Genomic DNA, 54,764 nt, shown 5'->3' on the forward strand with positions numbered 1-54,764 from the left:
CCCGCAGCGCTTTGCGAAATCCACCATCAAACGTCGAACTTTTTGCGGACAGATTGCTGCCAAACAAACCATCGATCATGCGGGTTGCGCGTACGCTCAAACCCATGTGGCGCGTCAGTCTTGGGGTCTTGTCACTGCGTTGGCGCAAATAGCCTGCCGATTTGTTTTTGCGCGAGAGTTCGGCAGTCGCCCTGGCGCTTTCGTTGCTGAACTTGGTCGCCTGTGACGGGTTGCCGCCAATACTGGTTTGGGCGTTTTCCAAGCTCTTTACTCGGGCTTCAATGGAGTTTTTCTGATCGGTATATAAATCAACTTTTGCCTGGACGGTAGGTTGTTGATGATAGGAAGTGATTGGCATAGGACCTCGAATGATTGCGGGTTCAGGGGGAAGAGTTACCGACCTGTCAGGATCTGATTTTCCCAAGCATGCGCACGTGACATGACCGAGGGCGTAGCCTGCTCATTAGAGGCGCTGGAGAGCCGCTGCTCTGCTCCTTCATTCACGTTGCGAAATTTCGGCAAATCCGAACGCGGTGCAGGAATCGGGAGGTCAGGCGACAAGGCACTGGGGAATACTGTACGAGGGGTCGTGGCAGGTTTTTGCACATTCGCTGCCGGCGCGCTTTTACGTGGCTTGGCAATAGGGGGCGTCGTCGCGGCAGGCTCCAGTGTATTGAGCAGGTTCGAGGCGCTGACCATTTGTTTTTCCAATCGGTTCGCAAGCGTGCTCAGCGCGATCTTTTCACCCGGTTTGACGAGTTTCATATCGGCGGGGTTGATAGCCGCTTTTGAAAAACCGGCATCCCGTAGATGCAGTTTGTCCCGCAGGCTCATGTTGGGGCTGAACTTCCAGCCCTTTTCCGGGGAGAAGCGCAGGTAACCCTCCTGGTGTGGGGAGTTGTTCAAGTGTTTGGATAGATTGTTGAGGCTTTGCGCGTGCTGGCGTGCCTGCGTAGCGAAGGACGTTTCATGCGCGGGTGGCGCAGAGGTAGAAGGAGGGAGCGAAGCGGTATTGGGTACGGCGAAACTGGGCGAGGCAGTACTGATCGTCATCATCAACGTTTCCTTTCTGGCGGTTGTAGAACCAAAGTTCGCCGAAGGATTATCAATGAGGGCTAAAAATACGGGTGCAGCCGACGTCGTGATTTGCCGTAAGACTGTGCGTCAGTCAGTGAAATCTTTTCATTAGCGGTTGGGTGAGGATTTTTAATCAGGAAAGAGGGTTCAAGTTCGCCCGAACCCCCTTCTTGAATGCGCTAGGCGCGTGCGTTACGCACACCTTGCGACAGCTCGGCGCACAGGCCCAACACCCCATCGATGGCTTGCTGATCATTTTTCGCATTGGCGATGTGATCGATCAGTGCCGAACCTACCACCACGCCGTCTGCCAAACGTGCGATGGCCGCTGCTTGTTCCGGGGTGCGGATACCAAAGCCGATGCTGATCGGCAGGTCGGTATGCCGACGCAGGCGAGCCACCGCCTCTTCGACGTGTTCCAGGGTGGCGGCACCGGCACCGGTCACACCGGCCACCGACACGTAGTACACAAAGCCGGAGCTGCCGTTGAGCACGGTCGGCAGGCGCACGTCGTCGGTGGTTGGCGTGGTCAGGCGGATAAAGTCGATACCGGCAGCCTGGGCCGGGTCGCACAACTCGCCGTTATGCTCAGGCGGCATGTCGACCACGATCAGGCCGTCAACGCCCGCTTCCTTGGCGTCGGTGATGAACTTCGGCACGCCATATTTGTGGATCGGGTTGAAGTAGCCCATCAGCACCAGCGGCGTGTCGTTGTTGTCTTTGCGGAACTCGCGAACCATCTGCAGGGTTTTGAGCAGGTTCTGCTTGGCTTCCAGGGCGCGGATGTTGGCCAACTGAATCGCCGGGCCGTCGGCCATCGGGTCGGTGAAGGGCATGCCCAGCTCGATCACGTCGGCGCCAGCCGCTGGCAAGCCTTTGAGAATCGCCAGGGAGGTGTCGTAGCCCGGGTCGCCGGCGGTGATGAAGGTCACCAGGGCGGCGCGGTTTTGTTCTTTAAGTTGCTCGAAGCGAGTTTGCAGGCGGCTCATCAGTGTTTCTCCTGCTGTGCGGTTTCCATGTGGTGCATCACGGTCTGCATGTCTTTGTCGCCACGGCCGGACAGGTTGACCACCATCAGGTGATCTTTCGGCAAAGCCGGTGCGCGTTTGAACACTTCGGCCAGGGCGTGGGCGCTTTCCAGGGCAGGAATAATCCCTTCCAGGCGGCAGCATTTGTGGAAGGCGTCGAGCGCTTCGTCGTCGGTCACCGAGGTGTACTGGACGCGGCCGATGTCATGCAACCAGGCGTGTTCCGGGCCGATGCCTGGGTAGTCCAGGCCTGCGGAAATCGAGTGGGCGTCGATGATCTGGCCATCGTCGTCTTGTAGCAGGAAGGTGCGGTTGCCGTGCAGCACGCCGGGTACGCCGCCGTTGAGGCTGGCCGCATGTTTGCCGGTTTCGATACCGTGGCCAGCCGCTTCAACGCCGATGATTTCCACGCTCGTGTCGTCGAGGAACGGGTGGAACAGGCCCATGGCGTTGGAACCACCGCCGATGCACGCCACCAGGCTGTCCGGCAGGCGGCCTTCCTGGGCTTGCAGTTGGGTGCGGGTTTCCTTGCCGATCACGGCCTGGAAGTCGCGCACCATCGCTGGGTACGGGTGTGGGCCGGCCACGGTGCCGATCAGGTAGAAGGTGTCGTCGACGTTGGTCACCCAGTCGCGCAGCGCTTCGTTCATCGCGTCTTTCAGGGTGCCGGTGCCGGCGACTACCGGGATCACCTCGGCACCCAGCAGCTTCATGCGGAACACGTTGGCCTGCTGGCGCTCGATGTCAGTGGTGCCCATGTAGATCACGCATTGCAGGCCAAAGCGTGCGGCAACGGTGGCGGTGGCTACGCCGTGCATGCCGGCGCCGGTCTCGGCGATGATGCGTTTTTTGCCCATGCGCCGTGCCAGCAGGATCTGGCCGATGCAGTTGTTGATCTTATGCGCGCCGGTGTGGTTCAGCTCTTCGCGCTTGAGGTAGATCTTGGCGCCACCGCAGAACTCAGTCAGGCGCTCGGCGAAATACAGTGGGCTCGGGCGGCCGACGTAGTCACGCTGGAAGTAGGCCAGTTCTTCTTTGAATGCAGGATCTTCTTTGGCCGCTTCGTATTCACGGGCCAAATCGAGAATCAACGGCATCAGGGTTTCAGCGACGTAACGGCCGCCGAACGCGCCAAACAGGCCGTTGGCGTCAGGGCCGTTGCGTAGATCGGTCTGGGACTGAGTCATGGGACGCTCCAGGAAAGACGGTGTTTGAATGGCAATGACGGCCACTCTACCCTTCGCGCTCTGGGCTGAAAACCGATAAGATCGCCGCAACCTGTCAGGAAAACTCACAGATGAGCCGAGACCTTCCCCCCCTCAATGCCCTGCGTGCGTTTGAAGCTACCGCGCGGCTTAACAGCGTCAGCCAGGCGGCTGAGCAACTGCACGTGACCCACGGTGCAGTGAGCCGTCAATTGAAGGTGCTGGAAGAACACTTGGGGCTGAGCCTTTTCATCAAGGAGGGGCGCGGCCTTAAACTCACAGATGCAGGTATTCGTTTGCGGGACGCCAGCGCCGACGCATTCGAGCGTTTACGCGATGTGTGTGCCGAGCTGACTCAGAGCAGCGCCAATGCGCCGTTTGTACTCGGTTGCTCCGGCAGCCTGCTGGCGCGCTGGTTGATTCCGCGCTTGGGGCGGTTGAATGCGGATCTGTCGGACTTGCGTCTGCATCTGTCGGCGGGTGATGGCGATCTTGACCCGAGGCGCCCCGGCCTGGACGCGTTGCTGGTATTTGCCGAGCCTCCGTGGCCGGCGGATATGCAAGTGTATGAGTTGGCCAGCGAACGCATCGGCCCGGTGATGAGCCCGCGTTTCGCCGGTTACGAGCGCTTGCGCCTGGCGCCTGCCCAAGCGTTGTGCGGTGAAGCGTTGCTGCACACTACCTCACGCCCGCAAGCCTGGCCCATCTGGGCACAGCGACACGGCATCGAGCCCGGTACGTTGAAGCACGGCCAGGGGTTTGAGCATTTGTACTATTTGCTGGAGGCAGCGGTAGCGGGGTTGGGAGTGGCGATTGCACCCGAGCCGCTGGTGGCCGAGGACTTGCGCGCCGGTCGCCTGGTAGCGCCGTGGGGTTTCAGCGAAACCCCGGCGCACCTGGCGTTATGGCTACCCAAGCGCGCCGCAGACGGGCGCGCTCAGCAGCTGGCGCATTGGCTCAAGGCAGAGCTTTTGCGCGAGCCGGTTTAGTCACCGCGTTTGCACAGCAGGTAAGCGGCCAGCAGACCCAGCGCGCCTACGGCAACACCGGCTGTAGTCCACGGGTGTTCTTGTGCGTAGTCCCGGGTTGCAACACCGGTTTCGCGGATTTTGACTTTGCTTTCTTCGTAGGCATCGCTGATCAGATGGCGGGAATGTTTAAGGGCATTCTCGGCATTGCTTTTCAGGGCCTTCAAGGTCTTGCGCGACTCGTCAGATGCATCGTCCTTGAGGCTTTCCAGCGACTTGAGCAGGCTCGAAATCTCGGCTTCCATGCTTTCCAGTGACGCTTTGCGTAAAGAAGTGTTGGCCATGTGGACTCTCCTGAAGTGATTGAGTGGCGTGTGTAGATACCGACTGCGGCCGTTTCAGAAAGTGCAGTAAATCTGAACTTTCACGTAGCAACGGCCGCCAGAAGCAGTACGAGATTGACTGCTACGCTTGATTCACGACCCTTAGGAGAACTGCCATGAGTGATCATCACACGTACAAGAAAGTCGAACTGGTTGGCTCGTCGACTACCACCATCGAAGATGCGATCAACAATGCACTGGCCGAAGCCCACAAGAGCATCAAACACTTGGAATGGTTCGAGGTGACTGAAACCCGCGGCCACATCAAAGACGGCAAGGCGGCGCACTTCCAGGTCACCCTCAAGGTGGGGTTCCGAATCGCCAGTAGCTGATCGCACCGGTTGAACTTTGCCGACTGGCCGATTGCCATAACCTGCGCTACAACCAATGGGTGCCGACGCCACAAGCGTCGGCACGCTCTTTTAGATCAGCGCAAGGAAAGTAACGGATGAAGAAGTTTTTGTTAGCGTTAGGTTTGTTGAGCATTGCGGGTACAGCCCTGGCGGCGGGCAAGCCTTGTGAAGAGCTGAAAAGCGAGATTGCGGCGAAAATCGATGCCAATGGCGCTTCGGGTTATTCGCTGGAAGTGGTGGATAAAGGTGCTTCTACCGACGCGAAAGTGGTCGGCAGTTGCGAAGGTGGCACCAAGGAAATCGTCTACAAGCGCGGTTAAACCCGTGCTTCACACATTGAAACGACGCACTTGTGGCGAGGGAGCTTGCTCCCGCTGGAGTGCGCAGCGCTCCCAAGATTTTGGGGCCGCTACGCAGCCCAGCGGGAGCAAGCTCCCTCGCCACAGGTGCGTCGTTTTTTTGCCTGGGGTTTAGCCCTTCATCAACTGCGCCAACAGCTCGTAGGAACGAATCCGGTCGGCGTGCTCGTACAGGTCAGACGTAAAGATCAACTCGTCGGCACCCGTCTGCTCGATCAGTACTTCCAGTTTGGCGCGGATCTTCGCCGGGCTGCCCACCATCGCCAGGCCGAGGAAGCTGCCCACGGCGTCTTTTTCATGGGGCAGCCACAGGCCATCCATGGTTTTTACTGGCGGGCGCTGCACCAGGCTTTGCCCGCGCATTAGCGCGAGAATCCGCTGGTAAACCGAGGTGGCCAGGTAATCGGCCTGATCGTCGGTGTCTGCCGCTACCAGCGGAATACCCAGCATCACGTAGGGTTTATCCAATACGGCCGAAGGCTTGAAGTGATTGCGGTATACGCGAATCGCCTCATGCATCAGGCGTGGTGCGAAATGGGAGGCGAAGGCGTAGGGCAAGCCGCGTTCGCCCGCCAGCTGGGCGCTGAACAGGCTGGAACCCAGCAGCCACACCGGTACGTTGGTGCCGGTGCCCGGAACGGCGATCACCCGTTGGTCAGGCGTGCGTGGGCCCAGGTAGGCCATCAGCTCGGCCACGTCCTCGGGGAAATCGTCGGCGCTGCCGGAGCGCTCACGGCGCAGGGCACGGGCGGTCATTTGGTCGGAACCGGGGGCGCGGCCTAGGCCCAGGTCGATACGACCGGGGTAGAGACTTTCCAGGGTGCCGAACTGTTCGGCGATTACCAACGGCGCGTGATTGGGCAGCATCACGCCACCGGAGCCAACGCGAATCGTCGACGTGCCGCCGGCCAGGTAACCCAGCAACACCGAGGTGGCGGAACTGGCGATGCCATCCATATTGTGGTGTTCAGCCACCCAGAAACGGTTGTAGCCAAACTTTTCGACGTGCTGGGCCAGGTCCAGGGAATTGCGCAGCGACTGCGCCGTGCTGCCGTTGGCGCGCACGGGCACCAGGTCGAGGGTCGAGAACTTTACGTCGGACAGCGATTTCATAAGCCTGCTTCTCCAAGGGGGCCGCAGGCTTTTAAGACGAACCAAAACCTGCCGCTTCATGTGCATGCTCTATGCAATGAGGGCATATACCCGAGATTCAATAGCCAGCTGGGAAATTTCCTACTAGATCGCTAGGTTTCTCCGACAAGATGAACTTTGCCAGGCCGACTATCCTCAGAACCCTTACTGACGCAAAACCACCGTTCGAGGAGAAAGCTATGAGTATTGTTAAAAAGGCATCCGCGCATTGGGAAGGTGATCTGAAGACGGGTCTGGGCTCCATTTCTACGGAAACCGGCGTGCTGCGCGAAGCGCCCTACGGCTTCAAGGCTCGTTTCGAAGGTGGCAAGGGCACCAACCCGGAAGAACTGATCGGCGCGGCCCATGCTGGCTGCTTCTCCATGGCGTTCTCCATGATTTTGGGCGACGCCGGGCTTAAGGCTGACAGCATTGATACCCAGGCAGAAGTGACGCTAGACCAGGTTGACGGTGGTTTTGCGATCACGGCCGTGCATTTGATTTTGAAAGCCAAGATCCCCGGCGCGAGCCAGGCGCAGTTCGATGAGCTGAGCAAGAAGGCCAAGGAAGGGTGCCCGGTGTCCAAGGTGCTGAATGCGAAAATCAGCCTGGATGCGACCCTGGTCAACTAACGCCGCAAGACTGTTGTGTAAACAGGGCAGTGTGGGAGGGGGCTTGCCCCCGATAGCGGTGGATCAGCTAGATAGTTGTTGGCTGACCCACTGCTATCGGGAGCAAGCCCCCTCCCACATTTAGTTCTGCGTTAAATCAGAACTCGCGTTTACAAACTGTGGTCGAATAGCCATTACTGCCTAGGCGCACACCCGTGCGCAGTGCATTCAGGGAGCTTCACACATGAAACGTTTTGCCTTGGCGATCATCTGCGGTGTGTTGGCCACTTCGGCCGTGGCCGCGCCTAAAGACTGTGAAGAGCTCAAGAAAGAGATCGAGGTCAAGATCCAGGCTAACGCTGTGCCGTCCTACACCCTGGAAATCGTCAGCAAGGAAGAAGCTGACAAACATGATGTAGCCATGGTGGTCGGCAGCTGTGAGAACGGCACCAAAGCCATCATCTATCAGAAGAACAACGACTGATCAGAGGCAGTTGAAGCTGCGCTCTTCGGCCAGCAGTTGGCGTGCCGCGTTGTACAGCCGAATGTTAGGCGTGAAGCCCAGCGAGCGCCCTTCCAACACATAACGTTGGCCCGCCTGGAAGTTTGCGTACTGCAAGGTCATGAAACAGGTACGTTCGGCTGTCTGCCCTAGCCCCCCGAAACTGCTACCTGCTGGCACCTCGTAATCAAAACGCACCATCAGTTCATGGCTGCCAGGCGGCATCTGGAAGTACCTGCCATCGCTAAGGTTCTTGCCGTCCAGGCGCTGAGCCATCACCAGTTTGGCGCCCGGTGTCGGCGTCGCAAAATCAACCCAGGCCTGCTGCGGGTCGACCGGAGGTAGTGGGGTCGAAGCGCATGCGCTGAGAAACAGGGCAGTGATGGGAAGCAAGAGCTGGCGCATGGCGGACACTCAAGGGAAGGAAAAAATTGAGCCCGACCAGGCAGGCTCCCTATGAGTATAAACACCACATCGCGTAGAAAAGTCCCGAGTGCTCGCGATAGTCTGGCAGCAAATTACCCAAGGGCGGTCGGTGCATGGTCAGGCGTTTTCTTCCAGGGTTGGTGATTGTGCTGCTCAGCGGATGCTCCAGCGTCAGTTATTACAGCCAGTTGGCCAGCGGCCAGTGGCAATTGTTACGGGCGCGGGAGCCGGTTTTTGAGGTCATCGCCGACCCGTCCCGGCCGCAATTGTTGCGTGATCATCTGGCGCAATCTCAGAAGGCACGCACCTTCGCCAGTGAACACCTGCACTTGCCCGACAACCAGAGTTACCGCTTGTACGCCGACATTGGCCGCCCTTACGTAGTCTGGAATGTGTTCGCCACGTCGGAGTTTTCCCTCTCTCCTGAAAACCATTGCTTTCCCATCGCGGGCTGCGTGGCTTATCGCGGCTATTACAACCAGGGTGCAGCGCGTGGCGAGGCAGCGCTGTTGAAGCAGCGAGGCATGGACGTGTCGATTGGCGGCGTCGAGGCCTATTCCACGCTGGGCTGGTTCAACGATCCGATCATGAATTCGATGATGAACTGGGGTGACGAACGTCTCGCCACGTTGATCTTTCATGAGCTGGCGCACCAGCGCTTCTATGTGAAGGATGACACCGAGTTCAATGAGTCTTACGCCAACTTCGTCGAGCAGGAAGGCACTCGCCAATGGCGCGCAGCGCGGGGGTTGGCGCCGGCCGGTGGGGCGGCGGTGGAGCAGCGTGATGAGTTTATCCAGTTGGTTCTCGATACTCGCCAACGCTTGGAGAAACTCTATGCGCAGCCGCTGTCAGCCGACGTGATGCGTAGCGCCAAGGCGGCAGAGTTCGAGCGCTTGCGCAGTGACTACCGGCAAATGCGCGACAGTCGCTGGGGTGGGGATAAGCGTTATGACGCCTGGATCAACCAGCCGATGAACAATGCCAGGTTGTTGCCGTTTGGGCTGTATGACCAGTGGGTGCCGGCGTTTGCGGCGTTGTTTGCGCAGGTGGGTGGGGATTGGGTGGCGTTTTATGCGGCGGTGGAGAAGATGGGTGGGTTGCCGGTGGCGGAGCGCAAGGCGGCGTTGAGGCAGCTGCTCAGTGCTGACCATTAGGGCCTCATCGGGGGCAAGTCGAATCGTCGCACCGCCCCTCCCACATTTTGACGGTGTACGCCGGTCAATTGTGGGAGGGGGCTTGCCCCCGATAGCGATCTCAAGGTCGCTGCATAAACGCCTGATGCATCTGCTCCAACGTCTCAAAATGCCAAGTCGGTGCCTCGGCATTCAACTCCTCAAAACTACCAAACCCATACCCTACCGCCGCCGAGTCCAGCCCATTGCAGCGGGCGCCGATCAGGTCGTGCTTGCGGTCGCCAATCATCAAGGTGGTGGCTGGGTCCAGGCCCTCTTCGCTCATCAAGTGTGCGATCAACTCGACCTTGTTGGTGCGCGTACCGTCCAGTTCGCTGCCGTAGATCACCTTGAAGTACTTGGAAAAATCAAAATGCCGGGCGATCTCGCGGGCAAACACCCACGGTTTGGACGTTGCGATGTATAGCTGGCGCCCCTGGCTGCTCAAGTCTTCCAGCAGTGGCATCACGCCGTCGAATACGCGGTTTTCATACAGCCCGGTGACCTTGAAACGCTCGCGGTAGAAATTCACGGCTTCCCAGGCCTTTGCCTCATCGAAGTCGTAGAACTGCATGAAGGCTTGCAGCAACGGCGGGCCGATGAAGTGTTCGAGCTTGGTGAGGTCCGGCTCGTCGATCCCCAGCTTGCCAAGGGCGTACTGGATCGAGCGGGTGATGCCCTCGCGTGGGTCGGTGAGGGTGCCGTCCAGGTCGAAGAGCACGGTTTGGTAATGCAGGGTCATCGGTCGAATCCTTCAGCCAGGTGCAAATCTTTGAGCTTCACGTAGTTGGCGGCGCTGTAGGTGAAAAAGGCGCGCTCTTTGTCAGTCAGGGCGCGAATCTGTTTAACCGGGCTGCCCACGTACAAAAAACCGCTTTCCAGTTTCTTGCCCGGCGGCACCAGGCTGCCAGCGCCGATGATCACATCGTCTTCCACCACGGCGCCGTCCATCACGATGCTGCCCATGCCGATCAGGATGCGGTTGCCCACCGTGCAGCCGTGCAGCATGACTTTGTGGGCGATGGTCACGTCGTCGCCGATCAGCAACGGGAAACCATCCGGGTTGAAGGGCCCTGCGTGGGTGATGTGCAATACGCAGCCATCCTGCACGCTGGTGCGCGTACCGATGCGGATGTGGTGCATGTCGCCGCGAATCACGGTCAGCGGCCACACCGAGCTGTCGGTGCCAATTTCTACATCGCCGATCACCACCGCCGAAATATCGACAAAAGCCCCGGCGCCCAGGGTTGGCGTGTGGTTCTGGTAGGTGCGAAGGGTCACGATAGCCTCTCTCTTATCTGCTGATAGCTGCGGTGGGCGTTGATTGTAATTAAGATGGCCCCATCTTTGTTCTTACATGTTTCTTCAGCCAAGGTGCCAACCGTGAGCGCGAACAACCCTCTTCTGCAGTCCTACGACCTGCCGCCGTTCTCGGCGATCCGTGCCGAGCACGTGCAGCCGGCCATTGAACAGATCCTCGCCGACAACCGCGTTGCCATCGAAGGTATCCTGCAAAGCCAGGGTAAAAACCCTACATGGGCCGGGCTGGTATTGGCCATGGACGAATTGAACGATCGTCTGGGCGCCGCCTGGAGCCCGGTCAGCCACCTCAATGCCGTGTGCAACAGCGCCGAATTGCGCGAAGCCTATGAAGGCTGTCTGCCGGCATTGAGCGCCTACTCCACCGAGATGGGCCAGAACCGTGAGCTGTTCCAGGCCTTTGAAGCCCTGGCCAACAGCCCGCAAGCGGCCGGCTTCGACGTGGCGCAAAAAACTATTCTGGAACATTCCCTGCGCGACTTCCGCCTGTCGGGTATCGACCTGCCGCCGGAGCAGCAAAAGCGCTACGCCGAAGTGCAAAGCAAACTCTCCGAGCTGGGCAGCAAGTTCTCCAACCAATTGCTGGACGCCACCCAGGCCTGGACCAAGCACGTCACCGACGAAGCCACCCTCGCCGGCCTGACCGACTCGGCCAAGGCGCAAATGGCCGCCGCCGCCCAGGCCAAAGGCCTCGATGGTTGGCTGATCACCCTGGAGTTCCCCAGCTACTACGCGGTAATGACCTACGCCCACGACCGCGCCCTGCGCGAAGAAGTCTACGCGGCCTACTGCACCCGTGCGTCGGACCAAGGCCCGAACGCTGGTCAGAACGATAACGGCCCCGTGATGGAACAGATCCTCGACCTGCGTCAGGAACTGGCCAAGCTGTTGGGCTATGCGTCCTTCTCCGAGTTGAGCCTGGCCACCAAGATGGCTGAGTCCAGCGACCAGGTGCTGAGCTTCCTGCGTGACCTGGCCAAGCGCAGCAAGCCATTTGCCGCCCAAGACCTGCAACAGCTCAAGGCTTACGCGGCCGAACAAGGTTGTGCCGATCTGCAAAGTTGGGACAGCGGTTTCTACGGTGAAAAACTGCGTGAGCAGCGTTACAGCGTGTCCCAGGAAGCTCTGCGCGCCTACTTCCCCATCGATAAAGTGCTGAGCGGCCTGTTCGCCATTGTGCAGCGCCTGTACGGCATCGAGATCGCCGAGCAAAAAGGCTTCGACACCTGGCACCCGGACGTGCGCCTGTTTGAAATCAAGGAAAACGGCCAGCATGTCGGCCGCTTCTTCTTCGACCTGTATGCCCGCGCCAACAAGCGTGGCGGCGCCTGGATGGACGGCGCACGCGACCGTCGTCGCAAGGTCGACGGCGTACTGCAAAGCCCGGTGGCCAACCTGGTGTGCAACTTCACCCCGGCCGACAGCGGCAAGCCTGCCCTGCTGACCCACGATGAAGTGACTACGCTGTTCCACGAATTCGGCCACGGCCTGCATCACCTGTTGACCCGCGTTGAACACGCCGGTGTCTCCGGCATCAACGGGGTGGCCTGGGACGCGGTGGAGTTGCCGAGCCAGTTCATGGAGAACTGGTGCTGGGAGCCCGAAGGCCTGGCGCTGATCTCCGGTCACTATGAGAGCGGTGAGCCGCTGCCTCAGGACCTGCTGGAAAAAATGCTCGCGGCGAAGAATTTCCAGTCCGGCCTGATGATGGTGCGCCAGCTGGAATTCTCGCTGTTTGACTTCGAGCTGCACGCCACCCACGGCGATGGCCGCAGCGTGGCCCAGGTGCTCGAAGGCATTCGCGATGAAGTCTCGGTGATGCGCCCGCCGGCCTACAACCGTTTCCCCAACAGCTTCGCGCACATCTTCGCTGGCGGTTACGCGGCGGGTTATTACAGCTACAAGTGGGCCGAAGTGCTGTCCGCTGATGCTTTCTCCAAGTTCGAAGAAGACGGCGTGCTGAATGCCGAGACCGGCCGCGCATTCCGTGAAGCCATCCTGGCCCGTGGCGGTTCGCAGGCGCCGATGGTGTTGTTCGTCGACTTCCGAGGACGCGCACCGTCAATTGACGCACTCTTGCGCCACAGCGGCCTGAGTGAGGACGCGGCAGCATGAGTGAAGGGCCTGTGATTACCAAAAAGCAATTTATCGCCGGGGCCGTCTGCCCGGCGTGCAGCGAGCCAGACAAGTTGAAGATGTGGACCGAAGACAGCGTGCCGCACCGCGAGTGTGTGGCCTGCGGTTATACCGACACACTGAATGACCAGGGTTTGTCGGTGCCCAAGGAATTGGGTACGCGGGTCAATACCTCGGCGCTGAAAGCGCCGGCTGATCCCAAGGTTCAGGCGGTGCAATTCTTCCCAAACCCCAAGCTGAAAAAAGACTAAAGCCAATACGCAAAACCAAATGTGGGAGCGGCGGTGCGACGATTCGACTTGCCCCCGATTGCGGTGCATCAGCCAGTTAATCTGGTACTGACACACTGCTATCGGGGGCAAGTCGAATCGTCGCACCGCCCCTCCCACATTTTTTTGCCCGTGTTTATTCGACTTAGGTCGGTGAAACGATTCCCTACATCCTTAGCCTGCTATCATTTGTAACTGTTGATTGCCAAGTCGCTCCCCAGAAGCGGCTGGCAAACCCGTGACCACATGATGAGGTGCCCCCATGTCTGATCAAGATCAAGACAACCCCCGGCGTGACTTTTTGCGCAAATCCTTGACCTTGATCCCGGTGGTCACGGTTGCCAGTACGGGCCTTGGTGGTTCGATGCTGATGGCTACGCCAGCGCCTGCCCAAGCCGCGCCTGTGGTGAGTGAAAAAGCCTACGAACCTAGCTACTTCACCGCCGAAGAATGGGCGTTTATCAACGCGGCCGTCGCCCAATTGATTCCTGCCGACGCCCAAGGCCCAGGGGCGCTGGAAGCCGGAGCGCCGGAATACATCGACCGTCAGATGAACACGCCTTACGCCAGTGGCGCGCTGTGGTTTATGCAAGGCCCGTTCAACGCCGACGCCGCCCCGGAGATGGGTTGGCAGAGCAAATTGGTGCCCAAGGAGATTTATCGCCTGGGTATTGCCGCGACGGATGCCTGGTCGAAATCCTTCAACGGTAAAACTTTTGCTGCGCAAGACAGCGCTACCCGAGACGATATGTTACGCCGTCTTGAGGCTGGAGGCAGCGAAGTGACTGCGCATTTCGACGCGGTGCCGCCGAAGATTTTCTTCAACCTGTTGCTGCAAAACACCAAGGAAGGCTTCTTCTGCGACCCGATCCACGGTGGCAACAAAGGCATGGTCGGCTGGACCATGATCGGCTTTCCCGGCGCCCGCGCCGACTTCATGGACTGGGTTGAACGCAACGAGCAATACCCCTTCCCGGCAGTTTCCATCCGCGGCGAGAGGGCATAAACGTGGCGACCATCATGAAGAAAGTAGACGCGGTGATCGTAGGCTTCGGCTGGACCGGCGCGATCATGGCTAAGGAGCTGACGGAAGCGGGCCTGAACGTGGTAGCGCTGGAGCGCGGCCCGATGCAGGACACTTACCCGGACGGCAACTATCCCCAGGTCATCGACGAACTGACCTACAGCGTGCGTAAAAAGCTCTTCCAGGATATTTCCAAAGAGACCGTGACCATTCGCCATAGCGTGAATGACGTCGCCCTGCCCAACCGCCAGCTGGGTGCATTCCTGCCAGGTAACGGCGTGGGTGGCGCTGGACTGCATTGGTCCGGTGTGCATTTTCGCGTAGACCCGATTGAGCTGCGCATGCGCAGCCACTATGAAGAGCGGTACGGCAAAAACTTCATTCCCAAGGACATGACTATCCAGGACTTCGGCGTGAGCTATGAAGAGCTGGAGCCGTTTTTCGACTACGCCGAAAAAGTTTTCGGCACGTCAGGTCAAGCCTGGACCGTTAAAGGCCAACTGGTCGGCGAGGGTCGTGGCGGCAACCCATATGCACCGGATCGTTCCAACCCGTTTCCATTGGAAGCGCAGAAAAACACGGTCTCTGCACAGCTGTTTCAGAAAGCGGCTGCAAGCGTCGGGTATAAGCCCTACAACCTGCCGTCCGCCAACACCTCGGGGCCTTATACCAACCCCTATGGCGCGCAGATGGGGCCGTGCAACTTCTGTGGGTTTTGCAGTGGCTACGTTTGCTACATGTACTCCAAGGCCTCGCCGAACGTGAACATCCTGCCGGCGCTGCGCCAGGTGCCGAACTTCGAGCTGCGGCCTAATTCTCACGTGCTCAAGGTCAATCTCGACAGCACCAAGAGCAAGGCCACGGGTGTGACGTATGTCGACGCCCAGGGCCGGGAATGCGAGCAGCCAGCGGACTTGGTGATCCTTGGCGCGTTCCAGTTCCATAACGTGCGCCTGATGCTGTTGTCGGGCATCGGCAAACCTTACGACCCGATTACCAATGAAGGCGTGGTAGGCCGTAACTTCGCCTACCAGAACATGGCCACCATCAAGGCGTTCTTCGACAAGGACACCCACACCAACAATTTCATCGGTGCAGGCGGCAACGGCGTGGCGATGGATGACTTCAACGCGGATAACTTCGACCACGGGCCCCATGGCTTTGTGGGCGGCTCGCCCATGTGGGTCAACCAGGCAGGCAGTCGGCCGATTGCCGGCACGTCCAACCCGCCGGGTACGCCGGCCTGGGGCAGTGCCTGGAAGCGCGCCACCGCCGATTACTACACCCACCAGGTGTCGATGGACGCCCACGGCGCCCATCAATCCTACCGGGGCAACTACCTTGATCTAGACCCGGTCTACCGCGATGCCTATGGCCAACCGCTGCTGCGGATGACGTTCGACTGGCAGGAAAACGACATCAAGATGAACCGTTTCATGGTCGAGAAAATGGGCAAGGTCGCCGAAGCGATGAACCCCAAGGCCATTGCCGTGCTCGGCAAGAAAGTCGGTGAGCATTTCAATACCGCGTCGTACCAGACCACCCACCTTAACGGTGGCGCGATCATGGGCACCGACCCGAAGACAAGTGCGTTGAATCGCTACCTGCAATGCTGGGATGTACACAACGTGTTTGTTCCAGGCGCGTCCGCTTTCCCACAAGGCTTGGGCTATAACCCTACCGGCCTGGTGGCGGCGCTGACCTATTGGTCTGCCCGAGCGATCCGCGAGCAGTACTTGAAAAACCCCGGCCCACTGGTTCAGGCATAAGGAGCGATGACCATGAAAGCACTTGTTATCGCGACCGTTGCCCTCTTCAGCAGCTGCTCGGTGAGCGCCGTCGAAACCGACATGATCAAACAGGGCGAATACCTGGCCCGTGCCGGGGACTGCGTGGCCTGCCACACTGCCAAGGGTGGCAAACCCTTCGCCGGCGGCCTGCCGATGGAAACGCCGATTGGCGTGATCTATTCCACCAACATCACTCCTGACAAAACCGGCCTGGGTGATTACAGCTTCGAAGACTTCGACAAGGCCGTGCGCCATGGCGTCGCCAAGAGCGGTAGTACGCTTTACCCAGCCATGCCCTACCCGTCTTACGCACGCGTCAGCGAAAGCGATATGCAGGCGTTGTATGCGTACTTCATGAGGGGCGTTGAGCCGGTCGCGCAGGAGAACAAAGACAGTGATATTCCTTGGCCGCTAAGCATGCGCTGGCCCCTGGCTGCGTGGCGTTGGATGTTTGCGCCCGAGGTTGCGGATTACCAGGCACCGGCCGACGCCGACCCTGTGATCAGCCGCGGTGCCTACTTGGTGGAAGGTCTAGGCCACTGCGGCGCGTGCCACACGCCACGGGCCCTGACCATGCAGGAAAAATCCCTGAGCGCCACCGACGGCAGCGCGTTCTTGTCTGGCAGTGCACCGCTGGAAGGCTGGATCGCCAAAAGCCTGCGCGGTGATCACAAGGACGGTCTCGGCAGTTGGAGCGAGGAGCAACTGGTGCAATTCCTCAAGACTGGTCGCAGTGATCGCAGCGCGGTGTTTGGCGGCATGAGCGATGTGATCGTGCACAGCATGCAGTACATGTCCCAGGACGACCTGACCGCTATCGCGCGTTACCTCAAGAGCCTGCCGGCGGTCGATCCCAAGGACCAGCCGCACCAATACGATAAACAGGTGGCCCAAGCGCTGTGGAAAGGCGACGACAGCAAACCGGGCGCGTCGGTGTATATCGACAACTGCGCGGCCTGCCACCGTACCGATGGCCATGGCTACACCCGGGTGTTCCCGGCGCTGGCAGGCAACCCGGTGCTGCAGTCGGCGGATGCCACGTCGTTGATCAACATCGTGTTGAAGGGCGGTACCTTGCCGGCGACTCACACGGCGCCGTCCACCTTCACCATGCCGGCATTCGCCTGGCGCCTGTCGGACCAGGAAGTGGCGGATGTAGTCAGTTTCATTCGTGGCAGTTGGGGCAATAACGCCGCGCCGGTGAAAGCCAGCGATGTAGCGGACCTGCGCGAAACCCACTGATCTGGTGCTGACCGCCAAACGGCACTGGTCAGCAGCCGCGCGCCTCGATACTGTATATAAAAACAGTATCGAGGCGCTTTCATGTCTACTCCGCTGCCGCCCCGTGGCCGAGGCACGGCCACCAACCTGCACAATCGCTTTGCGCCCACCGTCAGCGTGGCCGAGGACGACGGCTGGTACCAGGAAGTGCCGCCGACCCAAGGCACTGAAGTGCGGGTCGAAACGGCCAAGACCATCATCACCCGCAACACCTCGCCGGACCTGCCCTTCGACCGCTCGATCAACCCCTATCGGGGCTGTGAGCACGGTTGTATCTACTGCTATGCGCGGCCCAGCCATGCCTATTGGGACATGTCACCAGGGCTGGATTTCGAAACCAGGCTAATCGCCAAGACCAACGCCGCCGACGTGCTGGAGCAGCAACTGTCGAAGCCGGGCTATGTGTGTGCGCCAATCAACCTGGGCTCCAATACCGACCCGTACCAGCCTATCGAGCGTGAGTACACCATCACCCGGCAAACCCTCGAAGTACTGCTGCGCTATCGTCACCCGGTGACGATCATCACCAAGGGCTCGCTGATTTTGCGCGACCTCGACCTGCTCTCCGAACTGGCCCGGCAACGTCTGGTGGCGGTGATGATCAGCCTTACCAGCCTGGACGACGAGCTCAAGCGCATTCTGGAGCCCCGTACGGCGGCGCCCAAGGCGCGGTTGCGGGCGATTCGGGTGATGCGTGAGGCGGGTATCCCGGTGGGCGTGCTGTGTTCGCCCATGATCCCCATGATCAATGACAGTGAACTTGAAAGCCTGCTCACCGAAGCCCACGCCGCCGGTGCGCAAAGCGCAGCCTACATGATGCTGCGACTGCCTCTGGAGGTGGCACCGTTGTTCGAGGAATGGCTGGCGGCCCATTACCCGCAACGTGCGGCCCATGTGATGAGCCTGGTGCGCCAGGTGCGCGGCGGCGAGGTGTATGACAGCCGCTTCGGCGTACGCATGCGCGGCGAGGGGCCGTTTGCCGATCTGTTGGCCCAGCGATTCAGCAAGGCGATCAAGCGCCTGGGGCTCAACCGACGGGAGGGGTTCAACCTGGATTGCACGGCGTTCTGCCCGCCGGGCAGACAGATGGCATTGTTGTAGACTGATAGAGATGAATGCACCATTCCTGTAGGAATAGTCGCGTTTTGACATCGCTGAAGCCCGCGACCTAGAGCGGTTCATTCAGTTTGAGTTAAGTTTCGGCGGCTACTTTGTTCAGCGAGTGACTGAGGAGTCGCAGGCCTGGTTTGTGGTGTTTAAAACTATTCCACTGGCCCGGCGTCGAACGCACCTGAACACTCCCCCTGCATAAATTTCGAGGATGAATCATGAGTGATAAGGATAAACAGCCGTTGGCTGCGTCGGCTTCAGCCCCTGAAGTGGCAGAAACTGCCGATGCAGCGCTAAAGCATATCGTTGACGGCTTTTTGCATTTCCATCACGACGTCTTCCCCCAGCAGGAAGAACTTTTCAAGAAACTCGCCACGGCCCAAAGCCCACGGGCGATGTTTATTACCTGTGCCGACTCGCGCATCGTGCCCGAGCTGATCACCCAGAGCTCTCCGGGCGATCTGTTCGTGACCCGTAACGTCGGTAACGTCGTACCGCCCTACGGGCAGATGAACGGTGGCGTTTCCACGGCTATCGAATACGCCGTGCTTGCTCTGGGCGTACAGCACATTATCGTTTGCGGGCATTCGGATTGCGGCGCCATGCGCGCAGTACTCAACCCCGACAGCCTGGAGAAGATGCCGACGGTCAAAGCCTGGCTGCGGCATGCCGAGGTCGCCAAGACCATGGTTCACGACAACTGTGACTGCGCCAATGAAGGCGAGAGCATGAAGGTGCTGACCGAAGAAAACGTCATCGCCCAGTTGCAACACTTGCGCACCCACCCTTCTGTGGCTTCGCGCATGGCCAATGGTCAGCTGTTTATCCATGGTTGGATCTACAACATCGAGACCAGTGAAATCCGCGCCTACGATGCTGACCAGTCCGCGTTCCGACCGTTAGGCGGCGAAGGGCCGATTCCATCCGCGACGCCTAAAGCGCGCTTCTAAAACACTTCCCTGCCGGGTAAAGCGGTGGCTGCCATGGATGCAGCCAGGCTTTGCCGCGCCCGGCAAATCCTTGGGAGAGTCATCATGCGTGCTGCTCAATTAAAAGCTGTAATACCCCGGGAGCTGCTCGCCTCGGTGGTGGTGTTTCTGGTCGCCCTGCCCTTGTGCATGGGGATCGCGATTGCGTCGGGTATGCCGCCGGCCAAGGGCTTGATTACCGGGATTATCGGTGGCCTGGTGGTGGGTTGGTTGGCGGGGTCGCCGTTGCAGGTCAGTGGCCCGGCAGCCGGCTTGGCGGTGTTGGTGTTCGAGCTGGTGCGCCAGCACGGCATGATGATGCTCGGGCCGATCTTGTTGTTGGCGGGCTTTCTGCAACTGGTGGCGGGGCGTCTACGCCTGGGTTGCTGGTTTCGCGTGACGGCGCCGGCGGTGGTGTACGGCATGTTGGCCGGTATCGGTGTGCTGATTGTGCTCTCGCAGATTCACGTGATGCTCGACGGTGCGCCCAAGCCTTCCGGGCTGGATAACCTGGCGGGCTTCCCGGCGGCAGTCGCACAGGCCATCCCAAGTCTCGGCTGGCAGGCCGGTCTGCTCGGTTTGTCGACCATGCTGGTGATGTATCTGTGGGACAAGTTCCGCCCCCAAACCCTGCGCTTCGTGCCGGGTGCATTGCTGGGTGTGGGCCTGACCACGGTGGCCAGCCTGTTGCTGGCACTGCAGGTCAAACGCGTGGAAGTCCCGGAAAACCTCGCGGATGCCATCGACTGGCTGCGCCCCAGCGACCTGCTAAACCTGGCCGATCCGCAGTTGCTGATTGCCGCATTCGCGGTGGCGTTTATCGCCAGTGCCGAGACCCTGCTTTCCGCCGCGGCGGTAGACCGTATGCACAGCGGGCAGCGTTCTGATTTTGACAAGGAATTGTGCGCCCAAGGTGTAGGCAACATGCTCTGCGGCCTAGTGGGCGCGCTGCCGATGACCGGCGTGATCGTGCGCAGCTCGGCCAACGTGCAGGCCGGTGCCACTACGCGTCTGTCGGCGATGTTCCACGGCCTGTGGCTGCTGGCATTCGTGTTGTTGCTGTCGAGCGTGCTGCAAAGCATTCCGGTGGCGAGCCTGGCGGGTGTGCTGGTGTACACCGGGATCAAGCTGGTGGATGTGAAAGCGTTCAAAGCGCTGGGACGCTACGGCCGGATGCCGATGTTTACCTACGCCGCTACGGCGTTGGCGATCATCTTTACCGACCTGCTGACCGGCGTACTGGTGGGGTTTGGGCTGACGTTGGTCAAGCTCGCATTCAAGGCCTCGCGCCTGAAAGTCAGCCTGGTTGACTTGCCCCAGGACGGTGAGATGGAGCTGCGTTTGACCGGTGCGGCCACCTTTCTGAAAGTGCCGGCGTTGACCCAAGTGCTGTCGACGGTGCCTATGGGGACCACGCTGCATGTGCCGCTGAGCAACCTGAGCTACATCGACCACTCCTGCCTGGAATTGCTCGAGGAATGGGGGCGCGCTAATGCTTCCAAAGGGTCGAAGCTGGTGATTGAGGCGCGGGGGTTGAAGCGTCGGTTGGAAGGCCGGGTGCGAACCACTACGGGCATAGGCTCGGCGGCACCTACCAACTGACGAAATCGGGGCAAAAATGTGGGAGGGGGCTTGCCCCCGATGGCGGTTTACCAGTCAAATTTGTATCGACTGACACTTCGCTATCGGGGGCAAGCCCCCTCCCACATTTGATATCTATCGGTCTGGAAAGTCAGGCAGGCTGATCCAACGCCAACTCAACGCCCAACTGCCGAGACAGGCACGGCCAGCGCTTCCACGCAGCTTCCGTGTCCGGGCTTTTGAGCTTGTCGCGGTAAGCCTCTACCGATTCCAGCGCAAAGCTGTCTTCGTTGAGCATCTCATCCACCGCCAAATGCACGGCCTCATCCAGTTGGTTGGCAAATGCTTCGCCGATCAACTGGTGGGCAATCAGGTTAGCCACGGTGGTGTCCGCGGGAATCAGCGGTTGGCCGAAATGCTTGATATACAGATCGTTTACTTCTTCCACCAGGCGATGAGCCAGGTAGGCCTCATCGAGCAGGCCGTCGAGGCCGACATGCCCGGCCAGGATCGCCGGCGGTTGCAGGAAGAAGTGCTCGGCGATCTTCAGCACCGGCTTGATCTGGCTTTCGATGCCTGCCTCGCGGGCCACGTCGTTGGCGGCGTCCAGCAGGTCTGGAACCAGGTCGATATAGGCAGTGACGAAGCGAGTCATCACGACGTTGCGGTCACCGTCAGCCAGGGAGATGGCCGAATGCAGGTGCGGCAGTTGGGTTTCCAACTGCTGGGCCAACTGGCCCGTGCTGGCTTCGTGTTGATGGGCACGGGAAATTTGCTCGCGCAATGCGGCGGTGTTCATGAAGGCTCCAGTGAAGCAGGCGTAGGAAAAGGAAGACGATAAGGTAGCTCGTTTATACGAGGCCCTCAGACGCATTTGTCATAATTATTTCATGGTTATGCGCCTGTGTTATATCGAAATGCCATCGTTCGTCGGATAAACGATTCCGCCCCCGCCGTTACTGGCCCCGCCTGTCCGTTTTCATTGATTTGTCCCTACACATTGCGGGGTTGCAGACCCTGTCTATACTCGGGTTTGTACGCAATTAGCTGATGACGCCAGACTGCATAAGCAGGTGAGGCTAAGCGGTTGTAAGCATTATGGAAGCCGCTCCCTTCGACGCAGGTGCAAACCGGCGGGATAACAAGAACGATAAGGGGAACCCGCAATGACGCGACATCCACACGTTTGGATGGGCCTCCTGTTGTGGTCGGTATTCGGCCAGGCGCACGCCGCCTGGACAACGAATATGGCGCCAGGGGCTACAGAAGTCAGTCACGCCGTGTTTGACCTGCACATGACCATTTTCTGGATCTGTGTAGTGATCGGCATCATCGTGTTTGGCGCGATGTTCTGGTCGATGATCCTGCATCGCCGGTCTACGGGCCAGGTGGCTGCCAAGTTCCACGAGAGCACTACGGTGGAAATCCTTTGGACCGTCGTGCCGCTGCTGATCCTGATCGCGATGGCCGTACCGGCAACCAAGACCTTGATCAATATCTACGACAGCAGTGAGTCGGATATCGATATCCAGGTCACTGGCTACCAGTGGAAGTGGCATTACAAATACTTGGGCCAGGACGTGGAGTTCTTCAGCAACCTGGCCACACCCGCTGAGCAAATTCATAACCAGGCCACCAAGGGCGAGCACTATCTGCTGGAAGTCGACCAGCCGCTGGTGCTGCCGGTGGGGGCCAAGGTGCGCTTTCTGGTGACGGCCGCTGACGTTATTCACTCTTGGTGGGTGCCGGCCTTCGCGGTCAAGCGTGACGCCATCCCAGGGTTCGTCAACGAGGCGTGGACCCGCGTCGAGAAGCCCGGCATCTATCGTGGCCAGTGTGCCGAGCTGTGCGGCAAGGACCACGGTTTCATGCCGATCGTGGTCGAGGTCAAGTCCAAGGCCGATTACGAAACCTGGCTCGGTGAGCGCAAGGAAGAGGCCGCCAAGCTTAAAGAGCTGACCTCCAAAGAATGGACGCTGGAAGAGTTGGTGGCTCGTGGCGACAAGGTCTACCACACCACCTGCGTAGCCTGTCACCAGGCTGAGGGCCAGGGCCTGCCGCCGATGTTCCCGGCGCTCAAGGGCTCGAAAATCGCCACCGGGCCTGCGGCCGATCACCTGAGCATTGTCTATCACGGCAAGCCAGGTACCGCGATGGCAGCCTTCGGCAAGCAGCTTTCTGAAGTCGATATCGCCGCTGTGGTGACCTACGAGCGCAACGCGTGGGGCAACAACAAAGGCGACATGGTCACGCCTAAAGACGTGCTCGCCATCAAGCAGGCGGAAAGCAAATGACCTATTTCAAGGCGTTTAACTCGACCGGCCCCGCCCACTCGCTTGCAGGAGAACGGCCATGAGCACTGTGATCGATGACCATGGTCACGCCGACCATGCCCACGGCCCCGCCAAAGGCCTGATGCGCTGGGTGCTGACCACCAACCACAAAGATATCGGCACGATGTACCTGTGGTTCGCGTTCGCCATGTTCTTGCTGGGCGGTTCGTTTGCCATGGTGATCCGCGCCGAGTTGTTCCAGCCCGGCCTACAGATCGTGGAGCCGGCGTTCTTCAACCAGATGACCACCATGCACGGCCTTATTATGGTGTTCGGCGCGGTGATGCCAGCGTTCGTCGGCCTGGCCAACTGGATGATCCCGTTGATGATCGGCGCGCCAGACATGGCCCTGCCGCGCATGAACAACTTCAGTTTCTGGCTGCTGCCGGCGGCGTTCCTGTTGCTGGTTTCGACCCTCTTCACGCCGGGCGGCGGCCCGAATTTCGGCTGGACCTTCTACGCCCCGCTCTCCACCACCTATGCGCCGGAAAGCGTGACCTTCTTCATCTTTGCCATCCACCTGATGGGCATCAGTTCGATCATGGGCGCGATCAACGTGGTCGCCACCATTCTCAACCTGCGTGCGCCGGGCATGACGCTGATGAAAATGCCGCTGTTCGTGTGGACCTGGCTGATCACTGCATTCCTGTTGATCGCCGTGATGCCAGTGCTGGCGGGCTGCGTGACCATGATGCTGATGGACATCCACTTCGGCACCAGCTTCTTCAGTGCGGCCGGCGGCGGAGACCCGGTGCTGTTCCAGCATGTGTTCTGGTTCTTCGGCCACCCCGAGGTGTACATCATGATCCTGCCGGCCTTTGGCGCCGTCAGCTCGATCATCCCGACCTTCTCGCGCAAACCCTTGTTTGGCTACACCTCAATGGTCTACGCCACGGCGAGCATCGCGTTCCTGTCGTTTATCGTGTGGGCGCACCATATGTTCGTGGTGGGCATTCCGTTGGTGGGCGAACTGTTCTTCATGTACGCCACCCTGCTGATCGCCGTACCCACCGGGGTGAAGGTGTTCAACTGGGTCAGCACCATGTGGCAAGGCTCGCTGACGTTCGAGACGCCGATGTTGTTCGCGGTGGCGTTTGTGATTTTGTTCACCATCGGCGGGTTCTCCGGGCTGATGCTGGCAATTGCCCCGGCGGACTTCCAGTACCACGACACCTATTTCGTGGTGGCGCACTTCCATTACGTACTGGTGCCCGGTGCGATCTTTGGCATCTTCGCCTCGGCCTACTACTGGCTGCCGAAATGGACCGGCCACATGTACGACGAAACCCTGGGCAAGCTGCATTTCTGGCTGTCTTTCGTGGGCATGAACCTGGCGTTCTTCCCGATGCATTTTGTGGGGTTGGCGGGCATGCCGCGCCGGGTGCCGGACTACAACTTGCAGTTCGCTGACTTCAACATGGTCTCGTCGATTGGCGCCTTTATGTTTGGCGCTACGCAGATTTTCTTCCTGTTTATCGTGATCAAGTGCATCCGTGGTGGCCCGCCTGCGCCGGCCAAACCGTGGGATGGGGCTGAGGGGTTGGAGTGGAGCGTGCCGTCGCCGGCGCCTTATCACACGTTTACTACGCCGCCGGAGGTGAAATGAACCGGTCACCACAAATCCCCTGTGGGAGGGGCGGTGCGACGATTCGACTTGCCCGCGATGGCGGTGTGTCAGTCGACATCATCATTGGCTGTGAGTCAGCTATCGGGGGCAAGTCGAATCGTCGCACCGCCCCTCCCACATTGACCGCGTTCGACTTGGGTGATCGTTATGGCTGAGTCCGTGCCGCTCAAGCGCCTGGTCACCCGCCTGTTGATCCTGGTCGTGGCCATGTTCGCCTTCGGCTTCGCCCTGGTGCCGATCTACGACGTGATGTGCAAGGCCTTCGGCATCAACGGCAAGACCGCCGGGCAGTACGAGGGCTCGCAGGTGGTGGACCCGTCGCGCCAGGTGCGCGTGCAATTTCTATCCACCAATGCCATCGACATGGTCTGGGATTTTTACGCCAAAGCCGATGAGGTGGTGGTCAACCCGGGGGCGGTGACCGAGATGCTGTTCGTGGCCTACAACCCCACCGACAAGCCCATGACCGCCCAGGCCGTGCCGAGCATTTCCCCGGCCGAAGCGGCGATGTATTTCCACAAGACCGAATGTTTTTGCTTCACCCAGCAGGTGTTGCAGCCGGGTCAACGCATTGAAATGCCCGTGCGATTTATCGTCGACCGCGACATGCCCAAGGATGTGAAGCATTTGACCCTGGCGTACACCCTATTTGATATCACTGCGCGCCAACCGCCGGTGGCCGTCCACACGGGCGGCTAGCTACTGTTTGCCCCCTCAATCAGGAGAGCGAATACATGTCGTCTCATGATACGTACTACGTACCAGCGCAAAGCAAATGGCCAATAATTGCGACGTTTGGTCTGTTGATCACCGTGTACGGCCTGGCTGTTTGGTTCAACGATTTGAAGGCCGCACGCCCGGAATCCCACGGGCCGTGGATCTTTTTCGTCGGCGGCCTGCTGCTGGCCTACATGTTGTTCGGTTGGTTCGGCGCGGTGATCAAGGAAAGTCGCGCCGGTTTGTACAGCCCGCAGATGGATCGCTCGTTTCGCTGGGGCATGTCCTGGTTCATCTTTTCGGAAGTGATGTTTTTTATCGCGTTCTTCGGCGCGCTGTTTTACGTGCGGCACATGTCGGCGCCGTGGTTGGCGGGCGAAGGGTCAAAAGGCATCGCGCATATGCTGTGGCCGAATTTCGAATTTGCCTGGCCGCTGCTCAACAACCCTGACCCGAAACTGTACCCGGCGCCTGAGGGCACGATCAGCCCGTGGGGCCTGCCGCTGGTCAACACCATTTTGTTGGTCAGCTCCAGCGTGACGATCACCATCGCTCACCATGCCTTGCGCAGAGGCCATCGCGGTGCGCTGAAGATCTGGTTGGCGATCACGGTGTTGCTGGGCCTGGCGTTTCTCGGGTTTCAGGCCGAGGAATACATCCACGCTTACAAAGAGCTGGGTCTCACCTTGGGCTCAGGCGTGTATGGCGCAACGTTCTTCATGCTGACCGGCTTTCATGGCGCCCACGTGACCATCGGCACGATCATTTTGTTTGTGATGCTGATGCGCATCCTCAAGGGGCATTTCAACGCCGAGCACCAGTTCGGCTTCGAGGCGGCCAGTTGGTATTGGCACTTTGTGGATGTGGTGTGGATCGGGCTGTTTTTCTTCGTGTATGTGCTGTGAGGTGAGTTACCACGGCGCGTGAGAAACCAGCTGGCCGCTGAAGAAGCCCCAGGCGATTAGCGCCACGGTGATCACGGCCAGTACGACACGCACGGTCAGGGCGGTGACGAGGCGATTGGCGTTGCCCTCGTCCTTGACCAGAAAGAACAAGCCACTGAACAGGCTCACGACAGTCGCGATCAGCATCAGGGCAATGGCTGCTTTGAGCATGGTGCGGCTCCAATGGGATGAGCAGGCAATGAAAAGGCGGGCAATGAAAATAAGTATAGCCAGCGCCGCAAAAAGCTTTCGCCCAGGGCTTGCACCGACACTGACGGTGTTGGTGCTGCTGCCGCTGATGGTCGGCCTGGGCTTCTGGCAGTTGTCTCGCGGCCATGAAAAACAGCTGCTGGTGGACAGCTACGCCGAACGGCGTGTGGCTGAGCCGGTCAGCGGTGTACAGCTCAATGACATGGCTGATCCCGCCTTTCGCCGTGTGCGTCTGCGCGGGCAGTTCGACGCCCAGCACAGCGTGTTGCTCGACAACCGCATGCGCGATGGCAAGGCCGGTGTCGAGCTGCTGCAACCTTTCCACGACCAGGCCAGCGGCCAATGGCTGTTGCTCAATCGCGGCTGGCTGCCCTGGCCAGACCGGCGCATCTCGCCCGCCTTCACCACGCCTGAACAACCGTTGAATCTCGACGCCTGGGTGTACGTGGCGCCTGGCGAAACCTTTCAATTGCATGCCGACCCGGCAACCGCGCAATGGCCGCGCCTACTGACTGCGCTGCACCCGGCCGCGCTGTGGGCCGAGCTGGGCCGCACAGGGTTTGCCTACGAGCTGCGCGCCGAAGCCGGGCCCGCTGTGTACGAAACGACATGGCCGATCGTCGCGATGGGCCCTGAAAAACACATGGGGTACGCGGTGCAGTGGTTCGCCATGGCCTTGGCGCTGCTGGCGCTTTACCTCTACCTCGGCTGGCACAACACAAAAAAGGAGAAGCCCCATGGGAGCGGCCATGAATCCACTCAACGTGTCTGAGCTGCCAAACCGGCGCAAAGGCCGCTGGCAGTTGATCCTTATTCTGATGATGGTGATCGGCCCGATGGCGCTGGCGACCTTTATGTACAAGCTGCAGTTTTGGGTGCCGGACAGCCGCAGCTATCACGGCGAGATGATCGGCAACGGCCAGACCCGCGCCGATATCGGGGTGCAGGCCGATGAAAGTCGCTGGCAACTGCTGGTCACGGCGCCCGCGGCCTGCGCCGCTGACTGTCAACAATTGGTGTATCTGGCGCGTCAGCTGCAAATCGGCCTGGGCCGCGATGCTTCCCGTGCCAGTCATGCCTTGGCCAGCGTGCAACCGGTGAGCGGCGAATACGAGGCGAAGCTCAAGGCCGAATATCCTCAACTACAACGTTACCCGCTGGACCTGTCGACCTTCACCAAGGCCGCCGCCGCCCCTGGCGATGCGCAGCTGTGGATCGTCGACCCCCACGGCAACCTGGTGCTGCGATATGACGCCAAGGTCAAGGGCAAGGATTTGCTCAACGACCTTCGCCACCTGCTGAAACTGTCGAACATCGGATAAGGGCATCGTCATGGCCAAACCTGGATTTCGCCTCGCGTTGTTTGCCACCTTGCTGGCGCTGATTGTCGTGTTGCTCGGCGCTTATACCCGTTTGACCCACGCTGGCCTGGGTTGCCCGGACTGGCCTGGTTGCTACGGTTTTATCAGCGTGCCGCAGAGCGAAGCCCAACTGGCCCATGCCGAGCTGCACTTCCCCGATACGCCAGTTGAGGCCGACAAAGGCTGGGCTGAGATGACGCATCGCTACTTCGCCGCCACCTTGGGTTTACTGATTGTGCTGTTGGCGGCGCGCTCGTGGAGTCATCGGCGCGATCCCGGTCAGCCGGTGAAGCTGCCGTTATTCCTACTGGCGGTGGTCTTTGCCCAGGCGGCGTTTGGGATGTGGACGGTGACGTTGAAGCTGTGGCCGCAGGTGGTGACCGGCCACCTGTTGGGCGGTTTCGCCACCTTGAGCCTGCTGTTTTTGCTGACGTTGCGCTTGTCGGGCGTACTGCCAGCGCTGATCGTGCCCAAGCGCCTGCAATATTGGGCCACCGCCGGGTTGGTGCTGGTGATCGGGCAGATTGCGCTGGGTGGCTGGGTCAGCTCCAACTATGCGGCAGTGGCCTGTATCGACTTGCCGACCTGCCATGGCGAGTGGTGGCCGGCGGCGGACTTTGCCAATGGTTTTCACCTCACCCAGCACATCGGCCCCAATTATCTCGGCGGGCAACTGGACAGCGAGGCGCGCACCGCCATTCACCTGACCCATCGCGTTGGCGCTGTGCTCGTCTCGCTGGTGTTGCTGGGCCTGGCCTGGCAGCTGCGTGCGGTGGGCATGACGCGTTTGGTGGGCCTATTGTTGATCGCTCTGGCCGCACAAATCTGCCTGGGGCTGAGCAATGTGTATTTCCATCTGCCGTTGCCGGTGGCGGTGGGTCATAACGCCGGCGGTGCGGCATTACTGCTGACGCTGGTGCTGGTCAACTACCACGCCCGCACGAGCCTGGTTCGGGTGCGCAACCAACTGCCGTTTGGTTGGCGGTTTATTCCACGCAAACACGTATCGGGCCTCATCACCCTTAAAGGAGAGATGCCATGGCGGCCTTGATCGGCGCGCGTCACGACCAGGCGCTCTGGCGCGACTACCTGGAGCTGACCAAGCCGAAAGTGGTGGTGCTGATGCTGATCACCTCCCTGGTGGGTATGTTCCTGGCGACCCGCGCGGGGGTGCCGTGGACGGTGCTGGTGTTCGGCAATCTTGGGATTGCGCTGTGTGCGGGTGGCGCAGCAGCGGTCAACCATGTGGTAGACCGACGCATCGATGCGGTGATGGCACGCACCCATAAGCGGCCCTTGGCCCAAGGGCGCGTATCACCGTTGGCGGCGTTGGTGTTTGCATTGTTGCTGGCGGTGGCGGGGTTAGTGCTGCTGCTGACGTTTACCAACCCCTTGGCGGCGTGGCTCACCTTGGCTTCGCTGCTGGGTTATGCGGTGATCTACACCGGCTTTCTCAAGCGTGCGACGCCGCAGAATATCGTCATCGGCGGTTTGGCCGGCGCGGCGCCGCCGTTGCTGGGCTGGGTCGCGGTCACCGGGCATATCAGCGCCGAGCCTTTGCTGCTGGTGCTGATCATTTTTGCCTGGACGCCGCCGCACTTCTGGGCCCTGGCCATTCACCGCAAGGAAGAATACGCCAAGGCCGACATCCCCATGCTGCCGGTCACCCATGGTGAGCACTACACCAAGGTGCATATCCTGCTCTACACCTGCGCCTTGCTGGCGGTGAGCTTGATGCCCTATGTCATCCACATGAGCGGCCTGCTCTACCTGGCGTGTGCCCTGTTATTGGGCGCACGCTTTCTGCAATGGGCCTGGGTGTTGTACCGTGGCGGTCGGCCGCACGCGGCGATCAACACCTTCAAGTACTCTATCTGGTACCTGCTGTTGCTGTTTATCGCCCTGCTCGTAGACCACTACCTATTGTTGAACCTATGACCCGAACTCAAAAAACCGTCTTTATCCTGGTGGCCATCGTCGCGTTGATCATGGGCCTGACCGTCAACAAAGTGCTCAATGGCAAAGGCCAGGGCGACCCTACCGCGTTGATCGACGCTGGGATTATCCTGCTGCCGCAAAGCCGCCAGCTGCCGCCGGTGACCATGACCAATCAGGAAGGCCAGCCGGTGCAGGTCAATGAATTGAAAGGCAAGTGGAGCCTGCTGTTCTTCGGCTATACCTTCTGCCCGGACATCTGCCCCACCACCCTCGCCCAACTGCGCCAGATCAAGAGCGAGCTGCCCAAGGACGTTGTGGATAAGTTGCAGGTGATCCTGGTCAGTGTTGACCCGAATCGCGATACGCCGACCCAGCTCAAGCAGTACCTGGGCTACTTCGACCCGCAATTTGTGGGGCTGACCGGCGCGAATGTGGACGATGTGCAGAAGGTGTCGAATGCGGTGAGCATTCCGTTTATTCCGGCCGATATCAGCAAGCCCAATTACACCGTGGACCATAGCGGAAACCTGGCGGTGATCGGGCCGGATGGTACGCAGCGGGGGTTTATCCGGGCGCCGTTGAATAACCAGAAGCTGGTGGCGCAGTTGCCCGTTTTGCTACAGCGTCAGTAACAAGCGACACATAACAAATGTGGGAGGGGGCTTGCTGTGGTGAGCGGGCTTGCCCCGCGCTGGGCTGCGAAGCAGCCCTAATGGATCTTCAGTGCACCCATCGGGGGACAAGCCCCCTCACCACAGCAAGCCCCTTCCCACATTTTTTGATCTCCAGTGTTTGGGAGATCGAGTTGCATCAGAACGCCGGCTTGATCGCGCCTTTGTACTTCTCTTCGATGAATTTCTTCACCTCAGGCGTGTGCAAGGCTGCAACCAGCTTCTTCACCGCGTCCGAATCCTTGTTGTCTTCGCGGGTCACCAGGATGTTCACGTAAGGCGAGTCGTTGCCTTCGATCACCAACGCATCCTTGGAAGGGTCCAGCTTGGCTTCCAGAGCGTAGTTGGTGTTGATCAGCGCCAGGTCGACCTGGGTCAGCACGCGCGGCAGGGTGGCGGCTTCCAGTTCGCGGAACTTCAGGCCTTTAGGGTTGACGGTGATGTCCTTGATGGTCGACAGGATGTTGGTCGGGTCCTTCAAGGTGATCACGCCCGCTTTAGCCAGCAGCAACAGCGCACGGCCGCCGTTGGTGGCGTCGTTCGGGATCACCACGTTGGCACCGCTTGGCAGCTCGTCCAGTTTTTTATACTTGCTGGAGTAAGCGCCCAGAGGCTCCAGGTGCACGGCACCAACGCTCACCAGGTGAGTGCCCTTGGCCTTGTTGAACTCATCCAGGTACGGCTGGTGTTGGAAGAAGTTGGCGTCCAGGCGCTTTTCAGCCACCTGTACGTTGGGCTGTACGTAATCGGTGAAGACTTTGACCTGCAAATCCACGCCTTCTTTGGCCAGTGCAGGTTTCACGAATTCCAGGATTTCTGCGTGCGGCACCGGCGAGGCTGCGACCGTAATGGTCTCGGCGTGGGCGGAAAACGCAGCAACGGCGGCGAAAGCAACCAGTAGTTTTTTCATCCAACAAGCTCCTTGTTCGGGCAGGTGCTGGCGTGTGGCCAGCAATGCTCGTTATTTTCGAGAAAAGTGCACCACCAGCTTGTCGCCGACGGTTTGCAGAATTTGCACCAATATCAACAGCATCACCACGGTGACCACCATCACATCGGTCTGGAAGCGCTGGTAACCGAAACGGATCGCCAGGTCGCCCAGGCCACCGGCGCCGACCACACCGGCCATGGCCGTGTAGGACACCAGTGTAATCGCCGTCACCGTAATCGCCGCGTAGATGCCGGGGCGGGCTTCAGGCAGTAGGGCATTGGTGATGATCTGGCGCGTAGTGGCGCCCATCGACTGGGTGGCTTCGATGATGCCGCGGTCCACTTCGCGCAGGGCAGTTTCCACCAGGCGCGCAAAGAACGGCGTGGCACCGACCACCAGCGGCGGAATCGCACCCGCCACGCCCAGCGAAGTGCCGGTGATCAGTACGGTAAACGGGATCATCACGATCAACAGGATGATGAACGGCAGCGAGCGCAAGATATTCACGACCAGCGACAGCAGCGCATACAGGCCTTTTTGCTCGAACAACTGACGCGGGCTGGTCAGGAACAGCAGCACGCCCAACGGCAGGCCAAGCACCACGGTAAAGAACAGCGAACCAAACAGCATGGTCATGGTGTCGCCGGTGGCGAGCCAGATTTCCGACCAGTCGATATTGGCGAAGAAACTCAACAGGGCTTCCATTAGCGCAGGATCTCCATATGGACATCAGCGGCGGTGAAGCGGGCAAAGGCCGCCTCCATGTCGCCACCGGTGACGGCGAGGGTCAGTTGCCCGTAGGGGATGTCTTTGATGCGGTCGATACGACCGGCGAGGATGCTGTAATCCACACCCGTTTCACGAGCGACGGTACCCAGCAGCGGCGCGTAGGTCGCTTCGCCCTGGAACGTCAGGCGCACGATGCGGCCCGGTACGTGGGCGAAGTCATCGCGTTGCTCGTTTTCGTCGACCTGTTCGGACTCTTGCACGAACCGCTTGGTGGTCGGGTGCTTGGGGTGCAGGAACACCTCGGCGACCGAGCCTTGCTCGACGATCACACCGGCGTCCATCACGGCCACCTGGTCGCAGACACGGCGGATTACGTCCATTTCATGGGTGATCAGCACGATGGTCAGCTTCAACTCGCGGTTGATCTCGGCCAGCAGTTGCAGCACCGAAGCGGTGGTTTGCGGGTCGAGGGCGCTGGTGGCTTCGTCGCACAGCAGGATTTTTGGCTTGGTCGCCAGGGCGCGGGCGATGCCGACGCGCTGCTTCTGGCCGCCGGACAACTGCGCCGGGTACTTCTTGGCGTGGTCCGACAAGCCGACACGGGCGAGCAGCTCGGCGACGCGCAGGTCGATGTCCTTGCGCGACAGCTCGCCGGCCAGGGTCAGCGGCAGCGCCACGTTGTCGGCGACGGTCTTGGAGGCCAGCAAGTTGAAGTGCTGGAAGATCATCCCGACCTGCTGGCGGAAACGGCGCAGGCCGTTGGCGTCCAGGGCGGTGACTTCTTCGCCGTCGACGCTGATTTGGCCGCCGCTCGGTTCTTCGAGGCGGTTGATCAGGCGCAGCAGGGTGCTTTTGCCTGCACCCGAATGGCCAATAAGGCCAAACACCTGGCCGTTCTCGACGGTCAGGTTGGTGGGGTGTAGCGCGGGGATATCCTTACCGGCGACGCGGTAGGTTTTATGGACGTTATGAAACTCGATCACGTAGCGAACCTTGTGGGGCGCATGGAAAAGGGATCAGCGGTTAGCCGGGCGCGCATTTTAGCCTGTCCGTATAGCGTTTCTTAGCATTTATTTCGCATTCAACCAGCGATTTGGCAATAACGCGATCAAAGGTCATAAAAAAGGAACGGTGCAAAACGGTGTCAGTCACTACTTAGGCAACGCGATTTCCCGGGTGCCGTGCCTGGGTCTGGATAAGGAGATTTGACTGATGAGTACCAAAAAGCCAAAGAGCGAACTCGCCGGAACCGACACCCTGGACCGTAAGAACACCAACGCCAAGCTGCAAGCCTTGGAAACGTTCCGTTCCGACGCCACCGGCCAGGCCTTGCGCACGAATCAAGGCGTCAAGATTTCCGACAACCAGAACAGCTTGAAGGCTGGCGCACGCGGACCTTCGCTGCTGGAAGACTTCATCATGCGTGAGAAAATCACGCACTTTGACCATGAGCGTATCCCCGAGCGCATCGTGCATGCGCGCGGCACAGGCGCACATGGCTATTTCCAAAGTTATGAAAACCACTCGGCGCTCACCAAGGCCGGTTTCCTGCGCGACCCGGGCCATAAAACCCCCGTGTTCGTGCGTTTTTCTACGGTGCAGGGCCCGCGCGGTTCCGGCGACACCGTGCGCGATGTGCGTGGGTTTGCGGTGAAGTTTTTCACCGACGAAGGCAACTTCGACCTGGTGGGCAACAACATGCCGGTGTTTTTCATTCAGGACGCGATCAAGTTTCCTGACTTCGTGCATGCGGTAAAACCTGAGCCGCACAATGAGATTCCTACCGGCGGCTCGGCGCACGATACGTTCTGGGATTTTGTGTCGTTGCAGCCAGAGTCGGCGCACATGGTGATCTGGGCCATGTCTGACCGTGCGATTCCCAAAAGCCTACGCAGCATGCAGGGCTTTGGCGTACATACCTTTCGCTTTATCAACGCCGAAGGCGTCTCCAACTTCGTCAAGTTTCATTGGCGCCCTACCGCCGGTACTTGCTCGCTGGTGTGGGACGAAGCGCAGAAGCTCGCGGGTAAAGATACCGACTACCACCGTCGCGACTTGTGGGAATCCATCGAAACCGGCGATTACCCCGAGTGGGAGTTGGGCGTTCAAGTGATCCCTGAAGACAAGGAGCACGCGTTTGACTTCGACATCCTCGACCCGACCAAGCTGATTCCCGAAGAGCTGGTGCCGATCACGCCGCTGGGCAAAATGGTGCTGAACCGCAACCCGGATAACTTCTTTGCCGAAGTTGAGCAGGTGGCGTTCTGCCCTGGGCATATCGTGCCGGGTATCGACTTCTCTAACGACCCGCTGTTGCAGGGGCGTCTGTTTTCCTACACCGACACGCAGATCAGCCGTCTCGGCGGCCCGAATTTCCATGAGCTGCCGATCAATCGGCCGGTCGCGCCGTTTCATAACGGCCAGCGCGATGCCATGCACCGCACGGTGATCGATAAGGGCCGCGCTGCGTATGAGCCTAATTCGATCGATGGTGGCTGGCCGAAAGAAACACCTCCAGCGGCGCAAGACGGTGGGTTCGAGTCTTATTACGAGCGCATCGATGCCCATAAGGTGCGTGAGCGCAGTGAGTCATTCGGCGACCACTTCTCCCAGGCGCGTCTGTTTTTCCGCAGCATGAGCAAGCACGAGCAAGAACACATCATCTCGGCCTATAGCTTTGAGCTGGGCAAGGTGGAGCGTGAGTTTATTCGGGTACGCCAGGTCAACGAGATTTTGGCCAATATTGACTTGGAGCTGGCCAAGCGTGTTGCGCAGAACCTTGGTCTGCCGGTGCCGAAAAAAGGCACGGTGGAGGAGCGCAAGACTTCATTGGCACGCTCGCCGGCATTGAGCCAGGCGAATTTGCTGCCGGCCGATATCAAAACCCGCAAGGTGGCGATTTTGGCCGCCAATGGCGTGGACGGCGTGGCGATTGCGGCGTTGAAGAAGGCGCTGGCCGCCGAAGGTGCGCATGCCAAGGTGCTGGGGCCAACGTCAGCGCCGGTCACCACGGCAGATGGCAAGAGCCTGGCGGTGGATGCGTCGATGGAAGGTTTGCCGTCCGTTGCCTTTGATGCCGTCTTCGTGCCCGGCGGTAAAGCGTCGGTGAAGGCATTGAGCGAGGACGGCGTGGCGCTGCATTACTTGCTGGAGGCGTACAAGCACCTGAAGGCGATTGCCGTTGCCAGTGACGCGAAGTCATTGCTGGACCTGCTCAAGCTTGAGGCAGATGCGGGGCTGATCGTGGGGGCGGATGCGAAAGCGTTCAAAGCGTTCTTTGCCGCGATTGGGCAGCATCGGGTTTGGGATCGTGAGGCGAAGGCCAAGGCGATTCCGGCTTAAACTTTGGGTTGTTAGTTAGATCGCTATCGCAGGCAAGCCCCCTCCCACATTTTGATCTGTGAATACATTCAAAGTGTGGGAGGGGGCTTGCCCCCGATGGCTTTATTCAGCCTTGCGCGGAATCAGAACAACCTGCGCCGGAATCTTCTTCAAGATCTGCCGGTGAAGTTTCAGGTCATACCCCGAATCGATACGTTTGACCCGCTTGGTCAGCAACGTGGCCAGCCAAGGGTAATCCTCAGTACGCGGCACCTGAATGCTCACATCACACTGGTAATTCACAACATCGGTGGCGATCGCATCAAGTTGATGGCGCAGTTCCTGGATATCGGTGAGGTTCAGCGCCACGGTGGTGCTTTCAGCTGCCGGGTCGATGACCTTGGCCACTGGCTTGGCTTCGGCAGCCTTCAAGGCCGCTTCGGCTTGGTCCAGCTCGGCCTTGCGGGCGTGGCTGATGGCGCTGTTAACGCCGCCGGTCAGCGCGGGCGCCTTGGGCATCAGTGCGCGGGCACGGCTGAGTGCGGTGGCTGCGGCGTTGACATCACCTTTTTGCAACACGATCTGGCTGCGTTGCAGGTAGGCTTCGGCCAACTGGCGCTGGTACGGCTCAAGCGCCGGGTCGTTGGGCGACTGGGCCTGCAATGCGGCAAGCTGGTCTTCGGCGGTGGCCAACTCACTGCTGGCCAGGTTTTGCTCCAGCTGCGCGATGGCCGTAGCGCGTGCGTCCGGGGCCGGGTTGGCGGCGGGCGGTGTGCTTTGACAGGCGCCCAGCAGCAGGGAAAATGCGGCAAGGAGCAGATAACGGGAGGTGAACGGCTTCATTCCTGCGACTCTCTATTTGCGCAAAAAGCGAGCAAGTCTACACCCCTCGACGGGGCAGGACAAAACTCAGCAGAAACAGGGCGGCGGCCGAGACCACAATCGATGGCCCGGCCGGCGTGTCCTTGAACCAGGACAACGCCAGGCCCCCGCACACGGCCAGCATCCCCAACAAGCTGGCGCCAATCGCCATCTGCTCCGGTGAGCGGGCGTGGCGCTGGGCGGCGGCGGCGGGAATGATCAGCAGTGACGTGATCAACAATACGCCGACAATCTTCATCGCGACAGCAATCACTACCGCGATCAACAGCATCAGGGTCATGCGCAGTGCGGGGACGGGCAGGCCTTCTACCCTGGCGAGTTCTTCGTGCACGGTAATTGCCAGCAGCGGACGCCACAGGGCAACCAGCAACGCCAACACGGCCGCACTGCCGCCGAGTATCCAGGCCAGGTCAGTGGGGCTGATCGCCAGCAAGTCGCCGAACAGGTAGGCCATCAGGTCGATGCGCACTTCATGCATAAAGCTCAGCACCACCAGGCCCAGCGACAAGGTGCTGGGCGCCAGGATGCCTAGCAGGGTGTCGGACGCCAGCGGCTGGCGTTGTTGCAGGGTCACCAACAGCACCGCCAGCAGCAGGCAGCCAACGGTCACCGCTATGGTCGGGCTGACATCCAGCAAGAAGCCCATCGCCACGCCCAAGAGCGCGGCGTGGGACAACGTGTCACCGAAATAGGCCATGCGTCGCCACACCACAAACGAGCCCAACGGGCCCGCCACCAACGCCAAAGCCAAGCCTGCCAGCAGGGCGTAGAGCAGAAAATCAGCCATGCTTGCAGCTATCTCCATGAACATGAGGTGTAGCGGGATCGTCGACCACTGCGCCATGCAGGTCATGGGCGTGGTCGTGATGGTGGTGGTAGATCGCCAGGCTCTGGGCGTTCTTGCCGAACAACTCGACGAATGCCGGGTCGCCGCTGACTTGCTCCGGATGGCCAGAGCAGCACACGTGGCGGTTGAGGCACACCACCTGGTCGGTGGTGCTCATGACCAGGTGCAGGTCGTGGGACACCATCAGCACGCCGCAGCCATGGCGGTCGCGCAGACGGGTGATCAGGCTGTACAACTCGGCCTGGCCGGCGACGTCGACACCTTGCACGGGCTCATCGAGCACCAGCAGTTCCGGCTCGCGCAACAGAGCGCGGGCCAGCAAGACACGCTGCATTTCGCCGCCTGAGATGCTTTGCACCGGGCTGTCGATCACCTGCTCGGCGCCGACTTCCTTGAGTGCGGCCTGGGCGCGGGCGCGGTCTACACCGGGCACCAGGCGCAGAAAGCGCAGTACGGACAGTGGCAGCGTTGGGTCGACGTGCAGTTTCTGCGGCATATAACCGACGCGCAGCTTGGGCTTGCGCCACACACTGCCGGTGTCGGGCTTGAGCAGGCCGAGTACGGCGCGCACCAGAGTGGTCTTGCCAGCGCCGTTGGGGCCGATCAGGGTAACGATCTGCCCCGGCTCTACGCTGAGCGCGATGTTATCCAGCACGGCTTGCCCGGCGAACGTGACCCCAACCTGCTCCAGGCGGATTAACGCGTTGCTCATCAAGCCCCCTGGCAACCGGAGCACAGGCCTACCACTTCGACCGTTTGCCCTTCGACCGTGAAGCCGACGTCGGCGGCGCTTTTGATAATGGCGTCGCTGATGCTTTTTTGTTCAAGCTCGATGGCGGCGTGGCATTCACGGCAAATCAGGAACTGGCCCTGATGCGCGTGTTCCGGGTGGTTGCAGCCCACAAAGGCGTTGAGCGAAGCAATGCGATGCACCAGGCCGTTTTCCAGCAGGAAATCCAGTGCGCGGTACACCGTCGGCGGCGCGGCGCGGCGGCCGTCTTGCTCGCTGAGCACGCCAAGAATGTCGTAGGCACCCAACGGCTTGTGGCTCTGCCACACCAGTTCCAGCACGCGGCGGCGCAGCGCGGTCAGGCGCAAACCCTTCTGTGCGCAGAGGGTGTCGGCCTCCGACAGCGCAGTGTGCACGCAGTGAGAGTGGTCGTGGGGACGGCTGGCAAGTGGTGTTTTAGGCATGAGCGGCGACAGATATTTGATAGAGACGTTATTATGTTACCCGTTCCTACGCCATTGAGTGGTCATCGTGTCCCGACTTTTTCCCGTTTTTGTCGTTTTCATCACCAGTTTGTTTATTGCGGGTGCCGCTCAGGCCGAGGTCAAGGTGCTGACGAGCATCAAGCCATTGCAGCTGATCGCCGCGGCTGTGCAGGACGGTGTAGCGGTGCCGGAGGTGTTGTTGCCGCCGGGTGCGTCGCCGCATAACTACGCGCTGCGACCATCCGACGTACGGCGTGTGCAGTCGGTCGATCTGCTCTATTGGATCGGGCCGGACATGGAGACCTTCCTGCCTCGCGTGCTCAAGGGGCGTAGCCTGCCGACGGTAGCCGTTCAAGACCTGCCAGGCATGAAGCTGCGTCGTTTTGGCGAAGATAGCCACTCTCACGCCGACGATGCTGATGAACATGACCACGATCACCGCCCAGGCAGCGTGGATGCGCACTTGTGGCTGTCGACGGTGAATGCCCGGGTGATTGCCGCGCGTATGGCCACCGACCTCAGCGCGGCCGACCCGGCCCATGCTGCAAAGTATCAGAGCAACGTGAAGGCGTTCATTGAGCGTCTTGATGCATTGGATGCCCGGTTGAAAACCCGCCTGGCAACCGTGGGCGACAAGCCGTATTTCGTTTTCCACGAAGCCTTCGATTACTTCGAAGATGCCTACGGCCTCAAGCATGCCGGCGTGTTCAGCGTTGCAGCCGAAGTGCAGCCTGGCGCCCAGCATGTGGCCGCCATGCGTACGCGGTTGCAGGAGGTGGGCAAGACCTGTGTGTTCAGTGAGCCGCCGTTGCGTCCGCGCTTGGCCGAGACCCTGGTGGCTGGCCTGCCGGTGAAGTTGGCGGAGTTGGATGCGTTGGGTGGGTACACGCCGGCTACAGCGCAAGGCTATGAGCAGGTGCTGGAGAAACTGGGGAATGACTTGGCTGGGTGCCTGGAATCACTCTAAAGCCCAGTGAAGATCAAATGTGGGAGGGGGCTCGCCCCCGATGGCGGTGGATCAGCAATGGGTGTGTTGGCTGGTACACCGATATCGGGGGCAAGCCCCCTCCCACATTTTTAATCCCGGTTGTCTTTTAGAGCGCGAACGGCAGTTGGATCGTGACCTGCTGGCGTTGCGCCAGGCGATGTTCAAATTCTGCCGGGTCGTGAATCAGTACGTCCTGACCCGCAAACGACTCAGCGGCGATCAGCCGTGACAACCAAAACCGCACACAGGCCACCCGCAACATCGTCGGCCACAGCTCAGCTTCTTTCGCAGTAAACGGCCGCAGCCCCGCATAGGCGCCCAGCAAGGCGCGAGCGCGTTGGCCGTCGATCACGCCGTCTTCATCTGAACACCAGTCATTCAGAGCGATTGCCACGTCGTACAGCATCGGGCCGGAACAGGCGTTGTAGAAGTCGATCAGGCCGGTAAGGTGCGTGCCTTCGAACATCGCGTTGTCGCGGAACAGGTCGGCGTGGATGTTGGCGCGTGGCAGGGCGAGGATCTGGGCCTTGTGGGCCTCTATCTCATCCAGTGCGTCTTGCAGCAGACGTTGTGGCGCCTCATCCAGGTGCGAAATCAGCTGTGCACCTTCGTTGAGCATCCAATCCAAGCCGCGATCGGTTTTGCGCTCCAGTACCTTTTCGCCTTGCGTCGCCAGGTGCAGATGGCCCAGCAGGTCGCCAACCTGGGCGCAATGCTGCGCGTTGGCGCTCTTGATGTGCTTGCCCGCCAGGCGCGGTTGTAGCAGTGCCGGTTTGCCTTTGAGCTCTCGCAGGGCCACGCCGTCGGTGGTGCGCAGCGCGTAAGGCACGGGCAAGTCGGCGTCATGGAGCACGTCGAGCAGTTCGATAAAGAACGGCATTTCGGCGACCGGGCCGCGTTCAACCAGGGTCAGGACGAATTCGCCCTGTTCCAGGCTGATAAAGAAATTGGTGTTTTCGCTACCGGCGGCAATTCCCTGGAAATCAAGCAGGCGGCCGAGCCCGTAAGGGGCGAGAAAGGTTTCCAGCTCGGGCCGAGCCAGGGGGGTGAACACAGACATGGTTAAAACTGCCAGTACGGGCGCCGCGATGGGCGGCGCCAATTGAAGTTAAGAAATCATTTCCATTCGAAAATCTTCCATGACGGGATCAGCATATCCGGCTGGTCAGAGCGGATGAAGTTCGCATCGGTTCCGTCTGCGCGCACCAGAAAATAAGGCGGTGCGCCCTTTGGCGTTACCTTGATTGCATACAGGAAACCGTTTTGGCGGTATTCCTGGATGGTCTTGTCGCCTTCCGTGCGAATGGTAACTTCCGGGTCGCCCCCGGGGGCGCTGTCTGCCGCCATGGCAGCCATGGGAGCGAGTGCAATCAAGCCAGTGAACAGCAGGCGATTGAATGTACGCATGATAACCTTGTCCCTTTGTCGTCATTGGTCCGGCTATTCTAGCGCCTGACCCGCCGAAAAGGTTGATCCTGCTCATGAGCCAAGCCCCCCTCGTCCTGGTGGACGGTTCTTCATATCTGTACCGCGCCTTCCACGCGCTGCCTCCGCTGACCACCTCCAAAGGCCTGCCCACCGGTGCGGTCAAGGGCGTGTTGAACATGCTCAAAAGCCTGCGCAAGCAGTATCCGGACAGCCCGTTCGCGGTGGTGTTCGACGCCAAGGGCGGGACCTTTCGCGACGATATGTACGCCGACTACAAGGCCAACCGCCCCAGCATGCCCGATGACATGCGCGTGCAAATCGAGCCCCTTCATCAGAGCGTGATCGCCCTGGGCTTCCCGCTGCTGTGTGTCGAGGGCGTCGAGGCCGATGACGTAATTGGCACTCTGGCCCGCAGCAGCGCGGCCGCCGATCGACCGGTGGTGATCTCTACCGGTGACAAGGACATGGCGCAGTTGGTCGACGGGCACATTACCTTGGTCAACACTATGACCGGTAGCGCGATGGACATCGAAGGCGTAAAGGAGAAATTTGGCGTCGCTCCGGAGCAGATCATCGATTATCTGGCGTTGATGGGGGACTCGTCCGACAACATTCCGGGTGTTCCGGGTATTGGCCCCAAAACGGCGTCCGGCTTGCTCGTTGGTGTGAACGGCGGGATCAAAGAGCTGTATGAGCAGTTGGACATTGTTCCGACCCTGCCGATCCGAGGCGCCAAGACGCTGCCGGCCAAGCTCGAAGAACATCGGGAGATGGCCTTTCTTTCTTACCGCTTGGCGACGATCAAGTGCGATGTGCCGCTGGACGTGGGTCTGGATGATCTGCACCTGAACGAGCCGGACCGCGAAAAACTGCTGGAGCTTTACTCGCTGCTCGAATTCAAGAGCTGGATCGATGACGTCCAGCGCGACGCCAAGCGCGTGGAGCTCAAGGCCGCGCCGGCTGCTGAAGAGGTTGTTGAGCCAGCGGCGCCGGTTGAGGCGAGCTACACCACCATCCTCGATCAGGCGACTTTCGATCTGTGGCTGGGGAAGCTAAACGCGGCGAAGCTGTTTGCATTCGACACTGAAACCACCGGCATTGACGCGCACCAGGCGCAGTTGGTGGGCGTGTCCTTCGCGGTGCAGGCCCATGAAGCGGCCTACATTCCGCTGACCCATTCCTACATCGGTGCGCCGCAGCAATTGGATCGCGACACCGTGTTGCTGGCCCTCAAGCCGCTGTTGGAAGACCCGACCAAGCTTAAGGTCGGCCAGCACGCCAAGTTCGACATGAATATTCTGGCCAACTGCGCCATCGGCGGCGACCCGGCGCAAGGCATTACCGTGCGCGGCATCGCGTTCGACACCATGCTCGAATCCTACGTGCTCAACTCCACCGCAACGCGGCATGACATGGACAGCCTGGCCAAGAAGTACCTGGACTACGACACCGTGAGCTTCCAGGACATCGCCGGCAAGGGCGCCAAGCAGCTGACCTTTGACCAGATTGCACTTGAGCAGGCCGGCCCGTACGCGGCCGAGGATGCCGACGTGACTTTGCGCCTGCATCAGGAGCTGTTTGCACAATTGACGGCCATCCCGAGCCTGGCGAGTGTGTTGACGGATATCGAGATGCCACTGGTGCCGGTGCTGGCGCGTATCGAGCGCCAGGGTGCTTTGGTGGATGCGCAGTTGCTGGGCGTTCAGAGCATTGAGCTGGGCGACAAGATGGTCGAGCTGGAGCGCCAGGCTTACGAGATTGCTGGTGAAGAGTTCAACCTGGGCTCGCCCAAGCAGCTCGGCGCGATTCTGTACGAAAAACTCGGTTTGCCCGTGCTGAAAAAGACCGGCAAAGGCCAGGCCTCCACGGCTGAGGAAGTGCTGGCCAAGCTGGCCGAAGATGATTACCCGCTGCCCAAGGTGCTGATGCAGTACCGCAGCATGAGCAAGCTCAAAAGCACCTACACCGACCGCCTGCCGGAGCAGATCAACCCGCGTACCGGGCGTATTCACACGTCTTATCACCAGGCGGTGGCAGCCACTGGGCGTTTGTCTTCCAGTGATCCGAACTTGCAAAACATTCCAGTGCGTACTGCTGAGGGGCGTCGGATTCGTCAGGCGTTTGTCGCGCCCAAGGGCTACAAACTGCTGGCGGCGGACTATTCGCAGATCGAGCTGCGAATCATGGCGCACCTGTCCAAGGATGAAGGCTTGTTGAATGCCTTCCGCCACAACCTGGACGTGCATACGGCCACGGCGGCCGAAGTGTTCAAGGTTGAGCTGAGCGAGGTCACCTCGGACCAGCGCCGCAGCGCCAAGGCGATCAATTTTGGCCTGATCTATGGCATGGGTGCGCAGAAGCTCGGCAAGGACATTGGCGTCGATACCAAGACCGCCAAGGCCTATATCGATGTGTACTTCGCGCGTTACCCTGGCGTTCGCGAGTACATGGATCGCACGCGCGGCCAGGCCGCCGATCAAGGCTATGTCGAGACCTTCTTTGGGCGCCGCCTGTACCTGCCGGATATCAACTCCAACAAGCCTCAAGAGCGCGCCGCCGCAGAGCGCACGGCGATCAACGCGCCGATGCAGGGCACGGCGGCAGATATCATCAAGAAAGCCATGGTATTGGTGGACAACTGGCTGACCGACTCGGGCCTGGATGCCAGGGTGATCCTGCAGGTGCACGATGAATTGGTGTTGGAGGTGCGCGAGGATCTGGTCGCCGAAGTCAGCGAAAAAATTCGCGAGCACATGAGCGCGGCTGCACAGCTGGATGTACCGCTACTGGTGGAAGTGGGCGTGGGCAATAACTGGGACGAAGCGCACTGATTACGGGGCTTTTCTGCCACCGCAAGGTGGTGGCAGAGTGCTTTAGTTCAGAAGTCGCCGTCAGTTATTTCCAATAGTTTTTTGAACCTGCCGGAACTTAACCCGTGAAGTGCCACTCAGAGTTACTGAATGGGTGGTGAAGCCCTTCAATGCTCCTATGTTGTGTTAAGTGTTGGCAGATATCTGGACCCCGCCCTAGCGGTCCAGTACTTGAACCCCGAACTTCCCCTCCCCATAAGAAGTCCGGGGTTTTTTTTGCCTGCAGAAAAGTTACTCGGCCAGTTCCGCGCCTTTGTCTGCTAATTCCATCCAGCCTGCCAGCACGGTGTAAGCGTCTTCCAGGCCCATGCGCTTTGGCGCCGAGAACAGTTGGATGGTGATCGCGTCGCCCCAGCCTTTACGGATTTCGGACTGCACTTTGAGCAGGGTGTTTTTGGCTGCGCCGTAGGTGAGCTTGTCGGCCTTGGTCAGCAAAATATGCATTGGCATGCCGCTGGCAACGGCCCAATCGAGCATCAACAGGTCGAAATCGGTCATTGGATGACGGATGTCCATCATCAAAATCAAACCCTTCAAACTCTCGCGGCCACCCAAGTAAGCCTCAAGGTGACGCTGCCAGTGCAGCTTCAACGGGATAGGTACTTTTGCGTAACCGTAGCCCGGCAGGTCGACCAGACGCCGATCATCGTCTAGCTTGAAGAAATTGAGCAGTTGCGTGCGGCCCGGAGTTTTCGAGGTGCGCGCGAGGCTGGCGTGGGTCAGGGTGTTCAGTGCGCTGGATTTACCGGCGTTGGAACGGCCAGCAAAGGCGACTTCAAAGCCTTCGTCATCGGGGCATTGGTCAACTTTGGCGGCGCTGAGCATAAACGTGGACTGTTGGCACAGGCCAAGGATGGGATTCTTGAGTTGCATGAGATTTCCGATGTGGGCGATGCCGAGAAAGGGTGCGGCAAGCGGTGTCGTTTCCGTTTCAGTAGGGCCAGTATATAATGCCGCAGATTTTGTGTGTGCTTTGTCCCAGCGAAGGATGAGGTTCACGGGAGCGAAAGACCTTTATTGCGCATTAGAACGCAAAACGCTCTCAAACCCTGAAATGGTCGACGTATGACCAGATGGTTGCTCGCTTTTGGTGTGCTGGCTCCGCTGTATGGCGCTCAGGCTACACAGGATCCAGAGGCGGTGTACAACCGAGTTTGCGTGGCTTGCCATGCCGGCCAGTTGCCTAATGCCCCCAAGCGGGGTGACCAGGCAGCCTGGGCGCCAAGACTGGCGCAGGGCATGGACACGCTGGTGCTACACGTGACCCAGGGTTTCAAGGCAATGCCGCCGCGTGGTTTGTGCATGGACTGCAGTACTGAGGATTACCAGGCCGTCATTGAGTTGATGGTGAGTAAACCCGGTAGATAACTCTTAAACCCCTTAGCCGTAGTTGGATTAGCTGATGAACAAACTGATCGTGAGTCTGCTGTTGACCTTGGGCATCACAGGTGTTGGCGTCGCAGCAGAGGGCCCCCTCAAAGGTGATGCCACTGCCGGTCAAGCGAAGGCCGCCGTGTGTGGTGCTTGCCATGGCCCGGATGGCAATAGCCCGGCGCCGAACTTCCCCAAACTGGCAGGCCAGGGTGAACGTTACCTGACCAAGCAGATGCACGACATCAAGGATGGCAAGCGCACGGTGCTGGAAATGACCGGCATGCTGACCAACCTCAGCGATCAGGACCTGGCGGATATCGCGACGTATTTTGCCAGCCAGAAAGGCAGTGTGGGAGCTGCTGACCCGAAACTGGTGGCTCGCGGGGAGAAGCTGTTTCGCGGTGGCGATCTGGAAAAAGGCCTTCCATCCTGCATCGGCTGCCATTCGCCAAACGGCGCAGGCATAGCTGCCGCCGGCTTCCCGCACCTGAGTGGCCAGCACACGGCCTACATCGCCAAGCAGTTGACCGACTTCCGTAAGGAAGAGGCAGGGCGAAACAATGATGATGCCGCGATCATGCGTACGATCGCCCGCAAGCTCAGTGATGAAGACATCGCGGCCGTCGCTAGCTACATCCAGGGCCTGCACTGAGGCGTACACAACGTTAACGCTCGATTAATCCATCGATGCAAGCATAAAAAGGGTGGCCTGGGCCGCCCTTTTTTGTGGCCGGTGCCGTTACACTAACGAACTCATGCCCGCGCAGACCTGTCACAACAACGGTCGCGTGAGGCGACTTTATTTGTCCAGGAGTAAAGCATGCGTAATCTGATCCTCAGCGCCGCTCTCGTCACTGTCAGCCTCTTCGGCATGACCGCACAAGCTGCCGACGTGCCGCTTGAAGCCGGTAAGACCTACGTTGAATTGGCAAACCCGGTACCGGTTGCGGTGCCTGGCAAGATCGAAGTGGTGGAGCTGTTTTGGTACGGCTGCCCGCATTGCTACGCGTTTGAACCGACCATCAACCCTTGGGCCGAAAAGCTGCCTAAAGACGTGAACTTCAAGCGTATTCCGGCCATGTTCGGCGGCCCATGGGATGCCCACGGCCAACTGTTCCTGACCCTCGAAGCCATGGGTGTGGAGCACAAGGTCCACAACGCCGTGTTCAATGCAATCCAAAAAGAAGGCAAGCGCCTGACCAAGCCGGATGAAATGGCTGAATTCGTTGCCACTCAAGGCGTCGACAAGGACAAGTTCCTGGCCACCTTCAACTCCTTCGCGATCCAGGGCCAGATCAAACAGGCCAAGGAACTGGCGCAGAAGTACGGCGTACAAGGCGTACCTACTCTGATCGTCAACGGCAAATACCGTTTCGACCTGGGCAGCACCGGCGGCCCTGAGCAAACCCTCAATGTTGCCGACCAGCTGATCGCCAAAGAGCGGGCAGCCAAGTAAGGGGCCTGTCATGCGCCGCTGGGGTACCGAACGTGTGGTTGGCCTGCATGATGCGCAGGTCAACGAACATCACCTGGAATCAACAGGCCTGCCGCCAGACAGCCGCCTGCGCCTGTTGAGCTTCAATATCCAGGTGGGGATCAGTACCGAGAAGTACCGGCACTACCTCACTCGTGGCTGGCAGCACCTGCTGCCCCACAACGGTCGTGCGGGCAACCTGCAAAAAATCGGCAACCTGTTGAATGACTTCGACCTGGTTGCCCTGCAGGAAGCCGACGGCGGCAGCATGCGCTCCGGCTACATCAATCAGGTGGAGCACTTGGCCCAGCTCGGTGCTTTCCCTTACTGGTATCAGCAGCTCAATCGCAACCTCGGGCGCCTGGCGCAGCACAGCAATGGTGTGCTCAGCCGCCTGAAGCCATCGGCCATCGAAGATCATCCGTTGCCTGGCCCCAAGGGCCGAGGGGCGATCCTGGTGCGCTTTGGCGAAGGCCCTGAGGCCTTGGTGGTGGTGATGATGCACCTGGCGCTGGGCGCTCGCACCCGCACCATGCAGCTGGCGTATATCCGCGAGCTGATCGGTTCCTACAAACATCAGGTCTTGATGGGCGATATGAATACCCATGCCAATGACCTGTTGCTCAACTCCCCGTTGCGCGACCTCGGCCTGCTGGCGCCGCAAGCCGAAGCCACGTTCCCCAGCTGGCGTCCGCAACGCTGTCTTGACCATATCCTGCTCAGTCCCACCCTTACGCTCGAAAGCGTACAGGTGCTGGCGCAGCCCATTTCCGATCACCTGCCGGTCGCGGTAGAGATTCGTCTGCCGGGTTCGCTCACGGCTGATGCATTACCCGCGTTGAGCCCAGGCCCCCGCGGACCCCTTGCATGAGCGACGACGCCCAGCGCTGGAAAGAAAAATACCTGAAAAGCATCGAGCAACAAGAAAAGCTCGAACGCCGCTGGGCTGCCCGTCTCGACCTGCTACGCCGAGGGTTGGTGCGCAGCACACTGGCGGCTGAAGGCACCGACCGCGCGGTCGACCAATGCATGAAGGAAATGCGCGACGTCGTGCGCACCGACGACATGGACGCCGGCCTCGCCGCCCTGCTGCCGCGCCTGGAAAAGGCCGTGCTGGATTCCGAGCAGCGCCGCGAAACCCGTGTCGACCAAATCAGCACGGCCCTGACCTCTTTGGTTGCGCAGCTGCAAAAGCTGCCGTTGCCCCGAGAAGTTGCCCGCCCGCTGAAAACCTTCGCCAAACAGTTGGACGGCCGTGTCAGCCAAGCCCGAGAGATCCCACTGCTGCTCAGCGAGTTGAGCAGTCTGCAAGGGCAGGCGCTGGAAAAGCTGGAGCCGGATGGCGAAGCCGCGCGCCCTGGCCCGGGTCTGCTACAGCGTCTGTTTGGAAGCAAGGAGGATGCAAGCGAGGCGACATCGCAGGAACCAGCCTCCAACCCAGCGCCCCACCCAGCCGCACCCAAGGCAGCAATAGAGCCTCAAGAACCCGAACAATCCGAAGAGCTGACTCAAGCGTTGTGTGCCTTCGCACCGCCGGCTCCAGAGCCGGCGGCTGCACAAACGGAACCTGTAGCCGAGACATTTGTTTGCGAAGACCCCGCTCCAGCGGTATTGCCCGAAGTGCCGGTAGTACGCATTGAGCCCCCGCTTGCCGACTCTGAAGCGCAAGAACTCGCCCCCGAAAGTGCCCTCGCCGCCTATATCGAAGCGCCCGCTGTTCCAGTCGAAGCGCCAGATGAAACGGTGATTGGTAGCTTGTCGCTGCCGCCTGTACTGGAAGTCGAAGAGCCCGATCCCGATGAGCTGCAATCGGACGGCCTATATGCCCTGCCGGACTCCCCGGAGCCGTCCTATAGCTCCGTGGCCAAGCACATCGAAGACACCCTGCTCGGCCTGCTGGAAGAGCTGTCGTTGCCCGAACGCCATCGACCTCAAGCCGAAGCCATGCGCGAACGCTTGGCCCATGGGCTGAACTGGTATGAACTGCTGCCTATCCTCGATGATCTGGCAGTATTGATGCTGGCGATCACCGACAGCGGTCAGCATGAGTTTGAAACTTACCTCAAGCAGCTCAATGAACGCCTTGAAGCTTTCCAGGGGCATTTGCAGGTTGCCAGCGATGGCCATGCCGACAGCAGCTCTGCCGCCCGTGAACTGGACACGCAGATCCGTGAGCAGGTCGACGGCCTGCAAAGCAGCGTCCAGGAAGCGGCCGACCTGGACAGCCTCAAGCATGTTCTGGAAAGCCACCTAGAGGGTTTGCTCGGCACCATGGACGAGCACCAGCAGCAGCGTGATCAGCGCGAGCAGGAAGTGGCAGCGCGGTTGAAAGGGCTGGCCGAGCGGGTCGCTCATATGGAGCAGGAAGCCCAGGGCTATCGCGAACACCTGGAGGTGCAGCGCCAGAAGGCCTTGATCGACCCGCTGACCGGGCTACCCAACCGTGCCGCCTGGAGTGAACGCCTGGACCTCGAAGTGAATGCCTGGCACCAACACGGCAACAGCCTTTCACTGGCGATGCTGGACTTGGATCACTTCAAGCGCATCAATGATGGCTACGGTCACCTGGCCGGTGACAAGGTGCTGAAAATCATCGCCAACGTGCTGCGCAAGCGCCTGCGCTCGACGGATTTCATTGCGCGCTTTGGTGGCGAAGAGTTTGTCTTGCTGATGCCTGATTCCTCCCTGTCCGATGCCGTGGCAGTGGGCGATCATCTGCGAGCGGCGATTGAAGCGTGCCCGTTTCACTTCAAGGGCGAGCCGGTGACGATCACGGTGTCCATGGGCGTGGCGCAGTTCCAGCCGGGAGAGCGCAGCGACCTCGCGCTCAAGCGCGCTGACGCGGCGTTGTATCGAGCCAAGGCGGCGGGGCGCAACCAGGTGCAGGCGGCGTAAAAGATGTTCCATTTTGTAATTTGACCGTCAGGTCGCAGGCGGTACGTTACACTGTTGCATTATCGTCTTCAGCGTAACGTCATCTGCCATGAAATCCTTGTACTTCGCCTTTGTGTTTCTACTGCTCGCGGGCTGCGCCAGCGGCCCCCGACTGAACACCAGCCACCCCTCGGTCAACCACGACAACCGCGTGCAATTCGTTGTCGTGCACTACACCTCCACCGACCTGGAGCGCTCCCTGGCATTGCTCACCCGAGGCCAGGTCAGCAGTCATTACCTGATCGGCGACGATGCCTCAGGCACCATCTACAAGCTGGTAGACGAGAGTCAGCGCGCCTGGCACGCCGGTGAAAGCGAATGGATGGGCCGCACCTGGCTCAACTCCAGCTCCATTGGCATCGAGATCGTCAACCCAGGCTACCGTGACACGCCCACTGGCCGCGTGTGGTACCCGTACACCGAGCCGCAGGTGCAGTCGTTGGTGGTATTGCTCAAGGATATCAGCAAGCGCAACGGCATCGACCCCAAGAATATTATTGGCCACAGCGACATCGCACCGCTGCGCAAGCTGGACCCAGGCCCGTTGTTTCCCTGGAAACGCCTGGCCGCTGAAGGGCTTGGCGTGTGGCCTGATGCCCAGGCCGTGGCGCGTTTCCAGGTGCAATACACCAGCGCGCTGCCGAGCATCAGTTGGTTCCAGCAAGAGTTGGCCCATTTGGGCTACCAGACACCCCAGACCGGGGAGTTGGATGTCGCCACGCGCCATGTGATAGCAGCGTTCCAGATGCATTTTCGGCCGTCGCTGTATAACGGCGAGCCGGATGCCGAAAGTGCCGCGATCCTGCGGGCATTGAACCGGGGTTAAAGCGGCAACGCCATATAGAACTGAGTGCCCTGCCCCGGCCGCGAGTACACACCCATGCGGCCGCCGTGCAGCTGCACGATCTCCTTGCACAGCGCCAGCCCAAGGCCGGCGCCGCCTTTCTTGCGGCCCACCTGCACGAAAGGCTCGAAAATACGCCCCTGCTGCCCGTAGGCGATGCCTTCGCCGTTGTCCTCGACACTGATGATGACTCGCTCGCCATGGCGACGCGCTTGCAGGCGAATCTGACCACCGTCGGCGGTATGGCGCAGGGCATTACCCAGCAGGTTGTCGAGTACTCGCTCCAGTTGCGCCTGGTCGGCATACAGCCGAGGCAGGTCGGGCTGGGCTTCTACCAGTAGCTCGATGTGTTGCGCGTTGGCTGGTTCCGCGAAGCGTGCGCGGGCATGTTCAAGCAGATCAGTGACATCGCAGGGGCCAAGGGTAAGTTTCTGCAGGCCATTCTGGTAGCGCGAGAAGTTGAGCAAGTCGTTGATCAACTGCATCAGGCGCTGCATTTCTTCATTAACGGTATCCAGCAGGTCGGCTTCGCGGGACTCGGCGGGGAACTTCGCACGCTCGCGAAACAACCCGAACGCCATGTGCATGCCGGTCACCGGAGTGCGCAGTTCATGGGAAGCGCGCAATACAAACTCACTGCGCACCCGCTCGAACGCGCGTTGCTCGGTAACGTCATGCAGCACCATCACGGCGCCGAGGATATGCCCCTGGGTATGGCTCACCGGCGTCAGGCTATAGGTCAGCAGGCGTAGCTCACCTTCGACTTCCACTTCCAGATCGTCCGGCGCGCGCTCCAGGTTGCCGCCCCGAAGTACCAGTTGCAGTTGTTCATCCAGTTCCGGGCGCATCAGTGCTTCGCCCAAGCCTTGGCCGAGGCGCTCTTCGTCCCAGCCCAATTGGCGCTGCGCGACGGGGTTCAGGTGCTCCAGGCGGCCTTGGCGGTCGATCATCAGCAGGCCATCGTCGATGCTGTCGAGTACCGCTTGCAGGCGCTGTTGGCCGGCCAGCAGTTCATCGATATTGGTCGCCTGATGTTGGCGCAGGGCTTCGGCCATGATGCCGAAGCGGCGGGTCAGTTGGTTCATTTCTGCCGCTGAGGAGATCGGCAATGTCACTTCAAAATCGCCTTGCCCAATCTTGTCCGCCGCCTTGGCCAGCGCTTCGATGGGGCCGCCAAAACGCCGAGCAATGCCGTGGGCCGTGACAAAACCGATGATCAACACTGCCAGGCCTACCAACCCCAACAAGCCGGCGATCAGCAAGGCACGTTCGCGGGATTTGTGTTCACTGTTGCTGATGTTTTCCAGGGCCCGCTTGTGCTCGGCGATCAGGCCGTTGCGCAGCCGATTAAAGGTTTCGGTGAGCTTTTCCTTGCTGCCAGGTGGGGGCGCCAGTTGCTGTGATTCATCAAACGCCTCCAACAGGTCCTGGTAGTACCCCCGCGCCTGGCTGAACCCGGCCCCATCACCGTTTTTCAACTCATGGGCAATGCCTTGGTCCAACAGGTCGAAATAGCGTTGCTTCGAGGTTTCAAGGGCCTGCGGGTCCGGGCGCGCTTCCAGCATCATGATCAACTGGTCTCCCAGGCTCTGGCGCAGCTTAAGCCCCAGGTCCAGGGTGACGAAGTTGCTGCGAATCAACGATTCCTGGGTCTTGGCCATTTGCATGACGCTCACCAGGCCCAGGACCAAACCCAGCAGGGCGACGGTGATCAGCGCTGAGATACTCAGGAACAGCCGAGTACGCAGCTTCATCGCTAACTTCATAAGGTACAGCTCACAGGTTGTACTGTTTGCGTTTGCGGTACAGGGTCGACGCGTCGATGCCAAGGGTGCGTGCCGCTTGATCCAGGGTGTCGGCGGTAGCCAGCACGGCACCGATATGAGCCTTCTCCAGTTCGTCCAGGCTCAGCGCTGCGCCGATTCGCGGTGCGTTGTTGGTCGGCTGGTCGGCCATGCCCAAGTGAGTGATTTCGACCTTTTCCTGGGGGCAGATGATGCTCGCCCGCTCCACCACGTTACGCAGTTCACGGATATTGCCGGGCCAACGATAGTTGAGCAGTGCTTCACGTGCTTCATCGCTGAAGCCCCGTGCCGGTCGCGCGTACTCCTTCACAAAGCGCGCCAGGAAGCGGTCGGCCAGGGTCAGGATATCTTCGCTGCGCTCGCGCAACGGTGGCAGGTGCAAGGTGATGACGTTGAGGCGATAGAGCAGGTCTTCGCGGAAACGACCGTCGCGCACCATGTCTTCCAGGTTCAGGTTGGTCGCCGCGAGGATGCGCACATCGGCGCGACGGGTGACGGGGTCGCCTACGCGCTCGTATTCCTTGTCCTGGATAAACCGCAGCAGCTTGGGTTGCAACGTGAGGGGAAAGTCGCCGATCTCGTCGAGAAACAGCGTGCCGCCATCCGCCTGGTTGACCCGGCCCAAGGTGCTTTCGCTGGCACCGGTAAAGGCGCCGCGGCTGTGGCCGAACAATTCACTTTCCATCAGCTCTGCCGTCAGCGACGGGCAGTTGATGGTCACGCAGGACTTCTTCGCGCGTTTGCTCCAGCCGTGGATGGCGCGGGCCAGTTCGCCCTTACCGGTGCCGGACTCGCCGAGGATCAGGATGTTGGCATCGGTACCCGCGACTTGGCGTGCGGTTTCCAGCACCACCATCATGGCCGGACTGTGGGAGTCGAGGCCGTCTTTGGGTTGGCGCACGGCGCCTTCCAATGCTTCCAGGCGGGCCGAGAGTTGGCGTACTTCCAATTGTTTGGCGGTGGCCAGGCGCAATTGATCGGGGCTGCAAGGCTTGACCAGGTAGTCAGCAGCGCCCGCTTGAATCGCATCCACGGCGGTATCGACAGCCGAATGGGCGGTGACTATGACCACACGCATCCACGGCGCCTGGATACGCATCTGGGCCAGCACGTCCAGGCCATTGTCTTCACCCAGGCGCAGGTCGAGGAAGCACAGGTCGAACACCTGGCGCTGCATCAGGGCATCGGCCTGGGCGGCGCTGTTGGCGGTGGCAACGGTATAGCCTTCGTCTTCGAGGCAATAACGGAACGTACGGAGGATCGCGGATTCGTCATCCACTAAAAGAATACGGCCTTGAAGTTCCTTGGCTGATTCCATCTGTCCCGCGCTCCTTAACTATGAATGATGGTGTTTAGTCCCGGAATAATCGGGCAAGTTGCATGGTTTATTCTGATCGATAAAAGGCAGCGTCGTGCAGGTATCTGCATAGCTTCCTACAAGCCCTTATAAAAAGCCCCCAGCTGATGGCGTTTTCATGCCGTCTTGCCACTTCGGCAACACCTCACTCCCGTTCGATCCTTTGATCCGACCGTTGGCTATCGTGCATTTCGCACGGCTCGCAAGAGGGCATCGTGCAGGATGCTGGGCTCATGCTGGACAAAAAATATCTAACACATTGATTTCATTGGATTTTAATTTGTAAAAAAGCTGGCATGCGCTCTGCAATATCTCTCCCAACGAATAATCAGAATGCGGGAGAACAGCAGCATGACTCGCCAAAGCCTCAGCCAACTGCGTGTATCGCCACTGCGCTTGCAGCAAGGTCTGTTTGCCAGCCTGGCCCTGATGGTCACGTTGATTGGCGGCCAGCAGATGCAGCATTGGCAGCAGAGTCAGCAGCAGGCCCCGCAATTCGACCGTCCGGTGATGACCCAGACCCATTTCAGTTCGATTGGCAGTGCATCTGCCGATTCAACCGCCCCGCAATTGCGAGTAGCCGACCAGGAATCGACCCTGGGCGAGCTGCCAGCCCAAGAGCGCTGGGTGTTCTAGGCAAGAAAGCGGTCGCTCTTGTTGAGCGCCCGTCGGCACTACCGCTGTTACCTCTATAGAAGCGTAAGGAGAATCACCATGTTGAGTTGGGCAATCACATTTCTGATCATCGCCATTGTGGCTGCAGTCCTGGGCTTCGGTGGTATCGCGGGCACCGCCACGGGGATCGCCAAGATCCTGTTTGTCGTCTTCCTGGTGATGTTCATTGCTTCGTTCTTCTTTGGTCGTCGTGGCCGAGGCTGAATATGACCTCCCTGTCCTTTAAAACCATGGCTGCCGCCCTGCTTCTGGGCGGCAGCGGCTTGGTGATGGCTGCCAATGACGGTCAATCCCGGGCTAACCAATTGCTCAGCGCGGACCCGCAATACCGCGAGACTTGGCAAGGCGTGGTGAAGAAAGAGGAGCGCCTGCCGGAATGGGTGATGAACCTCTCCGGTACCGCCGAACAGATGAATGCTGTGGAGGAAGACGGCGACCAGTACTTGGTTGGGCCGCTCTGCGAAACCGCAGACACTTGCCTGAACAAGCGCCTGATCGTCGCCTTCAGTCTCGATAAGGAAGATGCCTACGCCATGTTGGTGGAAGTCCCGGCCGGTTTGCCGGCAGACAAGTCCCCGACGCGGCATGCCGA

At 60.0% G+C, this 54,764-nt stretch carries 58 protein-coding genes (2 of these 58 cut by a window edge); 35 read left to right on the forward strand and 23 right to left on the reverse strand.

Going from position 1 to position 54,764, the window contains the following annotated elements; translation table 11 throughout:
* From ICY20_RS08785 to trpB, 4 genes are all read right to left on the reverse strand, one after another.
* Positions 1–358 carry the 5' portion of a hypothetical protein gene (locus tag ICY20_RS08785; RefSeq protein ID WP_159961915.1) on the reverse strand. Its footprint begins 191 nt before the window's first position, so only the first 358 of its 549 coding nucleotides appear in the window; the start codon lies at positions 356–358; its stop codon lies beyond the left edge, outside the window.
* Between the two features lie 35 nt (positions 359–393).
* The gene (locus ICY20_RS08790) at positions 394–1,056 is read right to left on the reverse strand and encodes a hypothetical protein (protein WP_159961914.1); all 663 of its coding nucleotides are present in this window, start codon (positions 1,054–1,056) and stop codon (positions 394–396) included.
* Positions 1,057–1,256: 200 nt separating this feature from the next.
* The gene (gene trpA / locus ICY20_RS08795) at positions 1,257–2,066 is read right to left on the reverse strand and encodes a tryptophan synthase subunit alpha (RefSeq protein ID WP_159961913.1); all 810 of its coding nucleotides are present in this window, start codon (positions 2,064–2,066) and stop codon (positions 1,257–1,259) included.
* Positions 2,066–3,292, reverse strand: a complete 1,227-nt coding sequence (trpB, locus tag ICY20_RS08800; protein ID WP_159961912.1) for a tryptophan synthase subunit beta — start codon at positions 3,290–3,292, stop codon at positions 2,066–2,068. Before trpB ends, trpA begins: the two co-directional genes overlap by 1 nt.
* 110 nt (positions 3,293–3,402) lie before the next feature.
* Between trpB and ICY20_RS08805 the strand changes: the two genes are divergently transcribed.
* A complete protein-coding gene (locus ICY20_RS08805; protein WP_194937294.1) occupies positions 3,403–4,299 on the forward strand; it encodes a LysR family transcriptional regulator in 897 nt (298 codons plus the stop codon).
* Here the strand turns inward: ICY20_RS08805 and ICY20_RS08810 are convergent.
* A complete protein-coding gene (locus ICY20_RS08810) occupies positions 4,296–4,622 on the reverse strand; it encodes a DUF883 family protein (protein WP_003170746.1) in 327 nt (108 codons plus the stop codon). The genes ICY20_RS08805 and ICY20_RS08810 overlap by 4 nt on opposite strands.
* Positions 4,623–4,777: 155 nt before the next feature.
* Between ICY20_RS08810 and ICY20_RS08815 the strand changes: the two genes are divergently transcribed.
* Together ICY20_RS08815 and ICY20_RS08820 are read left to right on the forward strand one after the other, a co-directional pair.
* Positions 4,778–4,993 (forward strand): dodecin, encoded by a 216-nt coding sequence (locus ICY20_RS08815; protein WP_122485358.1) that lies wholly within the window; start codon positions 4,778–4,780, stop codon positions 4,991–4,993.
* A gap of 116 nt (positions 4,994–5,109) precedes the next feature.
* Positions 5,110–5,334: a DUF1161 domain-containing protein gene (locus ICY20_RS08820; protein ID WP_159961910.1), complete on the forward strand. Its 225-nt coding sequence runs from the start codon at positions 5,110–5,112 to the stop codon at positions 5,332–5,334.
* Positions 5,335–5,484: 150 nt separating this feature from the next.
* On the opposite strand, the gene ICY20_RS08825 is transcribed toward ICY20_RS08820, so the two are convergent.
* Positions 5,485–6,486, reverse strand: a complete 1,002-nt coding sequence (locus ICY20_RS08825) for an LLM class flavin-dependent oxidoreductase (protein WP_194937295.1) — start codon at positions 6,484–6,486, stop codon at positions 5,485–5,487.
* A gap of 218 nt (positions 6,487–6,704) precedes the next feature.
* On the opposite strand from ICY20_RS08825, the gene ICY20_RS08830 reads away from it, so the two are divergent.
* Both ICY20_RS08830 and ICY20_RS08835 read left to right on the forward strand, forming a co-directional pair.
* The gene (locus ICY20_RS08830; RefSeq protein WP_010207768.1) at positions 6,705–7,136 is read left to right on the forward strand and encodes an OsmC family protein; all 432 of its coding nucleotides are present in this window, start codon (positions 6,705–6,707) and stop codon (positions 7,134–7,136) included.
* Positions 7,137–7,359: 223 nt separating this feature from the next.
* Entirely contained in the window at positions 7,360–7,599 is a 240-nt protein-coding gene (locus ICY20_RS08835) for a DUF1161 domain-containing protein (protein ID WP_159961908.1), read from the forward strand.
* On the opposite strand, the gene ICY20_RS08840 is transcribed toward ICY20_RS08835, so the two are convergent.
* Entirely contained in the window at positions 7,600–8,022 is a 423-nt protein-coding gene (locus tag ICY20_RS08840) for a PA0061/PA0062 family lipoprotein (RefSeq protein ID WP_159961907.1), read from the reverse strand.
* A 134-nt stretch (positions 8,023–8,156) separates the two neighbouring features.
* On the opposite strand from ICY20_RS08840, the gene ICY20_RS08845 reads away from it, so the two are divergent.
* Positions 8,157–9,200 carry an aminopeptidase gene (locus ICY20_RS08845; RefSeq protein WP_194937296.1) on the forward strand — a complete coding sequence of 348 codons (1,044 nt, stop codon included), beginning with the start codon at positions 8,157–8,159 and terminating at the stop codon, positions 9,198–9,200.
* A gap of 100 nt (positions 9,201–9,300) precedes the next feature.
* On the opposite strand, the gene ICY20_RS08850 is transcribed toward ICY20_RS08845, so the two are convergent.
* Positions 9,301–9,960, reverse strand: a complete 660-nt coding sequence (locus tag ICY20_RS08850) for an HAD family hydrolase (RefSeq protein ID WP_159961905.1) — start codon at positions 9,958–9,960, stop codon at positions 9,301–9,303.
* Positions 9,957–10,499, reverse strand: coding sequence for a gamma carbonic anhydrase family protein (locus ICY20_RS08855; protein ID WP_194937297.1), 543 nt, complete (start codon positions 10,497–10,499; stop codon positions 9,957–9,959). The genes ICY20_RS08850 and ICY20_RS08855 overlap by 4 nt, the downstream gene beginning before the upstream one ends.
* Positions 10,500–10,553: 54 nt before the next feature.
* Between ICY20_RS08855 and prlC the strand changes: the two genes are divergently transcribed.
* From prlC to ICY20_RS08895, 8 genes are all read left to right on the forward strand, one after another.
* Positions 10,554–12,653: an oligopeptidase A gene (gene prlC, locus ICY20_RS08860; RefSeq protein ID WP_194937298.1), complete on the forward strand. Its 2,100-nt coding sequence runs from the start codon at positions 10,554–10,556 to the stop codon at positions 12,651–12,653.
* A complete protein-coding gene (locus ICY20_RS08865; RefSeq protein WP_017528719.1) occupies positions 12,650–12,925 on the forward strand; it encodes a YheV family putative zinc ribbon protein in 276 nt (91 codons plus the stop codon). The genes prlC and ICY20_RS08865 overlap by 4 nt, the downstream gene beginning before the upstream one ends.
* 280 nt (positions 12,926–13,205) lie before the next feature.
* Complete coding sequence (locus tag ICY20_RS08870; RefSeq protein WP_159961902.1) at positions 13,206–13,949, forward strand: gluconate 2-dehydrogenase subunit 3 family protein; 744 nt, start codon at positions 13,206–13,208, stop codon at positions 13,947–13,949.
* Positions 13,950–13,951: 2 nt separating this feature from the next.
* Positions 13,952–15,736 (forward strand): GMC family oxidoreductase, encoded by a 1,785-nt coding sequence (locus ICY20_RS08875; protein WP_159961901.1) that lies wholly within the window; start codon positions 13,952–13,954, stop codon positions 15,734–15,736.
* Positions 15,737–15,748: 12 nt separating this feature from the next.
* Positions 15,749–16,999, forward strand: coding sequence for a cytochrome c (locus ICY20_RS08880; protein ID WP_194937299.1), 1,251 nt, complete (start codon positions 15,749–15,751; stop codon positions 16,997–16,999).
* A gap of 81 nt (positions 17,000–17,080) precedes the next feature.
* Positions 17,081–18,139 carry a PA0069 family radical SAM protein gene (locus ICY20_RS08885; RefSeq protein WP_194937300.1) on the forward strand — a complete coding sequence of 353 codons (1,059 nt, stop codon included), beginning with the start codon at positions 17,081–17,083 and terminating at the stop codon, positions 18,137–18,139.
* Positions 18,140–18,366: 227 nt separating this feature from the next.
* Entirely contained in the window at positions 18,367–19,098 is a 732-nt protein-coding gene (locus ICY20_RS08890) for a carbonic anhydrase (RefSeq protein WP_159961898.1), read from the forward strand.
* Positions 19,099–19,182: 84 nt separating this feature from the next.
* Positions 19,183–20,718, forward strand: coding sequence for a SulP family inorganic anion transporter (locus ICY20_RS08895; protein ID WP_194937301.1), 1,536 nt, complete (start codon positions 19,183–19,185; stop codon positions 20,716–20,718).
* Between the two features lie 130 nt (positions 20,719–20,848).
* Here the strand turns inward: ICY20_RS08895 and ICY20_RS08900 are convergent, their stop codons facing one another.
* Positions 20,849–21,496 carry a hypothetical protein gene (locus ICY20_RS08900; protein WP_159961896.1) on the reverse strand — a complete coding sequence of 216 codons (648 nt, stop codon included), beginning with the start codon at positions 21,494–21,496 and terminating at the stop codon, positions 20,849–20,851.
* A 367-nt stretch (positions 21,497–21,863) separates the two neighbouring features.
* Between ICY20_RS08900 and coxB the strand changes: the two genes are divergently transcribed.
* From coxB to ICY20_RS08920, 4 genes are all read left to right on the forward strand, one after another.
* A complete protein-coding gene (gene coxB / locus ICY20_RS08905) occupies positions 21,864–22,991 on the forward strand; it encodes a cytochrome c oxidase subunit II (RefSeq protein ID WP_159961895.1) in 1,128 nt (375 codons plus the stop codon).
* A gap of 58 nt (positions 22,992–23,049) precedes the next feature.
* A complete protein-coding gene (ctaD, locus tag ICY20_RS08910) occupies positions 23,050–24,636 on the forward strand; it encodes a cytochrome c oxidase subunit I (protein WP_194937302.1) in 1,587 nt (528 codons plus the stop codon).
* A gap of 168 nt (positions 24,637–24,804) precedes the next feature.
* The gene (locus ICY20_RS08915) at positions 24,805–25,356 is read left to right on the forward strand and encodes a cytochrome c oxidase assembly protein (RefSeq protein WP_065875624.1); all 552 of its coding nucleotides are present in this window, start codon (positions 24,805–24,807) and stop codon (positions 25,354–25,356) included.
* A 35-nt stretch (positions 25,357–25,391) separates the two neighbouring features.
* Entirely contained in the window at positions 25,392–26,279 is an 888-nt protein-coding gene (locus tag ICY20_RS08920) for a cytochrome c oxidase subunit 3 (protein ID WP_194937303.1), read from the forward strand.
* Positions 26,280–26,285: 6 nt separating this feature from the next.
* Here ICY20_RS08920 and ICY20_RS08925 read toward each other — a convergent pair whose 3' ends face one another.
* Complete coding sequence (locus ICY20_RS08925; RefSeq protein ID WP_159961892.1) at positions 26,286–26,489, reverse strand: twin transmembrane helix small protein; 204 nt, start codon at positions 26,487–26,489, stop codon at positions 26,286–26,288.
* A gap of 43 nt (positions 26,490–26,532) precedes the next feature.
* On the opposite strand from ICY20_RS08925, the gene ICY20_RS08930 reads away from it, so the two are divergent.
* Genes ICY20_RS08930 through ICY20_RS08950 form a run of 5 tightly spaced genes read left to right on the forward strand, consistent with a single transcriptional unit; the run spans position 26,533 to position 30,459 of the window.
* Positions 26,533–27,300: an SURF1 family protein gene (locus tag ICY20_RS08930; protein WP_159961891.1), complete on the forward strand. Its 768-nt coding sequence runs from the start codon at positions 26,533–26,535 to the stop codon at positions 27,298–27,300.
* On the forward strand, positions 27,266–27,850 hold the full coding sequence (locus tag ICY20_RS08935) for a hypothetical protein (protein ID WP_159961890.1): 585 nt from the start codon (positions 27,266–27,268) through the stop codon (positions 27,848–27,850). Before ICY20_RS08930 ends, ICY20_RS08935 begins: the two co-directional genes overlap by 35 nt.
* A 10-nt stretch (positions 27,851–27,860) precedes the next feature.
* Complete coding sequence (locus ICY20_RS08940; RefSeq protein ID WP_159961889.1) at positions 27,861–28,940, forward strand: COX15/CtaA family protein; 1,080 nt, start codon at positions 27,861–27,863, stop codon at positions 28,938–28,940.
* Positions 28,928–29,827, forward strand: a complete 900-nt coding sequence (cyoE, locus tag ICY20_RS08945; protein ID WP_159961888.1) for a heme o synthase — start codon at positions 28,928–28,930, stop codon at positions 29,825–29,827. The genes ICY20_RS08940 and cyoE overlap by 13 nt, the downstream gene beginning before the upstream one ends.
* Complete coding sequence (locus tag ICY20_RS08950; RefSeq protein WP_194937304.1) at positions 29,824–30,459, forward strand: SCO family protein; 636 nt, start codon at positions 29,824–29,826, stop codon at positions 30,457–30,459. Before cyoE ends, ICY20_RS08950 begins: the two co-directional genes overlap by 4 nt.
* Before the next feature lie 178 nt (positions 30,460–30,637).
* On the opposite strand, the gene ICY20_RS08955 is transcribed toward ICY20_RS08950, so the two are convergent.
* From ICY20_RS08955 to ICY20_RS08965, 3 genes are read right to left on the reverse strand one after another with little or no spacing between them, the layout of a single operon-like run.
* Positions 30,638–31,408 (reverse strand): MetQ/NlpA family ABC transporter substrate-binding protein, encoded by a 771-nt coding sequence (locus tag ICY20_RS08955; protein WP_159961886.1) that lies wholly within the window; start codon positions 31,406–31,408, stop codon positions 30,638–30,640.
* Positions 31,409–31,459: 51 nt separating this feature from the next.
* A complete protein-coding gene (locus tag ICY20_RS08960; protein WP_194937305.1) occupies positions 31,460–32,134 on the reverse strand; it encodes a methionine ABC transporter permease in 675 nt (224 codons plus the stop codon).
* Entirely contained in the window at positions 32,134–33,141 is a 1,008-nt protein-coding gene (locus tag ICY20_RS08965) for a methionine ABC transporter ATP-binding protein (protein ID WP_159961884.1), read from the reverse strand. Before ICY20_RS08965 ends, ICY20_RS08960 begins: the two co-directional genes overlap by 1 nt.
* A 229-nt stretch (positions 33,142–33,370) precedes the next feature.
* On the opposite strand from ICY20_RS08965, the gene katE reads away from it, so the two are divergent.
* Positions 33,371–35,500, forward strand: coding sequence for a catalase HPII (gene katE / locus ICY20_RS08970; RefSeq protein WP_194937306.1), 2,130 nt, complete (start codon positions 33,371–33,373; stop codon positions 35,498–35,500).
* A 102-nt stretch (positions 35,501–35,602) separates the two neighbouring features.
* Here the strand turns inward: katE and ICY20_RS08975 are convergent, their stop codons facing one another.
* From ICY20_RS08975 to zur, 4 genes are read right to left on the reverse strand one after another with little or no spacing between them, the layout of a single operon-like run.
* Positions 35,603–36,322, reverse strand: a complete 720-nt coding sequence (locus ICY20_RS08975; protein WP_194937307.1) for a PA5502 family lipoprotein — start codon at positions 36,320–36,322, stop codon at positions 35,603–35,605.
* 37 nt (positions 36,323–36,359) lie between these two features.
* On the reverse strand, positions 36,360–37,148 hold the full coding sequence (gene znuB / locus ICY20_RS08980) for a zinc ABC transporter permease subunit ZnuB (RefSeq protein ID WP_159961881.1): 789 nt from the start codon (positions 37,146–37,148) through the stop codon (positions 36,360–36,362).
* Positions 37,141–37,920 carry a zinc ABC transporter ATP-binding protein ZnuC gene (gene znuC / locus ICY20_RS08985; RefSeq protein WP_159961880.1) on the reverse strand — a complete coding sequence of 260 codons (780 nt, stop codon included), beginning with the start codon at positions 37,918–37,920 and terminating at the stop codon, positions 37,141–37,143. Before znuC ends, znuB begins: the two co-directional genes overlap by 8 nt.
* On the reverse strand, positions 37,920–38,402 hold the full coding sequence (zur, locus tag ICY20_RS08990) for a zinc uptake transcriptional repressor Zur (protein ID WP_159961879.1): 483 nt from the start codon (positions 38,400–38,402) through the stop codon (positions 37,920–37,922). Before zur ends, znuC begins: the two co-directional genes overlap by 1 nt.
* 58 nt (positions 38,403–38,460) lie before the next feature.
* On the opposite strand from zur, the gene ICY20_RS08995 reads away from it, so the two are divergent.
* Complete coding sequence (locus ICY20_RS08995; protein ID WP_194937308.1) at positions 38,461–39,390, forward strand: zinc ABC transporter substrate-binding protein; 930 nt, start codon at positions 38,461–38,463, stop codon at positions 39,388–39,390.
* A 127-nt stretch (positions 39,391–39,517) separates the two neighbouring features.
* Here the strand turns inward: ICY20_RS08995 and ICY20_RS09000 are convergent, their stop codons facing one another.
* Positions 39,518–40,471 carry a homoserine kinase gene (locus ICY20_RS09000; RefSeq protein ID WP_159961877.1) on the reverse strand — a complete coding sequence of 318 codons (954 nt, stop codon included), beginning with the start codon at positions 40,469–40,471 and terminating at the stop codon, positions 39,518–39,520.
* A gap of 56 nt (positions 40,472–40,527) precedes the next feature.
* On the reverse strand, positions 40,528–40,818 hold the full coding sequence (locus ICY20_RS09005; protein WP_038851128.1) for a DUF2782 domain-containing protein: 291 nt from the start codon (positions 40,816–40,818) through the stop codon (positions 40,528–40,530).
* A gap of 74 nt (positions 40,819–40,892) precedes the next feature.
* Here ICY20_RS09005 and polA point away from each other — a divergent pair, with 74 nt between their 5' ends.
* A complete protein-coding gene (gene polA, locus ICY20_RS09010) occupies positions 40,893–43,670 on the forward strand; it encodes a DNA polymerase I (RefSeq protein WP_194937309.1) in 2,778 nt (925 codons plus the stop codon).
* A gap of 270 nt (positions 43,671–43,940) precedes the next feature.
* On the opposite strand, the gene yihA is transcribed toward polA, so the two are convergent.
* Positions 43,941–44,582, reverse strand: a complete 642-nt coding sequence (yihA, locus tag ICY20_RS09015) for a ribosome biogenesis GTP-binding protein YihA/YsxC (protein ID WP_076952232.1) — start codon at positions 44,580–44,582, stop codon at positions 43,941–43,943.
* Positions 44,583–44,774: 192 nt separating this feature from the next.
* Between yihA and ICY20_RS09020 the strand changes: the two genes are divergently transcribed.
* The 6 genes from ICY20_RS09020 to ICY20_RS09045 all read left to right on the forward strand — a co-directional run bounded on the left by ICY20_RS09020 (position 44,775) and on the right by ICY20_RS09045 (position 50,317).
* Positions 44,775–45,077 (forward strand): c-type cytochrome, encoded by a 303-nt coding sequence (locus ICY20_RS09020; protein ID WP_135291247.1) that lies wholly within the window; start codon positions 44,775–44,777, stop codon positions 45,075–45,077.
* 34 nt (positions 45,078–45,111) lie between these two features.
* A complete protein-coding gene (locus ICY20_RS09025) occupies positions 45,112–45,735 on the forward strand; it encodes a c-type cytochrome (RefSeq protein WP_159961875.1) in 624 nt (207 codons plus the stop codon).
* Between the two features lie 168 nt (positions 45,736–45,903).
* Positions 45,904–46,539, forward strand: coding sequence for a thiol:disulfide interchange protein DsbA (gene dsbA / locus ICY20_RS09030; protein ID WP_159961874.1), 636 nt, complete (start codon positions 45,904–45,906; stop codon positions 46,537–46,539).
* Positions 46,540–46,549: 10 nt separating this feature from the next.
* Positions 46,550–47,428: an endonuclease/exonuclease/phosphatase family protein gene (locus tag ICY20_RS09035; RefSeq protein WP_159961873.1), complete on the forward strand. Its 879-nt coding sequence runs from the start codon at positions 46,550–46,552 to the stop codon at positions 47,426–47,428.
* Positions 47,425–49,452, forward strand: coding sequence for a GGDEF domain-containing protein (locus ICY20_RS09040; RefSeq protein WP_194937310.1), 2,028 nt, complete (start codon positions 47,425–47,427; stop codon positions 49,450–49,452). Before ICY20_RS09035 ends, ICY20_RS09040 begins: the two co-directional genes overlap by 4 nt.
* Before the next feature lie 88 nt (positions 49,453–49,540).
* Positions 49,541–50,317 (forward strand): N-acetylmuramoyl-L-alanine amidase, encoded by a 777-nt coding sequence (locus ICY20_RS09045; protein WP_159961871.1) that lies wholly within the window; start codon positions 49,541–49,543, stop codon positions 50,315–50,317.
* On the opposite strand, the gene ICY20_RS09050 is transcribed toward ICY20_RS09045, so the two are convergent.
* Positions 50,314–52,101 carry an ATP-binding protein gene (locus tag ICY20_RS09050; protein WP_194937311.1) on the reverse strand — a complete coding sequence of 596 codons (1,788 nt, stop codon included), beginning with the start codon at positions 52,099–52,101 and terminating at the stop codon, positions 50,314–50,316. The genes ICY20_RS09045 and ICY20_RS09050 overlap by 4 nt on opposite strands.
* Before the next feature lie 10 nt (positions 52,102–52,111).
* The gene (gene algB / locus ICY20_RS09055; protein WP_122485402.1) at positions 52,112–53,458 is read right to left on the reverse strand and encodes a sigma-54-dependent response regulator transcription factor AlgB; all 1,347 of its coding nucleotides are present in this window, start codon (positions 53,456–53,458) and stop codon (positions 52,112–52,114) included.
* A 390-nt stretch (positions 53,459–53,848) separates the two neighbouring features.
* On the opposite strand from algB, the gene ICY20_RS09060 reads away from it, so the two are divergent.
* The 3 genes from ICY20_RS09060 to ICY20_RS09070 all read left to right on the forward strand — a co-directional run.
* Complete coding sequence (locus ICY20_RS09060; protein ID WP_159961868.1) at positions 53,849–54,133, forward strand: hypothetical protein; 285 nt, start codon at positions 53,849–53,851, stop codon at positions 54,131–54,133.
* Positions 54,134–54,211: 78 nt separating this feature from the next.
* A complete protein-coding gene (locus ICY20_RS09065) occupies positions 54,212–54,376 on the forward strand; it encodes a DUF1328 domain-containing protein (RefSeq protein ID WP_003170804.1) in 165 nt (54 codons plus the stop codon).
* Between the two features lie 2 nt (positions 54,377–54,378).
* A protein-coding gene (locus ICY20_RS09070) for an inhibitor of vertebrate lysozyme family protein (RefSeq protein WP_194937312.1) crosses the window boundary here: on the forward strand, positions 54,379–54,764 show its 5' portion. 82 nt of this gene lie beyond the right edge of the window; the window shows 386 of its 468 coding nt (coding positions 1–386); the start codon lies at positions 54,379–54,381; its stop codon lies off the right edge, out of view.

The organism is Pseudomonas pisciculturae (assembly GCF_015461805.1).
In the GTDB taxonomy this organism is placed as follows: domain Bacteria; phylum Pseudomonadota; class Gammaproteobacteria; order Pseudomonadales; family Pseudomonadaceae; genus Aquipseudomonas; species Aquipseudomonas pisciculturae.

What these genes read in the sequence shown, in the direction of transcription:
- ICY20_RS08790 (WP_159961914.1), bottom strand. Translation starts at nt 1,056, where the DNA reads ATGATGACGATCAGTACTGCCTCGCCCAGTTTCGCCGTACCCAATACC.
- trpA (WP_159961913.1), bottom strand. Translation starts at nt 2,066, where the DNA reads ATGAGCCGCCTGCAAACTCGCTTCGAGCAACTTAAAGAACAAAACCGC.
- trpB (WP_159961912.1), bottom strand. Translation starts at nt 3,292, where the DNA reads ATGACTCAGTCCCAGACCGATCTACGCAACGGCCCTGACGCCAACGGC.
- ICY20_RS08805 (WP_194937294.1), top strand. Translation starts at nt 3,403, where the DNA reads ATGAGCCGAGACCTTCCCCCCCTCAATGCCCTGCGTGCGTTTGAAGCT.
- ICY20_RS08810 (WP_003170746.1), bottom strand. Translation starts at nt 4,622, where the DNA reads ATGGCCAACACTTCTTTACGCAAAGCGTCACTGGAAAGCATGGAAGCC.
- ICY20_RS08815 (WP_122485358.1), top strand. Translation starts at nt 4,778, where the DNA reads ATGAGTGATCATCACACGTACAAGAAAGTCGAACTGGTTGGCTCGTCG.
- ICY20_RS08820 (WP_159961910.1), top strand. Translation starts at nt 5,110, where the DNA reads ATGAAGAAGTTTTTGTTAGCGTTAGGTTTGTTGAGCATTGCGGGTACA.
- ICY20_RS08825 (WP_194937295.1), bottom strand. Translation starts at nt 6,486, where the DNA reads ATGAAATCGCTGTCCGACGTAAAGTTCTCGACCCTCGACCTGGTGCCC.
- ICY20_RS08830 (WP_010207768.1), top strand. Translation starts at nt 6,705, where the DNA reads ATGAGTATTGTTAAAAAGGCATCCGCGCATTGGGAAGGTGATCTGAAG.
- ICY20_RS08835 (WP_159961908.1), top strand. Translation starts at nt 7,360, where the DNA reads ATGAAACGTTTTGCCTTGGCGATCATCTGCGGTGTGTTGGCCACTTCG.
- ICY20_RS08840 (WP_159961907.1), bottom strand. Translation starts at nt 8,022, where the DNA reads ATGCGCCAGCTCTTGCTTCCCATCACTGCCCTGTTTCTCAGCGCATGC.
- ICY20_RS08845 (WP_194937296.1), top strand. Translation starts at nt 8,157, where the DNA reads ATGGTCAGGCGTTTTCTTCCAGGGTTGGTGATTGTGCTGCTCAGCGGA.
- ICY20_RS08850 (WP_159961905.1), bottom strand. Translation starts at nt 9,960, where the DNA reads ATGACCCTGCATTACCAAACCGTGCTCTTCGACCTGGACGGCACCCTC.
- prlC (WP_194937298.1), top strand. Translation starts at nt 10,554, where the DNA reads ATGGCCCCATCTTTGTTCTTACATGTTTCTTCAGCCAAGGTGCCAACC.
- ICY20_RS08865 (WP_017528719.1), top strand. Translation starts at nt 12,650, where the DNA reads ATGAGTGAAGGGCCTGTGATTACCAAAAAGCAATTTATCGCCGGGGCC.
- ICY20_RS08870 (WP_159961902.1), top strand. Translation starts at nt 13,206, where the DNA reads ATGTCTGATCAAGATCAAGACAACCCCCGGCGTGACTTTTTGCGCAAA.
- ICY20_RS08880 (WP_194937299.1), top strand. Translation starts at nt 15,749, where the DNA reads ATGAAAGCACTTGTTATCGCGACCGTTGCCCTCTTCAGCAGCTGCTCG.
- ICY20_RS08885 (WP_194937300.1), top strand. Translation starts at nt 17,081, where the DNA reads ATGTCTACTCCGCTGCCGCCCCGTGGCCGAGGCACGGCCACCAACCTG.
- ICY20_RS08890 (WP_159961898.1), top strand. Translation starts at nt 18,367, where the DNA reads ATGAGTGATAAGGATAAACAGCCGTTGGCTGCGTCGGCTTCAGCCCCT.
- ICY20_RS08895 (WP_194937301.1), top strand. Translation starts at nt 19,183, where the DNA reads ATGCGTGCTGCTCAATTAAAAGCTGTAATACCCCGGGAGCTGCTCGCC.
- ICY20_RS08900 (WP_159961896.1), bottom strand. Translation starts at nt 21,496, where the DNA reads ATGAACACCGCCGCATTGCGCGAGCAAATTTCCCGTGCCCATCAACAC.
- coxB (WP_159961895.1), top strand. Translation starts at nt 21,864, where the DNA reads ATGACGCGACATCCACACGTTTGGATGGGCCTCCTGTTGTGGTCGGTA.
- ctaD (WP_194937302.1), top strand. Translation starts at nt 23,050, where the DNA reads ATGAGCACTGTGATCGATGACCATGGTCACGCCGACCATGCCCACGGC.
- ICY20_RS08915 (WP_065875624.1), top strand. Translation starts at nt 24,805, where the DNA reads ATGGCTGAGTCCGTGCCGCTCAAGCGCCTGGTCACCCGCCTGTTGATC.
- ICY20_RS08920 (WP_194937303.1), top strand. Translation starts at nt 25,392, where the DNA reads ATGTCGTCTCATGATACGTACTACGTACCAGCGCAAAGCAAATGGCCA.
- ICY20_RS08925 (WP_159961892.1), bottom strand. Translation starts at nt 26,489, where the DNA reads ATGCTCAAAGCAGCCATTGCCCTGATGCTGATCGCGACTGTCGTGAGC.
- ICY20_RS08930 (WP_159961891.1), top strand. Translation starts at nt 26,533, where the DNA reads ATGAAAATAAGTATAGCCAGCGCCGCAAAAAGCTTTCGCCCAGGGCTT.
- ICY20_RS08935 (WP_159961890.1), top strand. Translation starts at nt 27,266, where the DNA reads ATGGGAGCGGCCATGAATCCACTCAACGTGTCTGAGCTGCCAAACCGG.
- ICY20_RS08940 (WP_159961889.1), top strand. Translation starts at nt 27,861, where the DNA reads ATGGCCAAACCTGGATTTCGCCTCGCGTTGTTTGCCACCTTGCTGGCG.
- cyoE (WP_159961888.1), top strand. Translation starts at nt 28,928, where the DNA reads ATGGCGGCCTTGATCGGCGCGCGTCACGACCAGGCGCTCTGGCGCGAC.
- ICY20_RS08950 (WP_194937304.1), top strand. Translation starts at nt 29,824, where the DNA reads ATGACCCGAACTCAAAAAACCGTCTTTATCCTGGTGGCCATCGTCGCG.
- ICY20_RS08955 (WP_159961886.1), bottom strand. Translation starts at nt 31,408, where the DNA reads ATGAAAAAACTACTGGTTGCTTTCGCCGCCGTTGCTGCGTTTTCCGCC.
- ICY20_RS08960 (WP_194937305.1), bottom strand. Translation starts at nt 32,134, where the DNA reads ATGGAAGCCCTGTTGAGTTTCTTCGCCAATATCGACTGGTCGGAAATC.
- katE (WP_194937306.1), top strand. Translation starts at nt 33,371, where the DNA reads ATGAGTACCAAAAAGCCAAAGAGCGAACTCGCCGGAACCGACACCCTG.
- ICY20_RS08975 (WP_194937307.1), bottom strand. Translation starts at nt 36,322, where the DNA reads ATGAAGCCGTTCACCTCCCGTTATCTGCTCCTTGCCGCATTTTCCCTG.
- znuB (WP_159961881.1), bottom strand. Translation starts at nt 37,148, where the DNA reads ATGGCTGATTTTCTGCTCTACGCCCTGCTGGCAGGCTTGGCTTTGGCG.
- znuC (WP_159961880.1), bottom strand. Translation starts at nt 37,920, where the DNA reads ATGAGCAACGCGTTAATCCGCCTGGAGCAGGTTGGGGTCACGTTCGCC.
- zur (WP_159961879.1), bottom strand. Translation starts at nt 38,402, where the DNA reads ATGCCTAAAACACCACTTGCCAGCCGTCCCCACGACCACTCTCACTGC.
- ICY20_RS09000 (WP_159961877.1), bottom strand. Translation starts at nt 40,471, where the DNA reads ATGTCTGTGTTCACCCCCCTGGCTCGGCCCGAGCTGGAAACCTTTCTC.
- ICY20_RS09005 (WP_038851128.1), bottom strand. Translation starts at nt 40,818, where the DNA reads ATGCGTACATTCAATCGCCTGCTGTTCACTGGCTTGATTGCACTCGCT.
- polA (WP_194937309.1), top strand. Translation starts at nt 40,893, where the DNA reads ATGAGCCAAGCCCCCCTCGTCCTGGTGGACGGTTCTTCATATCTGTAC.
- yihA (WP_076952232.1), bottom strand. Translation starts at nt 44,582, where the DNA reads ATGCAACTCAAGAATCCCATCCTTGGCCTGTGCCAACAGTCCACGTTT.
- ICY20_RS09020 (WP_135291247.1), top strand. Translation starts at nt 44,775, where the DNA reads ATGACCAGATGGTTGCTCGCTTTTGGTGTGCTGGCTCCGCTGTATGGC.
- ICY20_RS09025 (WP_159961875.1), top strand. Translation starts at nt 45,112, where the DNA reads ATGAACAAACTGATCGTGAGTCTGCTGTTGACCTTGGGCATCACAGGT.
- dsbA (WP_159961874.1), top strand. Translation starts at nt 45,904, where the DNA reads ATGCGTAATCTGATCCTCAGCGCCGCTCTCGTCACTGTCAGCCTCTTC.
- ICY20_RS09035 (WP_159961873.1), top strand. Translation starts at nt 46,550, where the DNA reads ATGCGCCGCTGGGGTACCGAACGTGTGGTTGGCCTGCATGATGCGCAG.
- ICY20_RS09040 (WP_194937310.1), top strand. Translation starts at nt 47,425, where the DNA reads ATGAGCGACGACGCCCAGCGCTGGAAAGAAAAATACCTGAAAAGCATC.
- ICY20_RS09045 (WP_159961871.1), top strand. Translation starts at nt 49,541, where the DNA reads ATGAAATCCTTGTACTTCGCCTTTGTGTTTCTACTGCTCGCGGGCTGC.
- ICY20_RS09050 (WP_194937311.1), bottom strand. Translation starts at nt 52,101, where the DNA reads ATGAAGTTAGCGATGAAGCTGCGTACTCGGCTGTTCCTGAGTATCTCA.
- algB (WP_122485402.1), bottom strand. Translation starts at nt 53,458, where the DNA reads ATGGAATCAGCCAAGGAACTTCAAGGCCGTATTCTTTTAGTGGATGAC.
- ICY20_RS09060 (WP_159961868.1), top strand. Translation starts at nt 53,849, where the DNA reads ATGACTCGCCAAAGCCTCAGCCAACTGCGTGTATCGCCACTGCGCTTG.
- ICY20_RS09065 (WP_003170804.1), top strand. Translation starts at nt 54,212, where the DNA reads ATGTTGAGTTGGGCAATCACATTTCTGATCATCGCCATTGTGGCTGCA.